Origin of the sequence: Micromonospora sp. WMMD961 (genome assembly GCF_029626145.1) — a bacterium.
In the GTDB taxonomy this organism is placed as follows: domain Bacteria; phylum Actinomycetota; class Actinomycetes; order Mycobacteriales; family Micromonosporaceae; genus Micromonospora.
Genome location: NZ_JARUBJ010000002.1, coordinates 1,350,903 through 1,408,573 on the forward strand (window position 1 = coordinate 1,350,903; position 57,671 = coordinate 1,408,573).

Below are 57,671 nucleotides of genomic sequence, written 5' to 3' on the forward strand. Positions count from 1 at the left end.
GATCAAGCCTTCCGACGTCGCGTGGACCACGCTGAGCGTGATGGACGGCTGCACGGGCGGTGACGCGCTGGCCCCGATGCTCTTCTGGCGCTGCGGGTTTGTCATCGTGTCAGGCGTCCACGGCACCGACCCTGAGGAAGACTGATGCGCGCGCCCCTCCGGCCCCTCTCCCGGCGTGGACTACTCACCGGCACTCTAAGCACGGTTGCCCTGCTCACCACGGGCGGCAGCCTCGCCGGCTGCGGCACCAAGGGCGCCCAGCAGACCGAGGCCGGCTGCGTCAGCGAGGACCTGTCCGGCACCGAGAAGAAGCTCGCCTTCTCCAACTGGCCGCAGTACCTGGACGTGGACGAGACCGACGAGTCCAAGCGGCCCAGCCTGGACGAGTTCGTCGCGAAGACCGGCATCGCTGTCACCTACACCGAGGACATCAACGACAACAACGAGTTCTTCGGCAAGGTACGGAACCAGCTCGCCGCCTGCCAGAGCATCGACCGGGACATCATCGTGCTGAGCGACTGGATGGCGGCCCGGATGAGCCGGCTCGGCTGGGTGCAGAAGCTCGACCCGGCGAAGATCCCGAACGTGCGGGCCAACCTGCTCCCGTCGCTGCTCGACCGCTCCTTCGACACCGAGAACCGGCTCTCCATCCCGTGGCAGTCCGGCCTCGCCGGGTTGGCGTACAACGGCAACGTCACGAAGGAGCTGCGGACGGTCGACGAGCTGCTCACCCGCCCCGACCTCAAGGGCCGGGTGACCGCGCTCAGCGAGATGCGCGACACCATGGGCCTGCTGCTCGCCTCGAACGGGCACGACCCGGCGAACTTCACGCCCGCCCAGTTCGACGACGCGCTGAACAAGCTGAGGAAGGCCGTCGACTCCGGGCAGATCCGCCGGTTCACCGGCAACGACTACGCCCCGGACCTGGCCAAGGGTGACATCGCCGCGTGCATCGGCTGGTCCGGCGACGTCATCCAGCTCGCCGGCGCGGACGAGAAGGTCAGGTTCGTCGCGCCCGACTCCGGCGCGATGCTCTACAGCGACGACATGTTGGTGCCCAACAAGGCCACCCACAAGGCCAACGCCGAGCAGCTCGTCAACTACTACTACGAGCCGGCGGTCGCCGCGAGGCTCGCCGCGTACGTCAACTACATCTGCCCGGTCCGGGGCGCCCAGGCGGAGATGGAGAAGATCGACCCGGAGTTGGCAGCGAACCCGCTGATCTTCCCCGACGAGGCGCTGCTGTCGAGGTCCACTGTGTTCATGACCCTGGACGAGAAGCAGGAGAAGGAGTACGAGGGCAAGTTCCAGCAGGTCATCGGGGCGTGACGCGGATGGCGCGCGAGACACCGGCCGGCGACCTGCGCCTGGCCGACCTGACCAAGCGGTTCGGCACCCGTACCGCTGTCGACGCCCTCGACCTGACGATTCCCCAGGGCTCCTTCTTCGCGCTGCTCGGTGCCTCCGGCTGCGGCAAGACCACCACCCTGCGGATGATCGCCGGGTTGGAGGAGCCGACCAGCGGCCACGTGCTGCTCGGCGACCGGGACATCGGCCGGCTGCGGCCGTACCAGCGACCGGTCAACACCGTCTTCCAGAGCTACGCGCTCTTCCCGCACCTCGACGTCTTCGAGAACGTGGCCTTCGGGCTGCGGCGGCGCGGCATCCGCCCGGTGGCCGACGAGGTCAACCGGATGCTGTCGCTGGTGCAGCTCGACGGTTACGGCAGCCGGCGACCCGCCGAACTCTCCGGCGGCCAGCAGCAACGCGTCGCGCTGATCCGGGCGCTGGTCAACCGACCGCAGGTGCTGCTCCTGGACGAGCCGCTGGGGGCTCTCGACCTGAAGCTGCGCCGGCAGATGCAGATCGAGCTGAAGCGCATCCAGACCGAGGTCGGCATCACCTTCGTGCACGTCACCCACGACCAGGAGGAGGCCATGACCATGGCGGACACGGTCGCGGTGATGAATGCCGGCCGGATCGAGCAGCTCGGCGCGCCCGCCGACATCTACGAGTTCCCCGCCACCGCGTTCGTCGCGAACTTCCTTGGCCAGTCCAACCTGCTCGCCGGCGAGGCCACCGGCGTCAGCGGCGGCGACGTCGCGGTGACGGCGCACGGCGCGCGCTACTCGGTGCCCGTCGGCCGCTCACGGGCCGAACGCGGGCCGGTCCACCTGGGGGTACGCCCGGAGAAACTGCAACTGGTCGGCTCCGCCGCCCAGGTGCCCGTGGGTCATCAGCACGTCGCCGGGGTGGTCACCGACGCCTCCTACGTGGGGGTCAGCACGCAGTACCTGCTGCGTACCGGCGGGGGCATCGAGCTGTCGGTGTTCGCCGCCAACAGTGGAACGTCGACCCCGGTGGCGGTCGGCGGGGCGGCCGTGGCCCATTGGGATCCACGGCACGCGTTCCTGCTGCCCGCGTCGTCGTGACCCGGCTGACGCGGCGGCGACTCCTGCCGTACCTCCTGTTGCTGCCCGGCGTGGCCTGGCTGCTGGTGTTCTTCGGTGTGCCGTTGGTGCAGCTCGCGGCGGCCAGCCTCTACGACCCCAGCGGTTCGCTCACCACCGGGTACGCGATGACCTGGGCGTTCGGCAACTACCCGGACGTGGTGCAGGCGTACTGGCCGCAGTTCCTCCGCTCGTTCGGTTACGCCGGGTTGGCCCTGGTGCTGGCGTTGCTGCTGGGCTACCCGCTGGCGTACACGATCGCCGTGAAGGCCGGCCGGTGGAGGAACCTGCTGCTGGTGTGCGTTGTCGCACCGATGTTCACCAGTTTCCTGGTGCGCACGCTGGCCTGGAAGACGGTCCTGTCGGACAACGGGGCGCTCGTCGGCCTGCTGCGTGACGCGCACCTGCTCGCGCCGGACGGGCGGCTGCTGGCGACCCCGTTCGCGGTGGTGCTCGGCCTGACGTACACCTTCCTTCCGTTCCTGGTGCTGCCGCTGTACGCGAGCCTGGAGCGGCTGGATCCCCGGCTGTTGGAGGTGGCCAGCGACCTGTACGCGAGCCCGGTGCGGGCGTTCCGTCGGGTGACCCTGCCGCTGTCCATGCCCGGTCTGGTCGCCGGCACGCTGTTGTTCTTCATTCCGGCCAGCGGCGACTACATCAACGCGGAGCTGCTCGGCACCCCGAACGAGTACATGATCGGCAACGTCGTCGACTCGGCCTTCCTGGTCCGGCTGGACTATCCGCAGGGCGCCGCGCTGTCGGTCCTGCTGATGGCGGCGATCCTCGCGGTGGTCGTCGGATATCTCCGCAGAGCCGGCCGGGAGGAGGTGTGGTGAGGATCGCGCGCTGGCTGGCTGACCGCTGGGTGCTGATCGTGGCGCTGCTGGTGCTCGGGTACCTGGCGTTGCCGAACCTGGTGGTGGCGGCGCTGTCGTTCAACCGCCCGTCGAACCGGCTGTCGTACGACTTCAACGAGTTCACACTGGACAACTGGCGTCGGCCGTGTGCCACCTCGGACATGTGCGACGCGGTGGTCCGCAGTGTGCAGATCGGGTTCCTCGCCACAGTCGTCGCCACAGTGCTCGGCACCCTGATGGCGTTCGCGCTGGTCCGGCACCGCTTCCGCGGCCGGACCGGGGTCAACGTGCTGGTCTTCCTGTCGCTGGCCACCCCGGAGTTGGTGATGGGCACGTCGCTGCTGGCGCTGTTCGTGTCCGCCGGGGTGCCACAGGGCTTCTGGACGGTGGTGATCTCGCACGTCGTGTTCTGTGTGTCGTTCGTGGTGGTCACGGTGAAGGCACGGCTGGCCGGGATGGACCGGCGGCTGGAGGAGGCCGCGATGGACCTCTACGCCAGCGAGTGGCAGACCTTCCGGCGGGTCACCCTGCCCCTGGTGCTGCCCGGCATCGTGGCCGCCGCGCTGTTGGCGTTCTCGCTGAGCTTCGACGACTTCATCGTCACGAACTTCAACGCCGGCACCACTGTCACCTTCCCGATGTACGTGTGGGGCGCTGCCCAGCGTGGGATCCCACCGCAGGTCAACGTCATCGGCACCGCGATGTTCGCGGTCGCGCTGCTGCTCGTGGGGCTCGGCTCGCTGCGCGGTCGGTCGGCTGGTCGGGCCGCCTCGCGGGCCGGGTCGGCGCGGACGGTGCGCTGACCGCGCCTGCTGACGGCATCTCGACAGCTCACCGGTCGTCCGGTGGCGATCGACGGCGCGACGGCGTGCGGGGTGCTGATTTGCGGCTCTTGTCGGCAAATGCAGCCGCACGATCGGCCGAGCCGATCGGACGGGAGGGTTGCTGCGGCTGGCGTCTCGTCGTCCGGGGAAGCGCCCACGGATCATCGGTGTGAAGCGAACGGCGCAGGTGACGAGCGCGACGGATGATATTGCACACGGTGTTTGCGACGACACTCATCGCCGTGACGATGCAATCACCACAGAACCCGGGCCCGCCGTACCCGTCGCCGTTCGGTCAGGCGCCCCGCCCGAACTGGTTCCGTCGGGCCAGTCCGGCCCGCCGCACCGCCGTGATCCTCGGCTCGGTGACCCTGTCGATCCTGCTGCTCTGCTGCACCGGCACCGCCATCATCGGCGCGTTGGCCGGCGAGCCCGAGCCGACCACTACCGGCACGGCCGCCGAGCAGGCGCAGCAGCCCATCGTGGCGGCGCCGGCCGACCCGACCGAGGAGTCCTCCGCCCCGGTCACCGAGCCGGACGCCACGCCAACTGCCGCTCCCGACGCCGTCGTTCCCCCGGCGCCGGCCTCGCCGACCCCGTCGGATGCCGCGACAGCGCCGGTCGTCAAGGTGACGACCGAGACGGAGCAAGCCACCGTCCGGTACACCGAGAAGACCGTCAAGGACGCGTCCCTGGCCGAGGGCAAGCGGGTCGTGCGGACCAAGGGCGTCAACGGGGTGCGAACCCTGACGTACGAGGTGACCACCACGAACGGGGTGCGGACGTCCCGGAAGCTGGTCACGTCCACAGTGACGAAGCAGCCGGTGACCCAGGTCGTCGCCGTCGGCACCAAGAAGCCGCAGTCGTCGAAGTGCGACCCGAACTACAGCGGCTGTGTCCCGATCGCCAGCGACGTCGACTGTGCGGGCGGCAGCGGCAACGGTCCCGCATACGTCAGCGGCCCCATCCGCGTGATCGGGTCCGACATCTACGACCTGGACCGCGACGGCGACGGCACAGCCTGCGACTGACCCCGCCCCGTTACGCGTCGATCATGGAGTTGTGGTTGGTGATAGATCCTCATTAGAGGCTTTTGTGGGGCACCACAACTCCATGATCGACGGGTAGAGGGAGCGGGGCTAGCACCGGCTGTCGCGGGGGGTCTACGCGCCATCGGCTGATCTGGCAGCACACCTGCCGGCGATCCTTCGACGGCTGCCAGCCACCGCCGTCGTCGGCTTCCAGACTGGCGCACAACTCCATGGCTTCGGCGATGCGCGCACCCCCGACGTGCACGTGGTTGTGCCGGCCGGGGAGAACGTCCCGCACATGCGGGGCGTGATCGCCCACGAGGCGGTGCTGCCCGTGCGCGATCCTGTGCTGCTGGCCGGAGTGCCCTGCGCGCCCGCTGCCAGATGTGCCGTCGACCTCGCGCGATCGATGCGTCGGATGGACGTGATGCCGCTGCTGGACCTCTGTCTCCGCGTAGGTGCCTGCCAGCCCGAGGAGCTGCGGGCCGAGGTCGCGCGGCACAAGCGTCTCCGTGGGGTCTGTCAGGCTCGCGATCTCGTGCCACGTGCCGACCCCCGTGCGGAATGCCGACAGGAAAGCCAGCTTCGACTGGTGTTGGTCGACGGCGGCCTTCCACCACCGGAGCCGCAGATCTGGGTCCGAGACGGCAACGGGATACCGCTGTACCGCATCGACCTTGGCTATCGGCACCATCGGGTCGGTGTCGAGTACGACGGTCTGTCCCACCTGGACCGCGACCGTCTCCGGCACGATCGTTCCCGATCGAACTGGCTCGCCGCGAACGGCTGGCAAATGCGCCACTTCACAGACCTGGACCTCTACCGCCGCCCGGCCCACATAATCAAAACCCTGCGTCCTCTCCTCCACCCCTAACCCCCACCCCCACCCCCCGCCCCCACCCCCGCCCGGTCGATCATGGAGTTGTGGTGCCTCGCCAATCGGGCAAAGCCATGCAGAACGTCAACCACAACTCCATGATCGACGCGTAAGGGCGGGGGCGCGGTGGAGGGCTCGTGACGCGGCTCACTCTCCGTTGGGGCGGTCGGGACACCGGGTGCGGGCGGCACGGGACTGGGACGAACCCGGCGGCCCCCTGGTCGCGCAGACTTGTCCCTGGGGCAATGCCGTGGACGATGGCTGTCGGCGGGTGCTTACGGAACCCTTAACCCGGGCCTGCCACGGTATGCCGGGTAAGCGGAACTCGGGGGAGCGACAACGTGCGGGTGCTGGTGGCGGACGACGAGCGGTTGTTGGCGGACACGGTGGCCGAGGGGTTACGCCGCCTGTCGATGGCCGTGGACGTCTGCTACGACGGCGACGGCGCGCTGGAGCGGGTCGGGGTGAACCGGTACGACGTGGCGGTGCTGGACCGGGACATGCCGGGTCACACCGGCGACGAGGTGTGCCGCAGCATCACCGACGCCCAGGTCGGCACGCGGGTGCTGCTGCTCACCGCCGCGGCGGGCATCCGGGACCGGGTGGAGGGTCTCGGCCTCGGCGCGGACGACTACCTCACCAAGCCGTTCGCCTTCGCCGAACTGGTCGCCCGGGTGCAGGCGCTCGGCCGCCGGTCCACGCCGGCGCTGCCACCGGTGCTCGCCCAAGAGGGCCTGGTGCTGGACGTGGGTCGGCACCTGGCCACCCGGAACGGCCGTCCGCTCGCGCTCAGCCCGAAGGAGTTCGCGGTGCTGCACGTTCTGCTGCGCGCGGACGGCCAGGTCGTCAGCGCCGAGGACCTGCTGGAGCAGGCCTGGGACGAGTTCGCGGACCCGTTCACCAACGCCGTACGGGTCACCGTGATGACCCTGCGCAAGAAGCTCGGCGATCCGGCGGTCATCCACACCGTCCCGAAGGCCGGCTACCGCATCGGCGGGACGGCGTGACCTGGACGCCCCGCCGTCGGGTGCTGCTCGTAGGTCTGCTGGCCCTGCTGGCCGGGCCGTTGCTGCCGACGATGGGCAAGTGGCTGGCGGGGACGACCTGGATCTGGGGGAGGCAGTTCTGCGAACTGCCGATACCCGGGCTGTACACGGTGTGCGCGGACGCGCGCCCGGGGGCGTTCGCGCTGCCCCTGGCGGCCATCCTGCTGGTGACGCTGGCCGCGCTGCTGGGGGTCTGGCTCGGTGCGGTGTGGTGCCTGCGCCCCGTCCGTGACCTGACCGGGCCCATCGAGCACCTCGGCCCGCAGAACCTCGGTCACCGGATCCGACCCCGGGGCCGCGACGAGTTGGCCCAGCTGTCCCGGGCGATCGACGACATGATGGAACGCATCTCCGCCGGGTACGACGGGCAGCGGCGGTTCGCCGCGAACGCCTCGCACGAGCTGCGTACGCCCCTCGCCGTGCAGCGCACGCTCATCGAGGTCGGCATGGCCCGAGCGCTCAGCGGCGAGCAGTTGGAGCTGCTGACCAGTCAACTGCTGGAGACCAACGAGCGCAACGAGCGGCTGATCGAGGGTCTGCTCGCGCTCAGTGAGAGCGATCAGGGTCTGCGTTCGCGGATACCGCAGCGGCTCGACACGATCGTCGAGGCGGTGCTCGCCAGCTACCAGGACCGTGCCCGGGAGGCCGGAGTCACCATCGACACCCACCTCGAACCCCGGGTCGTCGTCGGCGAGCGGGTGCTGCTGGAACGCCTGGTCACGAACCTCGTGGAGAACGGAATCAAGTACAACCGGCCGGGCGGCTCGCTGAAAGTCGTGGTGAACCAAATGCCCGCGCTGTCCGTGGTCAACAGCGGTCAGCCCGTGCCGGCCGAGGCGGTGGCCGGTCTCTTCGAGCCGTTCCGCCGGCTCGCCCGGGACCGGACCTCGCAGGGCGGCGGGGCCGGTCTGGGTCTGGCCATCGCCCGCTCGATCACGCAGGCGCACGACGGCATCATCGCGGCCCGGCCCGCCGAGCACGGCGGCCTGCGGGTCGACGTCCAGCTACCCACCCTGACCTGACGCATCCACACCTGCACCGGGGTCCACGTACCACTGGATCCCGCCGTCGGTGTGCCCGAAAAAGGAGAGACGATGACACGCACCGTTGGCCAGGTCCGGGCCGATGTCGAGCAGGCCAGCCGCTGGCTTGCCGGTCGCGTGGTCCGCACCCCCGTGCTGCGGTCCCCGGTGATCGACGAGCTGGCCGGGGCGCGAGTCCTGCTCAAGGCAGAGAACCTGCAGAACGGCGGCTCGTACAAGATGCGGGGGGCGCTGCGTGCGGTCGGCCGGCTCGCCGCGGCCGGCCACACCGGTGTGATCGCGCAGAGCACCGGCAACCACGCCATCGCGGTGGCGTTGGCGGCCCGGGAGCACGGGCTCGCGGCGACAGTGGTCCTGCCGGTCGACGCGGCACCGACGAAGATCGACCGGGCCCGCGCGGCGGGGGCGCGCGTGGTGCTCGCCGGGACCGACGTCGAGGAGCGGGCGGCGACGGCCAGCGGGCTCAGCGACGAGAGCGGTCACCCGGTCGTCGACGCGTACGACCACCCGGACGTCATCGCCGGGCAGGGCACGGCCAGCCTGGAGCTGATCGAGGAGGCCGAGCGCGCGGGCACACCACTGGACGCGCTGGTCGTACCCGTCGGTGGTGGTGGTGGGGTGGCCGGCGCGTGCCTGGCCGCCGCCGGTACCGGCATCGAGGTGTACGGCGTGGAGCCGGTGGGTTGTGACTCGCTCGCCCGCAGCCTGGCGGCCGGTGAGCGCGTCCCGGTCGCGCCGGCGCGCACGATCGCGGACGGGCTGCGGCCGTCCTGCGTGGGTGAGCTGCCGTTCGCCATCGTGCGCGACGCGCTGCGCGGGGTCGTCCGGGTCGACGACGACGAGATCGGAGCGGCGTTCCGGCTGATCCTGATGGAGTTCAAGGTGCTCGCCGAGCCGTCCGGGGCGGCCGGCCTGGCCGGGGCGCTCCGGCTCTCCGGCGACGCGGGCCTGGGCTTCGGTCGGCAGCGGACGGTCGGCGTGGTGCTGACCGGCGGGAACGTGGAGGCGTCGCTGGTGGCCCGGCTGGTCGTCCAGCGGCCCAGCACCGTGGCGGCGGAAGGGGTGGCGGCATGAACGCGCCGATTCGGATCGGCATCCTGTTCGGTGGACCGTCGGCGGAGCACGAGGTGTCCTGCGCGTCCGCGCTCGGGGTGGCCCGGGCGCTCGCCGGTGGCGGTTACCGCACTGTCGCCATCGGCGTGACCCGCAGCGGCGGGTTCCGGCTGATGCCGGATGCGCTGCTGGCCGAGTTGCGCGACCGGCCCGCCGGCGAGCGGGCCATCGACGACCACCTGGTGGTGACCGGCCCGGCCGTCGAGTTACGGGCCGGCCCGCGTCCGGGCGTCGTGCAGGTGGCCGCCGGTAACGCCCCCGGCGCTGTGCACGCCGAGCTGGACGTGGTCTTCCCGGTGCTGCACGGTCCGTACGGCGAGGACGGTGTGGTGCAGGGGCTGCTGGAGTCACTGAACGTGCCGTACGTCGGCTGCGGCATCCTCGCCTCCGCGGTGGGCATGAACAAGGTGGCGATGAAGCGGGCGTTGCGGGCCGAGGGCATTCCGGTCACCCCGTACGTCGCCTTCGACTCGCACACCTACCGAGCGGCCGACGACCCGCAGGACCTGGTTGCGGGGCTGCGTCGGCCACTCTTCGTCAAACCGGCCAGCATGGGTTCCTCGATCGGCATCTCCCGCGTCGGCGTCGGCGACGACCTGGCGACCGCCGTGGAGGAGGCGCTTCGCCACGACCAACTCGTGATGGTCGAGCAGGGGGTCACCGGTCGCGAGCTGGAGTGCGCGGTGCTCGGCGGGGCGCGCCCCGAGGCGTCGGCGGTCGGCGAGGTGCAGGTCGCCGGTGGCTGGTTCGACTACCAGCAGAAGTACTTCGGTGACGCCGACCCGATGATCGTTCCCGCCGTCCTGCCGGACGAGGTGACCGAGCTGGTCCGTGAGTTGTCACTGCGCGCGTTCGCCGCGATCGGCGGTTGGGGCCTGGCCCGTGTCGACTTCTTCTACGACGAGAAGACCGGTGCGGTGTACGTCAACGAACTGAACACCATGCCCGGTTTCACCGCGCACTCGATGTACCCGAAGGTGTGGGCCGCTGTCGGTGTCGGTTACCGGGAGGTGGTGGACCGCCTCGTGGATCTGGCCCGCGTCCGGCACGCCGGACGGTCTGCGATGACGGCGGGCAGCGTCCGATGATCCTGCTCTCCGATCCCCGGGTGGCCGCCGTACCCAGCTCCGACGACGGCGACCCGCTGGTGGACCTGCGGGCGTTGCCCGAGTTGCGCCTCGACGGCCGCGCGGTCGACCCCGCCGGGGCGTACGCCCGGTTGCGGGCCGGGGTCGTGGACCGTCTGCTGGCCGCGCAGCGTGCCCTGCCCTCCGGGCTGCGGCTGCTGGTGGTCGAGGGTTACCGGCCGTACCAGGCGCAGTTGGCGATCTTCACCGGTTACCGTGACGAGCTGCGTCGCCGGCACGCGGACTGGTCTCCCGAGCGACTGCACCGCGAGACCACCAAGTTCGTCTCACCTGTCGAGGTGGCCCCGCACAGCACGGGCGGGGCCGTCGATCTGACACTCTGCACCGACGACGGCGTGGAGCTGGACCTGGGCACGGCCATCGACGCGACGCCGGAGGACAGCGCCGACGCCTGCTTCACCGACGCGCCCACCATCAGCGCGACCGCCCGACACCACCGGCAGATCATGGTGGACGCCCTCGGCGGCGCCGGGATGGTCAACTACCCGACCGAGTGGTGGCACTGGTCGTACGGGGATCGTTACTGGGCGCTGATCACCGGGGCACCGTGCACCCGGTACGGGCCGGTGGACCTGTCCGTCGCTCGATCGATTCCCGTGCCAGCTGAACGGTAGGGCGCTGCCGTCCGTACCAGGCGGTGACGAAACACCGAGGACGGGAGTGACGGCGATGAGGGTGCAGCGCAGGCACGTGCTGGCGGCGAGCGTGGCGGTGCTCGCCGCGGCGGGTGTGGCGGTGGGAACCAACCTGGGGTTCGCCGGCACCGCCCCGACACGGTCGTCGGTCTGCTCCGGCTCGGTCACCTTCTCCGCGGAGGGCGGTGCGCCGGCGGCGACCAGCGACCGTTTCCCGGTGGGTACCCGGCTGCGGGTGACCAACCTGGACAACAACCGGGCGGCCACGGTGACGGTGACCGGGCCGTCGGGCAGTTGCGTGCTGCTCAACGCCGCCGCCATGGAGCTGGTCCGGGAACCCGGCAAGAACGTGATCCGGCGCAACGTGGTGGAACGCGTCGACGGTGCGGCACCGCCCGCCGCCGCGCCGGCTCCCGGCACGGTACGCCCCGGTGCCGCGTCGCCGGCCGCGTCCGGCCCGGCACCCCGGTCGGCGTGCTCGGGTGCGATCACCTTCTTCGAGGAGGCCGCCGGGCCGGGGGCCACCAGCGGGCAGTTCCCGGTGGGTACCCGGCTGCGGGTGACCAACCTGGACAACAACCGGGCGACCACGGTGACGGTGACCGGGCCGTCGGGCAGTTGCGTGCTGCTCAACTCGGCCGCGATGGAGCAGATCCGCGAGCCGGGCAAGAACCTGGTCCGCCGCAACACGGTCGAGGTGCTTCGCTGATTTCCGGGGTCGGGGCTCGTGCACCGGGCCCCGCCCTAGTCGGCCTGCCAGGTGCCGTCGTCGCGAACCCGGGCCGGGGCGCGGCCGAGCAGCAGAGTGGTCAACGCGGCGTCGATGGTGTCACCGAGGAACCACTCGCCAGTCTGGTCGAGCGCGAAGACCCGCCCCCGCTCGTCGACCGCCAGGATGCTGTCCTGCTGCTCGGTGCCGATCGGGAAGAGGCGTACGCCGAGCACCGCGCCGAAGTCGGCGAGTGTGTCGGCGGTGTGCGCGATCAGGTGCGGGCGGATGTCGAAACGGGAGATCCACACCTGTTCGCCTCGGCCGCGCCGGGCACCAACCAGGCTCGGAAACGCGGTCAGCGCCTCCACTGCGGCCGGAAAGACCGTGTGCTGATGGGTCACCCCTGATACCGCTGTCACGTCCCGCACCGCTGCGGCGGCCATGATCTGGTCCCCGATGTGCGGTCGCCAGCCGGCCGCGACCAGCGCGTTGGCCACCACCGCCGGGAAGCGCCCAGGGGCGGGGTCGGTTGCCGCGGGCGCACGCCAGGTCTCGGTGTACGCCCGAGCCGACTGCGGCAGGACGTTGGCGCGCACCAGGAAGCTGATGCACGAGTCGCAGGGCAGTTCGGCGGGGCCACCCGCCGGATCGCCCGGCTCCCGGATCCGGAATATCTCGAACCGGGCGCCCTCCAGCAGCGCTGCCGCCTCGGCCCGACCCATCGGCGCGATGCCTTCGGCGGCCCGACGGTGGTCGTACTCGTGCAGCACGTCGGAGACGACGATCAGCTCGGCGTGCGCCTCCCCGCCCCGGACCAGCTCGCCCGGCGGCAGCCGGTCCAGGTAATCGCGGACCAGCGGGTGATGATTCAGCGGGACGTCGCCCTTCGCGCCCTCCGCCGTCCAGATCCGGCCGTCGATGGTCAGGTGCGCCGAGGTGTTCGGCGTGGCCACCCGGTGGATCTCGCGGGTCAGCAGACTCGACGGATCGACGGTGCGGGGAGCCGTCGGCCCGGCCGGTTGGCTGCGGCGGTACAACTCCGCCACCACGTCACTCGGCACCCGTGGCCAGGTGGTCACCGTGCCGGTCTGCTTGTCGACGACTGTCGTCGGCAGGTCGCCGGGGACAGTGCGTACCTCGGCGGCGACGACGGACGTGATGACGTAGCCGAGGTCGAACTCGTCCACCAGCGCCGTGCACTCGTGGCCCAGCCGCAGTGAGTCGCGGCGGGCCCAGGTGGCGGCGAGCTGTTCGGCCTGCTGGCGGTCGATCACGCACTGAAACTACCGGACTACACGGATCGATGGCAGCCGGTATGGTGCTGCTCTACCGACGGTGACGGGAGGGGCGGCGGTGAGCGAACACGTGGACCGGCACGCCAACCGCGAGCTACGAGCCCGATTCGATGACGTCTACGGGCAATACCAGCAGCTCAGATCCGGTTTGGACGACCTGCAGGCACGGCTCGCCGAGCTACGGGTGACCCGACGGTCGGCCGACGGTCAGGTCATCGCGACAGTGGGCGCCCGCGGCGAGTTGATCCAGGTGGAGCTGGCGTCGACCGTCTACCGCGAGCGCGACGCCGCGGCGCTCGGCCGAAAAATCACCGAAACGGTCCAGGCCGCCGCGACCGCCGCTGCCGACGCCACCCGCGACCTCGTCGCCGAGAGCATGCCGGCCGGTTCCGGCTCGGTGGAGTTCCTGCGTACCGGCGACTACGCGGCCCTGCTCGGTCGAGCCGACGCGGTGCTCGGCAGGCGCGAGGGGCAGGCATGACCGACGGCCAGCTCTGGCTCGATCCGTCCCGGGCGCGTCGGGGTGGTGCCGACCTGGCGCTCGCCGGCGAGGCGGTGACGGCCCGCCGAGCGGCCGAGGGTGGCGCGATCGAGGCCGCCAGCGGTGCCAGACCGTGGGGCCGCGACGACATCGGTGCCGCGTTCGAACGCAACTACCGTGAGATCGAGCAGACCATGCTGCGGGCCTGGGCGGGTGTCGGGCACCGGCTCACCGAGTTGGGCGGCGACGTGGTTCGCGCGGTCGATGCGAGCGTGCAGACCGACGGGGCCAACGCCGCCCGGTTCGGTCGGGCCACCGACAGGCACTGAGGCCGGGGATCGGAATGACAGTGCTACCCAGCCCGATTCCGCATCCACTGGACCTCGCACCGTGGGACGTTCCAGGGTGGATCTACGAAGCACTCGACTGGGTGGTCGGCGTGCAGTGGCCGGAGGGCGACGAGCGGGCCGTCTGGGACGTCGCCGACAAGTGGTACGACGTCGCGGCCGTGATCGCCGGCCCGCACCTCGACGCCGCCGCGGCCGCCGTCGAGGTGCGCAACGGGTACGGCGGGGTCGGGGCCGTCGACGCCGCATTCGAGGCCGCCTGGCGGGGGATCGCCGAGAACCCCGACGCCCCGCTGCCCGTGCTGCTTGCGGTCACCGCCGACCTCGGCCGGCTGGTCGAGGAATGCGGGTGCGACATCGAGGGTGCCAAGCTCGAAGTCTGGATCGAGCTGGGCATCCTCGTCATCGAGCTGCTCTCGGTGGCGGTCGCGGCGGTGCTGACCGCCGGGGCCGCCACTCCGGCCGCCGGTGCGGCGATCACCGCGACGCGGCTGCTGGTCCAACAGATCTTCAAACGGCTGATGGGCCAACTGGCCAGCAAGTCGCTCAAGCACGGGCTCCGGGAGGCCGGCGAGCGAGCCGCCAAGGAGGTCGCCCGGGGCGGGGTGCGCGGGTTCGCCAAGCGGGCCGCCCGCGAAGGGCTGGAGGAGGCCGCCGAGGAGAGCGGTGTCACGCTGGCCACCCAGGCGTACCAGAACTCCACCGGGCGGGCACACGGCCTGGACCTGACCGACCTCGGTGCGTCGGCGGTCGGCGGGCTCGCCGGTGGGGCGGTCGCACCGCTTGCCGGCCTCGGTCGACACGCGACGGGGCGAGCGGCCCGAGTCGGCGAGCACCTGGGGCGGGAGATGACCGGCGAGGTGCTCGCCGACAGCGCTGCCAGCCTGGCCACCGGCCAGGGCCTGACCTCGATGGAGGACGTGGCACGGGCCGCCGCGTCCGGGGCCACCGGCTCGGTGACCGGCCAGACCGACCACGCCCTACGCGCCCGGCTCGACGCACAGGCCGACGCCCTCGCCGGGGCGTCACTCGCCGGTCCCGCGCTGCCGTCCGTGGCGGCGCTCGCCGGCGACACGTCGGTTTCCGGGGCGACCTTCGCCGCGAGCGCGCCTGCCGTGGCGGGCTCGCCCGGAGCAGGTGCGTCCCCGGTCGTGCCGACGCAGGCCACAGCACCGGACCAGGTGGCCCCGTTCCGCGCCGATCTGCCGCCCGCCGTCGACGCGCACATGCCGGTGCCACAGTCGGTCGACGTCAGCCCGGACATGGACGGCATCGACCACCCGCTGCGCCCGCCCGACCCGATGCCGACGGCCACCACACCTCTCCAGACCGACACGATCGCGGCGCAGCCGGTGGCGGCTGTTCAGCCGCTGCCGCCGGTGGCTGCCGACCCGTCTTCGTCGCTTGTGGACGCGGCTCGGACGCTGCCTCCGATGCCGGGTGCTGATCCGACTGCGTCCTCCCTGCACGCCGGGCGGATGCCACCGGTGGTTGGCGATCCAACGCTGACGCCGATTGCCGCCGACCCGGCGCTGTCCTCGGTGACCGCTGATCCGGCGTTGTCGTCGGTGGCCGCTGATCCGAGGCTCTCGTCGGTTGCCGCACCCGTGGTCGGGACCGCCGAGCCGGCCAGCGGGCCGGTCACCGGCACCGCGCCGGGCCAGCCCGGGAACCTGGCACATCCCGCCGGCCCGACGGCCTGGCCTCCGTCGACTGGTCTGCCCGCACCGGCAACCGCGGGCCCGACGCCACCGGCGGCCAGCGTCGCCCCGCCGGTCGGTGCGCCCCCGACCGTGGTGGGCCGATCCACAGTCCCGTCCCGCGCACCGGCCCGTGGCGTGCGCTCACCGGCACCCGAGCATCCGGCCCGGGGCAGGGCGTCGATCCCCGTCGACCTGGTCTTCGGCGACCCGGTAGAGCCGGCACACGAGACCGACGACTCCTACGCGGCGCAGTGGGCCGCCGAGGCCGAAGCCGCCGAGCGTCGGCGCTACCAAGGCCACTACGAATCGCAGCGGACCGGCTTCGAGACCAACCGCCGCCGGGCAGAAACCGCCCGACTGCGCGCCCGGGCCGCGGAGCACGACCGCAGAGCCATCGAGTACGCCACGTACGCCCGACAGTTGCACCAAGCAGGTCACCGACAGTGGTCCGACGGCTGGCAGCGCGCCGCGAACGACGAGGCACGCGCGTACGCCCACTGGCGGGACCTGGCAGACGCGGTGCTGGTTGGCGCCACCGCGCCGCAGGTGGTGGACATCAGCGCCGCCACCTTCGAGCACGCCAACCGGGACGTGGGCGCGCTCGCGCTCGGCGCGGTGGAGACTTCCGGCCCGTCCCGGCTCACCGGCGACGACGGGCCCCCACCGATCGACGACTCCCGACCGTACGGCCAGCCGGGAGGGCTGCGACCGCCGCTCGCCCTGCACCAGGTCGACGTCGAACGGCAGATGCCCCGCGAGCCGGACGGCACCGTCACCCGTACCGCCGACCCCCGAAGGGGCGGCTGGTTCCGGCTCCTCAACGACGGAGGTCCCGCCGCCGACGCCACCCGGGGCATCAACTGCCTGGACTGCACGATGTCGCTGTTCGAGACCTGGGTCCACGGGCGGCCAAGGGTGTCCGCGCCCCGCACCTTCGACGGCTACCTGGACGGTGACATCCGTCGACCCATCCGTGGCGAGGCCGGCGGCCCAGGTCGGGTGGAGGACGTCACCGGCGGACGCTTCCAGCAACTCCTCGCCCCGTCCGGCCAACGCACGTACGCCGAACAGGCGCGGCCGGCCGCCGACCGGGGTTACCGCAACCTACAAGACCAGCTGCTGCTGGGAGGCCACGGCAGCTACGCGTTCCTGGTCACCGAGTGGGCGCACGGCGGTTCGCACGCCTGGGTGGCGCTCAACCAGAACGGAACAGTGCTCTACGTCGATCCGCAGACCGGTATGGTCCGGGACCGGCCGCTGTACCCCGACGTGGTCGGCATCGACGCGCTGGTGCTGGGCGGGGACGGCCGACCTATGCCGCTCGGCGGGCTGCCCCGAGGTCGGTTCAGCGAGCGGCCCGACCTCCCGGACCACCCGCCGACGCGTGGCGATGGCGGCCACGGCGACCCGTACGTCAACCGGATGTACCTGCTGCTGGACGGCCCGGGATCAGCGCAGCACCCGGTCGCGCCGGATGACGGCGTGGACGAAGCAAGCGGATCGCATCCTCCAGACGTCGAGTTGGCGCAGCTGACGGCAGCGGAGTTGGCAGGCTTAACAGCCCTTCGTGATCGAGCGGCCGCGGTCGCCGATCAGGTGGAGGCGGCTCTGGTTCAGGTTGGGCGGAATGTTTCGGAGGCGATGGGCCTTCCAGAGCCGATCCAGTTGCGTGACAGGGCCTCTCGTGTCAAGAAGCTGAACTCTTTGGCACGAAAGTTCCTCGACGAGGCGCGAGGTGCGGCCATCGGCGTTGAGCAGTTCGCGAGCACTGTGAACGACGCTCTGCGGTTCTTGTTCGAGATGCCACCTTCCGACGGCTATCGGGTTGCTGTTGATCTGGTGATCGCAGGTCTGGTGGAGGCCGGATTTTCCGTGCCGCAAGCAGAGCTCAAAAACTTTTGGCGGGCTGGCAACAGGTTTTACGGATTCAATTGCACCCTACGCTCTCCCGGCGGCCTTCTTGTCGAGTTGCAACTGCACACCCGAGATTCGCGAGAAGCGTGGATGCGGACTCACGTTGACTATGAGATTCTGCGGCGGGTCGGGAGCAGGCCTGAGGATCATGTACACGCGTTCCTGCGGATGCTTGCTGCAAACCGTGAGCGGCGGATGTCGGAGAGTGTGCCGCCGGGTCTGGCGGACCGCTACCCAACCAAGGACGCGAGCTTCGCCAAGTGGCTGAGTCGGAACGGAGATGCGTGGCGCAAGTATCAGTCCTGGCTTGACAGTCAAGGGGCCAACTTTTCGCAGATAGCTCAAGAGTTGGGGTTGGATTTCAGCGACTTCCCAGTAGCGGAAGACGTTGCCGCCAAGTTGGAGAAAGAAATTGTTGACGTATTACGTAATCTATCAAAATGACCAAAAGGAAGGTGGGCCGGCTGGTCTCTTCGTGGCTGATGTAGGTACCGGAAATGCCATATTATGGGATCACCGAAGCGGAGGTTGGGCCTTTGACCCCGCGCTCGTCGCACGTTTCGTTAATGACCATCGAAACGATGATCGGTTCGAAACAGTCAGCAGGGCGACGGCTGAGAGTGTGGCCGAGGCCATAACTGGCGGTCGCCCTCTGCTCGACGAGGACGGCATTCGCGCTATGTTTCCGTCCGATGCGGGAGGTACTGGACCATAGCCGTGCGGCGTCAGCGAATCAGGGGCGCCAAGGGAGCGGCATGAATGGGCAAGATCCGAAGTCGGGGGCGGGCTGACCTTCCCGTAGGTACGTTGACATCCATGCTGTAGGGGGCCGGCGGTCTCCGGTGGCGCGGAACGAGGGCGGTGGTGGGGCGGGGGTTGGCGCGTCCGAATAAGATCGACGCATGGCGAGATCCGGCTCGGAGAGCACCTGGTCCACTGTCTGGGCATGGCCGGTTGGCATTGCGGTCGGTTTGGCTGTCGGCATCCCTGTGTTCGGTGCGAAGGGTGGGGTGGCTTTCGGCGTCGCCCTGGGCGTTGCCTTCGCGGTCGGCCTTGGCCTGATCAGGGGCCGAAAGTCCTCCGTCGAGGCCGCTCCTGGAGGGCTTCGTGCCCAGGGCGACCAGCGTGAACGCTCGGCCCAGGGTTCGACGGACGGCAATGCCACCAGCGTCGACGCGGGCGGCCTTCACCGACCGTGATCGACTCCGGTTTCATGAGAACTAGGCATCCAGCGCTGTGGGATAACCCTGCTTCCGTGAAGTCGAGTGGATCACGCCTGGGGCCGACCGCAGGGCAGCGCATCAGCGCAGGGCGGGACATCGGCATGCAGCCGGCGGGGCCGGGCAGTGTGGCGGAGGCGGTGGCCGTACAGGAGGAGTTGCGGCCGCTGGTCGACCTGGTCGGGCCGGGGCCGAGCGCGCCCGTGGCGGTGGCCGGCCTGGACGTCGCGTACTCCCGGGGTGGTGACCTTCTGGCGGCGGCGGTGACGGTGCTGGATGCCCGGACGTTGGAGGTTGTTGATTCCGCGGTCAGCGTGGGACGGCCCGCGTTCGACTACGTGCCGGGGTTGTTCGCCTTCCGTGAGTTGCCCGCGCTGCTCGGCGCGCTGGACCGCCTGAGCGTCGTGCCGGACCTGTTGGTCTGCGACGGGCACGGACTCGCCCATCCGCGACGGTTCGGGCTTGCCTGTCACCTCGGGGTGGTCACCGGGTTGCCGGCCATCGGGGTGGGGAAGACGCCGCTGGTCGGGGCGTGGGATCCGCCGGCCGACCATCGGGGTGCCTGGTCGCCGCTCCGCGACGACGGTGACGTCGTCGGCCGGGTGCTGCGGACCCACGACGGTGTGAAGCCGGTCTTCGTCAGCGTCGGCCATCGGATGAGCCTGGACAACGCGACCGCGCAGGTGCTCGCGCTGACCCCGCGCTACCGGCTGCCGGAGACCACTCGCACCGCCGACCGACTCAGCCGCGACGCCCTCGCCCGAGCCGAGCACCCTGACTGACCGCGCCCGACGGCTCGCGCGGAGCAGGCCGACTGACTTCGGACGACGGCCGCACCCTGCGGCCCCGCGCGGAGCACGCCGACTGACTGCGCCCGACGGCTCGCGCTGCGCGACCGAACGGTGCCCGAGCACGCGCCCCACCTGCGGCGATCCGGTGCGATGCCGATCCTCTACGCAGGTCGACGGGCTGGGTCGTCAACCGTAACGCCGCACACATCCGGGCCGCTCTATGACCGACGGGGTGGCTGGGCCGGTAGTAGCCTGACCCGCGGACCCCACCCGGGGAGAACGGCGAGGTGATCATGACGGTGCGTCGACGCACGGCACGGCTCGCGGCGGCCTGCGGTCTCGCTGGCGGCCTGGTGATGCTCGGTGCGTCGCCGGCGTTGGCCGACGGCGACTCGGTCCGGGTAGGTGCGGCCAGCAGTTTCGCCGCTGGTGGTTCCCCGCAGGGGGTGAACGTCGCGGTGCGCAAGCGCACCGACGGGTGCGTCCTGCTACGTACCGCGTTGGGTCTGCGCCTTGAAGGTCTTCAGCCGGGTCAGGTGACGGTCGAGGTCAGCGCGGATGGGCGCTGGCTTCCGGTGGGTGTGTCGGGCGGCAGTGGCACGGTGCAGACCGCGCAGACGTCGCCCGCGAAGCCGAAGCTGTGCAAGGGCAAGGGGATCACGGTGCGGTACCGGGTGGCGATCGCCGCGGGTGCCCCCGGTGGTCGGCTCGTCGTCGCCGGCGTGGGTCTCAGCGCCGAGGGGCAGACGTTGGGCCAGCACAGCGATGTGGCCAAGGTGACCGGCGGGCGGGTGACCCTGTCGCCGACGCCGTCGAAGAAGGCGTCGCCCACTCCGAGCCCGACCGAGGTCGCGACCGTCGACGAGGCCGTGAACCCGGCGGCTCTGGGCGGAGTGTCCAGCGCGCCGGACACCAAGGCGGCTGCTGCGGAGTCGTCCGGCGGAGGATCGCCGGTGATGTTCTTCGGCATCGTGATGGTGGCGGTCGGTCTGCTGCTCATCGTGCTGTTGTTGCGTCGGTCGCGGCAGGACCGCGACCCGTCCGACGAGTCACCGGGTGCGCTGCCGGGCGACCCCGGCGGCACCACCTACCGCGCCGGTGGTGGGTCACCGGCCGCGCCAGGTCGCCCTGGCCAGGTGTACGGCCAGCAGCCGCCGGCCGCCGACTGGGGTGCCGTGCCGTCGCCACGCCCTCCGACCGGCGGGGTCTACGGTGCGCGGCCGGGCGGTGCCGGTTCCGCCCCGGAGGCGACGCAGCCGATGCCGGGGACACCGCAGACCAGGGCGCTGCCCGGGGCGCCGCCCACCGACGAGGGTGGCCACACCGTCTTCATTCCTCGGCTCCCCGGCTGAGCGAGGCTCGACCCGGCGGCTCCGTTAGGCTCAGGCTCGGTGTCTAACTTGCGGCCAAGGAGTGGAACACGTGTCTGATCTGTCCCAGATCGTGAAGGCGTACGACGTTCGAGGGACGGTACCGGACCAGTGGGACGAACGGGCCGCCGAGGCACTCGGGGCCGCGTTCACCCAGCTGCTCAACTCCACTGACGAGCCGGGCGACGCGGTCGTCGTCGGGTACGACATGCGGGCCACCTCGCCCGGGTTGGCCGCCGCGTTCGCCGCCGGCGTACGGGCCGAGGGGCGCTCGGTGATCGAGATCGGGCTCGCCTCCACCGACCTGCTCTACTTCGCCTCCGGCTCGCTCGACCTGCCCGGTGCGATGTTCACGGCCAGCCACAACCCCGCGCAGTACAACGGCATCAAGATGTGCCGTTCCGGTGCCCGTCCGATCGGCCAGGAGAGCGGCCTGGCGGAGATCCGGGACCGGGCCCAGGCCCTTCTGGACTCGGGCGAAGCCCGTCCGGCCGGTGCGCCGACCCGGCCGGCCGAGCGGCGTGACCTGCTCCCCGACTACGCCGGCTACCTGCGCAAGCTGGTGGACCTCTCGGGCATCCGGCCGTTGAAGGTGGTCGTCGACGCCGGCAACGGGATGGGTGGCTTCACCGTCCCGACGGTGCTGGGTGACGCCGCCCTGTCGCCGCTGCCGCTGGAGATCGTGCCGCTCTACTTCGAGCTGGACGGCAGCTTCCCCAACCACGAGGCCAACCCACTGGATCCGGCGAACCTGGTCGACCTCCAGCGTGCGGTCGTCGAGCACGGTGCCGACATCGGGCTGGCCTTCGACGGCGACGCCGACCGGTGCTTCGTGGTGGACGAGCGGGGCGAGCCGGTCTCACCGTCGGCGATCACCGCCCTCGTCGCCGCGCGCGAGCTGGCCAAGCACCCGGGCTCCACGGTGATCCACGGTCTGATCACCTCCAGCGCGGTCGCGGAGATCATCCGTGAGCACGGTGGGCAGCCGGTCGTCGCCCGGGTCGGGCACTCCTTCATCAAGGCGGAGATGGCCCGCACGAACGCCGTCTTCGGCGGCGAGCACTCCGCGCACTACTACTTCCGCGACTTCTGGTTCGCCGACACCGGCATGCTCGCGGCGATGCACACCCTGGCAGCGTTGGGCGAACAGTCGCTGCCGCTGTCCGTGATGGCCGGCGAGTACGAGCGCTACGTCGCCTCCGGCGAGATCAACTCGACAGTGGCCGACCAGGCGGCGGCGGTGGCCGAGGTGCGCGCCGCGTACCCCGACGCGGTGGCCGACGAGATGGACGGGCTCACCCTGCGCTTTCCCGACGGCGCCTGGTTCAACCTGCGCGCGTCCAACACCGAGCCGTTGCTGCGGCTCAACGTCGAGGCGCCTTCGCGTGATCGGATGGTCTCGCTCCGGGACGACGTGCTCGACCGCGTTCGCCGATAAGATCGCCTGCGCCGGTCGGCACCGCCGCCGGTGAAGCCGCACACGTGGAAGGAGCCGTGCCATGGCCCTGGATCCGCAGTTGCTCGAGATTCTCGCCTGTCCGGACACGCACCACGCCCCGCTCAGCTACGATGCCGAGGCGCAGACGTTGACCTGCACGGAGTGCGGCCGGATCTTCGAGGTCCGCGACGACGTGCCGGTGCTGCTGCTCGACGAGGCACGCGGCGGCCCTGGGCAGCCCTCATGATCGACGGTACGGCCGGGGTCAGCGGACGCCGCGACGCCGACGAGGCCCTGCTCGACAACCCGGACGCGCTGGCCGAGCACGACCCGGGCGGCATGCTCCGGCACACGGCGTCGGCCGGCGCGCAGGTCCGCGAGAGCGCCGCGCTGGCTGCCGAGGCGAACCTGTCGGTCCTCGCCGACGACGGGCGACCCCGAGCCGTCGTCATCGCCGGCATCGGCACGGCGGGGCGTACCGGGGACGTGCTGGCCACTGTCGCCGGGCCTCGCTGCCCGGTTCCGGTCATCGCGCACCGCAGCGCCGGCGTACCCGGCTGGGTGGGTGCGGCCGACGTGGTGATCGCGGTGAGTGCGTCCGGTCGTAGCCCGGAGGCGCTCGGCGCGGCGGAGGCCGCGCACCGGCGCGGTGCCCGACTGGTCGCCGTGGGCGCTCCCGACTCGCAGTTGCAGTCGATCGCCGAGCAGGCCCGGGCGCCGTTCATCCCGGTGCCCCGGCGTGCCCCGGCGCGAGCCAGCCTCTGGGCGCTCACCGTTCCGGTCCTGCTCGCCGCGCGTTCTCTCGGGCTCGTGAAGGTCAACGAGGCGGACCTCGCGGAGACCGCGGCCCGGCTCGACGCGGACGCCGACCGCTGCCGGTCCGCCGCGGAGTCGTTCGTCAACCCGGCCAAGTCGCTGGCCCTGGGCCTGGCCGGCTCGATCCCGATCGTCTGGGGCTCGTCCCCGCTGGCGACTGTGGCCGCCCGCCGGTTCGGCGACACCCTGTCCGCCAACGCCCGCTACCCGGTGGTCACCGGAGCGCTCGGCGAGGCCGGTCGGGGCCGGGTCGGGTTGCTCGACGGCGTCTTCGGTGGCCTGGCCGAGGGGGAGCGCGACATCTTCGCCGACCCGGCCGAGGACGACGGCGAGGGCACCCGGCTGCGGTTGGTGCTGCTGCGTGACGGCGGGCTCAACGCCGAGGACGACACCGACGAACCCTTCGCCGTCGAGGAGCGCCGTGCGGACGCGGTGCAGACCCTCGCCGAGCGCCGCGGTGTGCGGTGCGACGTGGTGACCGCCGAGGGTGGCTCCGCGCTGGAGCGCCTCGCCTCGCTGATCGCGGTCCCGGATTTCGCCTCGATCTACCTTGCCCTGGCCCACGGGCTGGACCCGATGGCCGTGCCGGCCATCACCGAGATGAAGGAGCTGTCGAACCAGTGAACGGACGTAGGGGGCGGCGCGGCGTGCGCCGACCGGTCGGCTTCGCGCGGCGAAGCGGAGCGGTGGCATGAGCGCCAACGGTGGGACGAAAGCGATTGTCGCCGCCCTCCTGGCCAACGTCGGCATCGCCGTCACCAAGTTCGTCGCGTTCCTGCTCTCCGGCTCGTCGTCGATGTTGGCCGAGGCGGTCCACTCGGTCGCCGACTCCGGCAACCAGGGCCTGCTGCTGCTCGGCGGTAAGCGGGCGAAGCGGGCGGCCACCCCGGAGCACCCGTTCGGGTACGGCCGGGAGCGCTACATCTACGCGTTCATCGTGTCCATCGTGCTGTTCAGCATCGGTGGCCTGTTCGCCCTGTACGAGGCGTACCACAAGTGGCATCACAAGGGGGGCATCGAGTCCTGGCAGTGGTTGCCGGTGGCCGTGCTGGTGGCGGCGATCATCATGGAGTCGTTCTCCTTCCGGACCGCCATCAAGGAGTCCAACCACGTCCGGGGCAGCCAGTCCTGGGTGCGCTTCATCCGCCGGGCCAAGGCACCGGAGCTGCCGGTCGTGTTGCTGGAGGACTTCGGCGCGCTGGTCGGTCTGGTGTTCGCGCTCTTCGGCGTCACGATGACGCTGATCACCGGGAACGGTGAGTGGGACGCCGCCGGCACCGCGATGATCGGAATCCTGCTGGTGGTCATCGCGGTCGTGCTGGCCATCGAGACGAAGAGTTTGTTGCTCGGTGAGGGGGCCGAGGCGTCCGAGCTGGCGGCCATCGAGCGAGCCGTCACCGAAGGCCCCGAGGTGGAGCGGATCATTCACATGAAGACGCTCTACCTGGGGCCGGAAGAGCTGATGGTGGCTGCCAAGATCGCTGTGCCGGAGCAGGAGAGCGCCCACGACCTGGCGCGCGGTATCAACGCCGTGGAGGCGCGGATCCGCGCGGCGGTGCCGATCGCCCGGGTGATCTACCTGGAACCGGACGTCTACAGCGTCGCCGCGGCCAGCGCCGGCACCGGCGCTGCCGCCGACACCGCCGTGCCGCAGGCAGAGGGTGCCTCCGGCGAGGCGGCCGGGGGCTGACGGGTGGAGCCACTGTACGGACCGATCCGCGACTACGCCTGGGGGTCGCGCTCTGCCATCGCGCTCCTGCAGGGGCGGCCGGTGCCCAGCGAGGGACCGGAGGCGGAGCTGTGGTTGGGCGCCCACCCGGGCGCCCCGGCCAGCGTGGCCCGTGCCGGACTGCGGGTGAGCCTCTGTGACCTGGTGCGCGACGAGCCGGGCCAGTGGCTCGGCCAGCGGGTGTCCGAGCGGTTCGGCAACCGGTTGCCGTTCCTGCTCAAGGTCCTCGCCGCCGAGGCTCCGCTGAGCCTTCAGGCGCATCCGGACGCCGAACAGGCGCGGGTCGGCTACGCGGCGCAGGAGGGGCGCCCCGAGGGGGAGCGCAACTACTCCGACCCGCACCACAAGCCGGAGTTGCTGGTCGCGCTCACCCCGTTCGAGGCGCTCTGCGGTTTCCGGGATCCGGCGGAGTCGGCCGAGGCGCTCGCCGCGTTCGGCGTACCGGAGTTGGAGCCGGTGGTCGCCGCGTTGCGGACCGGGCCGGCGGGGCTACGGACGGCGGTGCGGACGCTGCTCGGCTGGCCGGCCGCCGAGCGTGACGCGTTGGTGGGCTCTGTGCTGGCGTCGTCGGCCGACGGCCCGGACGCGGAACTGGTCCACCGCTTGGCCGAGGCGTACCCGGCCGACCCTGGCGCGCTGGTGGCGCTGTTGTTGCACCACGTGCGGCTGATGCCGGGGGAAGGGATCTGGATGCCGGCCGGCAACCTGCACGCCTACCTGAGCGGCTGTGGTGTGGAGATCATGGCGGCCAGCGACAACGTGTTGCGCGGTGGCCTGACCCCGAAGCGGGTGGACGTCGACGAGTTGCTGCGGGTGCTGCGTTTCGAGGTGCTCGACGATCCGGTGCGTGCCGCGCAGCCGGTGGGCCCGGGTGTTGAGTGGTGGCCGGTGCCGGTGGACGACTTCGCGCTGCACCACGTGCGCGTCGACGCGGTGGTGCCCTCCGTCACGCTGCCACTGCCCGGTCCACGGGTGGTGCTCTGCGGCGGCGGTTCGATCACCGTGGACGATGGCGCCGGCACGGTGACGCTCGTGTCCGGCCAGGCGGCGATCGGTACGGCCGCCGGTGAGCCGCTACGGATCAGCGGCGTCGGGGATGCGTACGTGGCGACGTCGGGGTTGAGCTGAAGCCTGCCAGCGCCGCGACACAAGTCCGACTTTTCCGGAATAGCTTGACGCGGTTCTGCCTGAGTGTGACTCTATGAGTACGCAGCGTTATCGCGACGACGGTCCGAGAACGTGCGGGGAACCAAACCGGGGGGATGTGCGGGGCGGGCGGGACGTGGACGGGAAACCGTCCACCACCGACCGCCCCGTGCGCTGTCCGCGGCCGGTCCCCCGGATACCCGTCACCAACGCGCGTAAGGTGGAGGGTCGGCGCAGACATCGTTCGACAGGAGCTTTCATGACCAGCACCCTCCCGGCCGCCGCCAGCGGTACGCCGTCCGAGGCCCGGCCGAGCACGCTCGCCGACGGCGACTTCAAGGTGGCGGATCTTTCGCTCGCCGAGTTCGGGCGTAAGGAAATCCAACTCGCCGAGCACGAGATGCCCGGCCTGATGGCGATTCGCCGGGAGTTCGCCGAGGCGCAGCCCCTCGCCGGCGCGCGGATCACCGGCTCGCTGCACATGACCATCCAGACCGCGGTTTTGATCGAGACGCTGGTCGCGCTCGGTGCGCAGGTGCGCTGGGCGTCCTGCAACATCTTCTCCACCCAGGACCACGCTGCCGCGGCGATCGTCGTCGGCCCGAACGGCACCCCCGAGGCCCCCGCCGGCGTGCCGGTGTACGCGTGGAAGGGCGAGACCCTCCCGGAGTACTGGTGGTGCACCGAGCAGGTGCTCGCCTGGCCGGACGGGCAGGGCCCGAACATGATCCTCGACGACGGCGGCGACGCCACCCTGCTGGTGCACAAGGGCGCCGAGTTCGAGAAGGCCGGGGCGGTCCCGCCGGTCGAGTCGGCCGACTCCGAGGAGTACGCGGTCATCCTCGAACTGCTGCACCGCTCGCTGGCCGAGGACGGCCAGCGCTGGACCCGGATCTCCGCCGGCATCAAGGGCGTGACCGAGGAGACCACCACCGGCGTGCACCGGCTCTACGAGATGCACCGCGCGGGCACCCTGCTCTTCCCGGCCATCAACGTCAACGACTCGGTGACCAAGAGCAAGTTCGACAACAAGTACGGCTGCCGGCACTCACTCATCGACGGCATCAACCGGGCCACCGACGTGCTGATCGGCGGCAAGATGGCCGTCGTGATGGGCTACGGCGACGTGGGCAAGGGCTGCGCCGAGTCGCTGCGCGGTCAGGGCGCCCGGGTCGTGGTGACCGAGATCGACCCGATCTGCGCGTTGCAGGCCGCGATGGACGGCTACCAGGTCGCCACCCTGGACGACGTGGTCGAGCAGGCGGACATCTTCATCACCGCCACCGGCTGCTTCGACGTCATCACCAACGAGCACATGGCCCGGATGAAGCACCAGGCCATCGTCGGCAACATCGGCCACTTCGACAACGAGATCGACATGGCCGGTCTGGCCAAGCGTTCCGACGTGGAGCGGATCAACATCAAGCCGCAGGTCGACCTGTGGCGCTTCGCCGACGGTCACGCCATCATCGTGCTCTCCGAGGGCCGCCTGTTGAACCTGGGCAACGCCACCGGTCACCCGAGCTTCGTGATGTCGAACTCGTTCTCCAACCAGACGATCGCCCAGATCGAGCTGTTCACCAAGACCGAGGACTACCCGATCGGCGTCTACGTGCTGCCCAAGCACCTGGACGAGAAGGTGGCCCGGCTGCACCTGGGCGCGCTCGGCGCCAAGCTGAGCACGCTGACCAAGGAGCAGGCCGCGTACCTGGGGGTTTCTCAGGAGGGTCCGTTCAAGCCGGATCACTACCGCTACTGATCGACGATTCCGGGCCGGGCGAACGCCCGGCCCGGAGCGTCGACTCGCGGTGACGAGACGATGCGGCCCGGCGCCTCCGCACCTTGCGCCCGGGGTTGCTGAGGACGGGAAGTAGACCGTCTGCCGGCCGACGAGCGCCACTGCCGCAGCCAGTAACCCCAGCAGGGGGACCGCCCGGCCCATTCGCCTGGCGCGGAGATACCGACCCAGGTCGCTACTGCGCACAGCTCTTGTCACCGACGACCTCGTAGCGGTCTCGCGCCCATGACGCCTGCTGACGTGGTTCGCGAGCGAGCACCTCGCGGACCCTGTCCCACACCTGGGGCGGCGTACGCTCGAGGATCCTGTCATCGCCGGTGACCCGGACGGCGAGCCAGGTGCGTAGCATCACGCTGTTTTCGGCCCAGTGCTGATCGATGTCAATCTCTGTAATCAGCTGAGAGCTGGTGCGAGAACATGTCCACCGCCGCCCGCCGGACCTGCGGATACCGCGCCCTCGGAAGGCCGTCATTCAGCGCCGTCACAGTGGCGCGGCGGGCCAATTCCGGGAAGAATGCTCCCGTCGCCCCGGCGGTCATTGCCACCACCTCGGCGCGTTCGGTCTCGGAGAGTTCGAGACTGCTCCCGTGCACGGCCAGCAGCCGGTGGCGGCTGTCCGCGTCGGGCAGGGGCACCTGGATCGCCAGGTCGATGCGTCCGGGCCGGCGTGCCAGGGCGTCCTCCAGTGCGCCGGGATGGTTGGTCGTGAGCACGAAGGTCAGGTCGGCGTCCTCCGCGGTGCCGTCCATCTCGTCGAGGATGTCGAAGAGGACCGGGTTGCGCTCGCCGGACCGCCGATCCTGGGCGACTAGGTCGACGTCTTCGAGCACCACCACCGAGGGTGCCGCCCTACGGGCGAGGTCACACGCCGCCCGGACCAGGTCGAGTTGCCGACCGCTGAGGACGACGGCGGTGTGACCGGGCAGGCGCGAGAGCAGGTGGCGGACGACGAGCGTCTTGCCGGTGCCGGGTGGACCGTGCAGCAGCACTCCGCGCCGGAGGCGATGCCCGGCGGCGAGCAGCGCCAACCGGTGCTCCTCGATTCCGTGCACCTGTCGGTCGAGCGAGGCGAGGGCGCCGTCCGGCAGGACGACGGACGCGGCGGGCACCACCTGGCGCCGGTGGAACCGGACGGACCCGGTCGGCTCCCCGTCCCGAGCCGTGTCGAACGAGATCAGGTGTCCCTGGTAGATGTTGTCGCGATCGAGGTACGCCCGCAACTCGGCGAGCAGGTCCTGGCCGACGTCGGGCTCGGGGGCCAGGACCTCGACCAGGACGCGGGGTTTTCCGGTGCGTCGGTTGCCCTCGCGCAACAGCACCGCTACCGGGTGATCGCCCGCCGTCGTCAGGAAGATCCCGAAGGAGACGCAGCTGCGCTGCCCGTCCACGTCGACCGGCAGGCTCTGGTAATCGGCGGCGCCCAGTCCGTACTGGTGCCGTGCGGCGCCGTCCACGATGTCACCCAGGCCGGCGTACTCGCGGCCAGGGCTTCGCACCCCGATCAGCGCGACCGGCTCGCTCCTGGCGGAGGTGAGCGCATCCAGGGCGATCGCCACGTTGGCGTGCTCGTGCGGCGGGAAGGTCGCCGTCACCACGGGCATGTCGAGCGGAGTCCGACCCAGATGACGTTCCAGTCGATCGAACAGGGGCCCGGGTGGCGGGGCCGGCGCGAGTCGGGACATCGCCCGCATGAACTGCTGGAACTGCCGGCCGAAGTCGGCTGTGTCGAATTCGTCGGTCATCTGGCCCCCGTCGCAGTGGCTCAGGCCACCATATCGACCTCGGTGCGGGTGGCCACCCGAGCTGCCCTGCGCGGCGAAGAGTGAGGTTGCCATGAACGACTTGACGCCCGGCCCGACCAGGAGCAAGGTTTGCCTGCCCTTACTTAATTGAGCCAAACCTTAGCTACCGGAGTAACGGATGTTCGCCACCTACCTGATCGGCCTGCGGGAAGGGCTGGAAGCCACCCTGGTGGTCAGCATCCTGGTCGCCTTCCTGGTGAAGTCGCAGCGCCGGGACCGGTTGCCCCAGGTCTGGGCGGGCGTCGGCCTGGCCGTGGCGCTCTCGGTGCTCTTCGGCTGGCTGATCGAGTACACGTCGACCTCGCTGCTGTCCCGATCCGAGGACCGTGAGCTGTTCGAGGCGGTCACCTCGGTCGCCGCCGTGGTCTTCGTCACCTGGATGATCTTCTGGATGCGCCGGGCCGCCCGGACCATCGCCGGGGAGCTGCGGGGCAAGCTCACCGAGGCGCTGGCCGTCGGGTCCCTCGCCGTCGCCGGCATGGCCTTCCTCGCGGTGATCCGCGAGGGCCTGGAGACCGCGTTGATCTTCTATTCGGCCGCCCAGGGCGCGGCCGGGGACAGCGGGCCACTGCTCGCCCTGGTCGGCGGCATCGTCACCGCCGTGGTGCTCGGTGTACTGCTCTACGCCAGCGCCCTGCGAATCAACCTCAGCAAGTTCTTCACCTGGACCGGCGCGCTGCTGATCCTGGTCGCCGCCGGCATCCTCAAGTACGGGGTGCACGACTTCCAGGAGGCCGGTGTCCTGCCCGGCCTGAACGACCTGGCCTTCGACATCACCAGCGTGCTCGACCCGACCACCTGGTACGCCGCGCTGCTCGCCGGCATGTTCAACGTGACTCCCGCGCCCACCGTGCTGGAGACGATCGCCTGGGTCGCGTACGCCGTACCGGTTCTTCTGCTCTTCCTGCGGCCGGCCCGGCGCAAGCCGGCACCCGCCGCGCCCACCACCACCGTCACCGAGCGCGGGGCCGACACCGGCACCGAGGCTGAGGCCGAGCCGGCGTCCACGCCGCAGCGGGCCTGACCCCACGAGGAGAGACAGCTCAGATGCGTACCACCCAGTTCTTCGCGCTGGCCGCCGCCGGCGTGCTGGCGACGGCCGGTCTGGCCGCCTGCTCCGACGCCGACAAGGGTGACCAGGCCGGGGTCGGCGGCCCGATCGTGGTCAAGGCCAGCGACACCGCCTGTGAGGTCGGCACCACCGACCTGGGCGCCGGCACCGCCACTTTCAAGATCACCAACTCCGGTGCGAAGGTGACCGAGTTCTACGTGTACGCCGACGGCGACCGGGTGATGGGCGAGGTGGAGAACATCGCCCCCGGGCTGAGCCGTGAGCTGCACGTCGAGCTGCCTGCCGGCACGTACCAGACGGCCTGCAAGCCGGGGATGAGCGGCAAGGGCATCCGGGGGGCGCTCAAGGTCAGCGGGTCCGCCCAGCCGCTCACCGCCGACGCCGCGTTGGGTGACGCCACCGACAACTACCAGCGCTACGTCAAGAGCCAGACCACAGCGCTTCTCGCCAAGACCGAGGAGTTCGTCGGCGCGGTCAAGGCCGGTGACGTCGCGAGGTCCAAGGCGCTCTACCCGGTCGCCCGCACCTACTGGGAGCGGATCGAGCCGGTGGCCGAGATTTTCGGCGACCTCGACCCCAAGATCGACGGCCGCGAGGAGGTCATCGAGGAGGGGATGGAGTTCACCGGCTTCCACCGGATCGAGAAGGACCTCTGGCAGTCCGGCGACATCAGCAAGGACGGCCCGATCGCCGACCGGCTGCTGGTCGACGTGAAGGAGATCGTGGCCAAGGCCAACGCCGAGAAGCTCTCCCCGCTCCAGCTCGCCAACGGTGCCAAGGAACTGCTCGACGAGGTGGCCAGCGGCAAGATCACCGGCGAGGAGGACCGCTACTCGCACACCGACCTGTGGGACTTCGCCGCCAACCTGGAGGGTTCGAAGGCCGCCGTGTCGGCCCTCCGGCCGGCGCTGCAACAGCGTGCCCCGGAACTGGTCACGCAGCTCGACACCGAGTTCGCCAACGTGGAGGCGCTGCTCGGCAAGCACCGCGACGGCGACGGGTGGAAGCTGCACACGGCGTTGGGCAAGACCGAGCTCAAGGAGCTGTCCGACGGGATCAACGCGCTCGCCGAGCCGATCAGCAAGGTCGCCGCGGCCGTCGCGAAGTGACCGGACCTCAGGAGTGCAGATGAGCGGGAGTGGGCTGACCCGGCGGCGAGCGATCACGTTGGCCGGCGCCGGGGTCGCCGGGGTCGCCGGGGCGGCGGTCGGCGTGGGAGCGATGGTGAACGGCTCGCACGGCCCGGCCGTGGCGAGCGACCACCCGGCCGGGGCGGTGCCGTTCCACGGTGAGCACCAGGCCGGCATCGTCACCCCGGCCCAGGACCGGCTGCACTTCGTCGCCTTCGACGTGATCACCAAGGACCGGGCCCGGCTGGTCGAGCTGCTCGAAGAGTGGACGGCCGCCGCTGCCCGGATGACCGCGGGCCGGGACGCCGGGGTGCTCGGCGCGGTCGGGGGGATGCCGGAGGCCCCACCGGACGACACCGGTGAGGCGCTCGGTCTGCCCCCCTCGCAGCTCACCCTGACCATCGGCTTCGGGCCGACGCTGTTCCGCGACGCCGACGGTCGAGACCGCTTCGGCATCGCCGACCGGCGGCCCGCAGCCCTGGCCGAGCTACCGAAGTTCCCGGGCGACGCGTTGCAGCCACAGCTCTCCGGCGGTGACCTCTGCGTGCAGGCGTGCGCCAACGATCCGCAGGTGGCCGTGCACGCGATCCGCAACCTGGCCCGGCTCGGCATGGGCGTGGTGAGCGTCCGCTGGTCGCAGCTCGGCTTCGGCCGTACCTCGTCGACCTCCCGGGACCAGGCCACCGCCCGCAACCTGTTCGGCTTCAAGGACGGAACTGCCAACCTCAAGGCCGAGGACACCGACCTGCTCCGCGACCAGTTGTGGGTGCAGCCGGGCGACGGGCCGGACTGGATGACCGGGGGCTCGTACCTGGTCACTCGCAAGATCCGGATGCTGGTGGAGACCTGGGACCGCACCTCGCTGGCCGAGCAGGAGGAGATCGTCGGGCGGAGCAAGGGCAGCGGGGCCCCACTCGGCCGGACCGACGAGTTCGACGAGCCGGACTTCGCGGCGCGCGGCACGGACGGCAAACCGGTGATCGCCGAGCACGCCCACGTCACGCTGGCCCATCCGAGCCGCAACGGCGGCGCGCAGTTGCTCCGCCGGGGTTACAACTTCGTCGACGGCTCGGACGGCCTCGGACGGCTCGACGCGGGGCTGTTCTTCATCGCGTACCAGCGCGATCCGCGCCGCCAGTTCGTGCCGATCCAGACCCAGTTGGCCCGGCACGACGTGATGAACGAATATCTGCGGCACGTCTCCAGCGGTGTGTTCGCCTGCCCACCCGGGGTACGCGACGGCGGGGACCACTGGGGGCGTGCGCTCTTCGGTTGACCGTCGTCCGGATGGCGACAACGGAAACGGTCGGAGCTGCGGTGGCGCCGGGCCGCGCCGAAGGGGGATCATGGTGTCAGCCAGGCAGACGCCGGTCCCACCGAACTGACTGAGGATGCAATATTAATCCCATGAGAGCCCGCGTACTGGTGGTCGACGACGACCCCGCGCTCGCTGAGATGCTCGGCATCGTGCTGCGCAGCGAGGGTTTCCAGCCCTCGTTCGTAGCCGACGGCGAGCGGGCGTTGGCGGCATTTCGCGATAGTCGTCCCGATATCGTGCTGCTCGACCTCATGCTGCCCGGAATGAGCGGCATCGACGTCGCGCGGTCCATTCGGGCGGAGTCCGGCGTGCCGATTGTCATGCTCACCGCCAAGAGCGACACGGTGGACGTCGTGCTCGGACTGGAGTCCGGTGCCGACGACTACGTGGTCAAGCCGTTCAAGCCCAAGGAACTGGTCGCCCGGATGCGGGCCCGACTACGCCGGGGCGAGGACGTGGCGCCGGAGATGTTGACGATCGGGCCGCCCGACAACCAGATCTCCATCGACGTGCCCGCGCACACCGTCAGTCGTAACGACGAGGAGGTGAAGCTGACTCCGCTGGAGTTCGACCTGCTGGTCGCGCTCGCTCGAAAGCCCCGTCAGGTCTTCACCCGTGAGGTGTTGCTGGAGCAGGTCTGGGGTTACCGGCACGCGGCCGACACCCGCCTGGTCAACGTGCACGTCCAACGGTTGCGCGCCAAGATCGAGCCGGACCCGGAGCGCCCGGAAATCATCCTCACCGTGCGGGGCGTGGGCTACAAGGCGGGGACCGGATAGCCTGGTCGCACTGTGTCGACCTCGCCGCCCACACCCTCCCCGAGCACCGCTGCCCGCCGGCCCAGCGCCGGCGGGGAGGTCTGGCGTGCGGTGAGCGGCCGGGTCGCCCGGGTGGTGGCCCGGGTGCATCAGACCTGGCGCCGCTCACTACAGGTCCGGGTCGTGACCATCACCTTGGTGGCGTCCAGTCTGCTGGTCGGCGGCTTCGCGTTCCTGATCGCCGACAAGATCACCACGATCCTGCTCGACAACGCCCGCAGCGACGTCCGGCAACGGGTGACCAGCGGCGCCAGCTACGCCACCAAGCAGGTCTCGCTCTACGGCCAGCCGCAGGAGGCGCAGCTCCAGGAGACGATCGACGACACGGTCAACTACCTCGCCGGAGGCGACCCCCAGCAGACCAGCGGGGTGGTGGTGGCGATCACGGCCGACGGCTATCCCGACCAGATCCAGACGCGCACCGCCCCCGCCGCGAACGTCCGGCCGCTGATCAGCCCCGAGCTGCGGGCCGCGATCGCCGACGGCAAGGTGGCCAGCCAGATCCGCACCGGTCGGCTCACCGATGAGCCGACCAAATACCTGGTGTACGGCTCACCGGTGCCCACCCGCTTCGGCCAGATCGAGATCTACTACCTGGTGCCGTTGACCCGGCAGGACGTCACCGCCGCCGACGCCCGGGCCACCGTGGTGGCTACCGGGGTCGCCCTGGTGATCCTTCTCGGGCTGCTCGCGGCGCTGGTCACCCGCCTGGTGGTCAACCCGGTCCGGGTCGCCGCGCGGACCGCCCAGCGGCTCTCCGCCGGCCTGCTCGACCAACGGATGGTGGTCAACGGCGAGGACGACCTCGCCCTGCTCGCCGCCTCGTTCAACCAGATGGCCACCAACCTGCAACGGCAGATCCTGCGCCTGGAGGAGATGTCCCGTTTGCAGCGCCGCTTCACCTCCGACGTCTCGCACGAGCTGCGTACGCCGCTGACCACCGTCCGGATGGCCGCTGACCTGATCTTCGCCGAGCGCGACGAGTTCGACCCTGCGGTGGCCCGCAGCGCCGAGCTGCTCCAGGCCGAGTTGGACCGGTTCGAGGAGCTGCTCACCGACCTGTTGGAGATCAGTCGTTTCGACGCCGGCTTCGCCATGTTGGATTCCGAGCCGACCGACCTGGTGCCGGTGGTGCACCGGGTGGTCGACCGGCTGTCTGGGCTTGCCGAGCGGGTGGGCGTCCCGATCGAGCTCGACCTGCCGAACGCGCCGGTGATCGCCGAGGTCGACCCGCGTCGGGTCGAGCGGGTCCTGCGTAACCTGGTCGGCAACGCCGTCGAGCACGGCGAGGCCCGCCCGGTGCTGATCACCCTCGGCGTCGACGAGACCGCCGTGGCGATCACCGTCCGCGACCGTGGGGTGGGACTGAAGGTGGGCGAGGAGAAGTTGGTGTTCAACCGGTTCTGGCGGGCGGACCCGTCCCGGGCCCGGCAGACCGGTGGCACCGGTCTGGGCCTGTCGATCAGCCTGGAGGACGCCCGGCTGCACGGCGGCTGGCTGGAGGCATGGGGCGCTCCCGGGCAGGGCGCGCAGTTCCGGCTCACGCTGCCGGCCCGCGCCGGTGACCGGCTGACCACCTCGCCACTGCGACTGGTGCCGGCCGATGCCGCGCTGCCCTTCGGCGGACCTCGCGACGGTGGCCCGCTGGCCATCGGCCCCGGCACCGGTGGTGCGTTGGCGATCGGCCCCGGCAGCGGCGGCACCGTGGCGACCGGCCCCGGCGGGGCGTCGGCGACCGGCCCGGGCGGCGGTGCGGCGTCGGTGACCGGCCCGGCCTCGACCGGAGGCGAGCAGCGGGCGGAGGTGCGCTCATGAGACGACCCTCCCTGCTGGGGGCACTGGGTGTGGTGGTGCTGCTGGGTGCCGGCTGTGGCATCCCGGCCGGCTCCGACGTGCGGGTGGACGGCAAGGGTGGCGCCGTGACCGGGGCCGGCGTGGTCGACCTGCGCAGCGGTGAGCCGCCGACCCGGCCGTCCAGCGGCAGCGACAACGAGATGTTCGTGCGCAACTTCCTGTCCGCCGCCGCAGGTGAGCCGGACCGCGCCTACGAGCGGGTCAAGGCGTACGTCGCCCCGGAGTCCAAGTCTCGCCTGCAGGACAAGAAGGGCAGCGAGGTCGCGCTGAACGTGGTCCGGCTGCGCGAGGCGGTCTACACCCTGAACAGCGACAACACCACCACCGTCAAGATCAGCGTGCAGCAGATCGGTGTGCTGCGGGCCAACGGCGTCCTGGCACCGCCCGTCGCGACCGAGACGGAGTACGAGTTCCGGCTCCGCAGCGCGGCGTTCGACGGCGGTGCCAACGACGAGCGTGCCGGCCTCTACGTCGTCGACCCGCCGAACGTGCTGCTGCTCAGCGACGCCGCCCTCAAGCGGTACTACCAGGACGAGTTGATCTACTTCTGGAGTTCCGACCGCAGCCGCCTGGTGCCCGACCAGCGCTACCGGCCGCTGGCCGTGCCCATCGAGCGTCGGGTCAACGAGGTGGTGAAGTGGCTGGTCGGTGGCCCTTCCGACTGGTTGCGCCCGGGTGTCGTCGGGCTGCCCGACCGCACCGAGCTGATCAACAACGCCACCGGCGCGGACAGCCGGTGGGAGGTCAACCTCGACATGTCCGGTGACGACCGGAACGGGATCGACCAGCTGATCACCCAACTCGCCTGGTCACTCGGTGACCTGACGGGCGAGCTGGAGTTGAAGATCCGCAACAACTCGCAGCCCGTGCAGGACCTGGCCGAGCGGCGAAACGCCCGACAGCTCTACCCGAACGCCGACAGCCCGCAGCGGTTCGGCGTGTACGAGGGTGCGATCCACCCGCTCGACTTCGACGGCGAGCTCAGCGGGACGGTGCCGCTGGCACCCGAGGCCAACCGCAACATCGTCTCCGCCGGCCTCGCGGTGGCCAAGGACCGGCGGATCCTCGCCGCGATGATCACCACGGGCAGCAGCAACGGTCGGTACCGTCTGTCGGTGGGCACCGGTGCCGCGCCGATCACCGTCGTCAGCCGCAGCGACACCGAGCACACCTCGATGAGCCGCCCGGTCTGGCTGCGTACCGCCGACTCCCGGGCCGGTCGCGGCCTGGTGGTCGCGGACGGGAAGCTCTACCGGTTCGACGAGGCGGCCCGGATGTACCAGGTGCCGCTCAACCTGCCCTCCGGCGACGTCAGCGCGGTTGCCGCCGCACTGGACGGCCAGCGGGTCGCGCTGATCTCCGGGGGCCAGCTCTACGTCGCCGCGGTGAACCTCGACGGCGGCGGGGTCTCGATCGGGCCGCCCCGGCAGGTGGCCACCTCGCTGACCGGCCTCACGGCGGTCGACTGGGGCCGGGAGGACCGGCTGGTGGTGGCGGGGTCGGCGGGCCAGCAGGCGATCTACGAGATCAGCGTCGACGGTGCCCTGGAGACACCCCTACGGACCGACGTGGGTGCCAAGGTCAACCACCTGACGGCGTACCCGACCAACCGCACCGTGCGGGCACCCAGCGGGGCCTACATGTACGAGGCGAACGGGGTGGCCTACCGGAGCAGTCCGTTCGAGCGGATCGAGCCCGAGCGGGTGCGGGACATCCCCTCGGTGCCGGCTGGCGTCCGCCCGAGCAACCCGTCGGCACCGTTCTTCCTCTACTGACCCGGTGAGCGGGCTCTGGGCGGACCTCGCCGACCTGGTACTGCCCACCACCTGCGCAGGTTGTCGGGAGCGGCGGCCCGGCCTGCGACACGGGGTCTGTCCGGCCTGCGTCACGGCGCTGGAGGCGCTGCGGCCACGGTCGGTTCGGCCCACACCCGCCCCGCCGGGCCTGCCGCCCTGTGTCGCGCTCGGCCCGTACGCCGGCCCGCTGCGCGAGGCTCTGCTGGCGTACAAGGAACACGGCCGGCACGGGCTGGCCCGTCCGCTCGGCGCGCTGCTCGCGGAGGTCGTCGCGGCGGCGGTCGGTGACGCCCGCCCGCTGGCGCTGGTCCCCGTCCCGGACACCGCGGCGGCGGCCCGGTCCCGGTACGGGGATCACCTGGACCGGTTGGCCCGGCACTGCGCGGCCCGCCTCACACGGAGTGGCTGGGTGGTGCGGGTGCACCGTCCGCTGCGTGCGTTGCCCCGGCCGGACTCGGTCACCCTGGACAGCATCGGGCGGGCGAGGGCGGCCGAGGCAGCGTTCCGGCCGCGTTCCACCGCGCTCGGCCGGGAGCGTGCCACGAGCGGGACGCCGGTCGTGGTGCTGCTCGACGACATCGTCACCACCGGCGTCACCCTGGCCGCCGCAGCCCGGGTGCTGACCGCGACCGGGTGGGCACCGAGTGTCGCCGCGGTGCTCGCGGCGACCGAGAAAAGACCCCACTCGTAACCGATCGTGTTTCCGTTTCACCCATTGGTGTACGAGCTGCGAGAAATCCTGGGCTGTCTCGGCAACATGGGGTGACTGCCGGGCAAACTGGAGTTAGCGTTTCGCTGTCGGGGGTAGGAGGTCTTTCCACCCGCCCCTGGCGGTGAGAGGAGGCGTAGCCGTACCAACCGGTCGACGCCAGCGGGTCTCCCCACGGCGCGCGACCGGGTCAGCCGGATCGAAGACCGTCCGAACAAGGGAGGTCACGTGGACATCGTGGTCAAGGGCCGAAACGTCGAAGTGCCGGACCATTACCGGGTGCACGTAGCCGAGAAACTCGCAAAGATCGAACGCTACGACCACAAGCTTATCCGTGTCGATGTCGAGCTGTTTCACGAGCGCAATCCGCGCCAGGCCGACCACTGCCAGCGGGTGGAGATCACCTGCGTTTCCCGGGGCCCGGTGATTCGGGCCGAAGCCTGCACGAACGACTTCTACAGCGCCCTCGACGCGGCCATCGCCAAGCTCGACACCCGGCTGCGCCGCGCGGCCGACCGTCGCCGCGTACACCGGGGTCGGCACGCGCCGATCTCCGTCGCCGAGGCCACCGCGGGCCTCCCCGTGGACCTGGTGGCCCCCGCGCTGAGCGCACCGGCCGACGGCGCCCGCGGCGGCACCGCCGTCGCGGAGCGGGTCGAGGAGGAGTACGACGACCAGCAGCCGTGGCACATCGCCCGGGAGAAGGTGCACCCGGCGGAGCCGATGACGATCGACGACGCGTTGTTCGAGATGGAACTGGTCGGCCACGACTTCTACCTGTTCCAGGACAAGGAGTCCGGCCGCCCCAGCGTCGTCTACCGGCGTCACGCCTACGACTACGGCATCATCTCCCTCGCCACCTGACCGGCCCCTGACCGTGTCGATCAGGGAGTTGTGGTGGGGGCGTCCCGCCGCAACTCCCTGATCCGGTCTCAGCGCAGATCGCCGGGGAGCAGCGCGAACGTCAGATCGTCCAGACGGGTGCCCTCGAGGCCCGGCAGGCGGCCACGCTGTAGGCCCTCCCGGTGGAACCCGGCCCGCTCCAGCACCCGGTGCGACGCACTGTTGTCCGGCACCGTGCCGGCGGCCAGCCGGGCGATGCCGGCCGCGCCGAACGCCCAGGCCGCGAGCAGCCGGACCGCCCGCGTCGCGTACCCCCGGCCGCGCCAGTCGGGTAACAGGGCATAGCCGATCGACGCCTCGCCGCCGGCCACATCGGTGTACGACAACCCGCAGCTGCCCGCCGGCTGCCCGCTGGCCACGTCCGTGATCAGCAGCCGGGCGATCTCGCCGGTCAGCCATCCGCTCTCCGCCATACGGCAGCGACGCTCGATCGCCTCCCGCGTCGGCGGTACGGGCGGCGCCTGGTTCGCCACCACCTCGGGTCGGCTGTGCAGCCGGTGCATCAGCTCAGCGTCGCCCGGCGCGAGCCGCCGCAGCGCCACCACCTGATCGGTGAGCACCCCGTCGGGCAGGTCGGGCAGCAGTCGGGCGGCCGGGCCGGGCGGATCGTCGACGAGGCGTACCCAGGCCAGCAGGTCGTGCCGCCCCCCGTCGCGGGCGCTACCGGCGGACCGGCGCGACCCCTCGTAGCGGAAGCCGGCGGCCAGCGCGACCCGCTGGCTCGGCGTGTTCTCCGGGTGGGTGAGCAGCTCCAGTCGAGCCGTCCCCGAGCCGAACGCGTGCTCGGCGAGCGCGCGGGTCGCCGCTGTGGCCACCCCACGTCCGCGCGCCGCCGGGCACACCCAGTAGCCGATCTCGGCCTGCCCCCGTGCGGGCACCGGGTTGGACAGCCCCACCGTGCCGAGCAGTCGGTCCGTGGCCGGGTCCGCGATGGCGTACGCCGCGCCGCCGCCGGTCCAGGCCGCCGGAGCGCCCGCCTCGATCCACCAACGGGCGTCGACCTCGGTGTACGGCGCTGGCACGCCGGTCATGAACCGTTGGCTGACCGGGTCGGCCAAGCCGTCGACGATGTCTGCGGTGTCCTCGGCGCGGAACGGCCGCAGCCGCACCCCGTACGCCTCGACGACCTGCCGGAGGCTCACGTCAGGTCCTTGGCGAGCAGCGCGCCCACCCACACGTCGACGCGCTCGCCCCGGTGCTGCACCCCGCCCCGGGCGGTCCCCTCGACGGTGAAGCCCGCCTTCTCCGCCGCCCGGCGGGACGAGGTGTTGCCCACGTTCGCCCGCCACTCGATCCGGGCCAGGCCCAACGTGCTGAAGCCCCAGGCGCTGAGGGCGACCAGCGCGGCCGGCAGGTAACCCCGGCCACGGGCCTCCGGGGCGGTCATGTACCCCACGTCCGCCACCAGCGGGTCGCCGGGTGAGAGCCGAAGGTCGATCGTGCCCACGTACCGGTCGTCGGGGTCGGCGATCACGAAACAGGAAGCGTCCCCCCGCGCCCAGACGTCCCTGCCGTAGGCCAGGTAACCCTGGGCGTCGGTGCGGTCGTACGGGTCCGGCACCGTGGTCCAGCGGATGCTCTCCGGGTCCTGGCAGGTGCGCACCACGTCGTCCAGGTCCTGCTCCTCCATCTGCCGCAGCCGCAGCTCGCCGGGTGCCGCCGTGGCGAACAGGACAGGCTGCGGGCGGCCGAAGACGGCGGCCCGCCGGGCGGCCAGGGTGCCCGGACCGGCCGGCCCGGTCGAGCCGGGGGCGGGCACCTCGCCGGGCAGCAACGAGCCGATCCAGCCGTCCGCAGCGCCGGGCAGCGCCGGGTGGGTCAGCCGCAGCCGCCCGTCGACCCGGAAACCGGACCGGAGCGCCACCAGCCGGGAGGCGTGGTTGCCCACCTCGGCCTGCCAGATCAGCCGACGTAGCCCCAGGCCGTCGAAGGACCAGCGGGCCACCGCTCGGGTGGCCCGGACCATCACCCCACGGCCCCGCGCCCACGGGGCGGTCCAGTAGCCGATCTCACCGGTGCCGGCCGGGTCGATGGAGATCAACCCGCACGACCCGAGCAGATCACCGGTCGCCGGGTCGCAGACCGCGAACGGCGCTCCGGTGCCCTCCGCCCAGGCCCGCCCGCTCACCTCGGTGACGAAACCGTGAGCGTGTTCCGGTCCATAGGGGCGCGGCACGGTGGTCCAGCGCTGGATGTCCGGATCCTGGCAGGCCCGGTGCACGGCCTCGGCATCCGCCTCCCGCCAGGGTCGCAGCAGCACGCCGTCCTCGATGATCTCCACGGGCTCCACTCGTGCATCGTGCCGCAACGTTCGCCGACGGCGTAACCGGATAACGTCCCCGGCGTACCTGCTACGCGAGTTATGTCGGGTTCGCCGCGGTAGACCCCTGCTACCAGTGACCATCACGCCGATGGAGCGCCTACGATGGTTCGAGACCGTCTAGGGGAGCGTTGATCCGTGTCGATTCTGGAAAAGGTCCTTCGCGCAGGCGAGGGCCGCATGGTGCGCCGGCTGAAGGCCATCGCCGCCGCCGTCAACTCGATCGAGGACGACTACGTCAACCTCAGCGACGAGGAACTGGCCGGCATGACCGAACAGTTCCGGGAGAGGCTCGCCGACGGGGAGACCCTCGACGACCTCCTGCCGGAGGCGTTCGCGGTGGCCCGCGAGGCGTCCGCCCGGGTGCTGGGCCAGCGTCCGTACGACGTCCAGGTGATGGGCGGCGCGGCACTGCACTTCGGCAACATCGCCGAGATGAAGACCGGTGAGGGCAAGACGCTGACCTCGGTGATGGCCGTCTACCTCAACGCGCTGTCCGGCAAGGGCGTGCACGTGATCACGGTCAACGACTACCTCGCCCAGCGCGACGCCGCGTGGATGGGCCGGGTGCACGAGTTCCTCGGGCTGACCGTCGGTGTGGTGCTGCCCAACCGGCCGGCCACCGAGCACCGTGCCGCGTACGAGTGCGACATCACCTACGGCACCAACAACGAGTTCGGCTTCGACTACCTGCGCGACAACATGGCCTGGTCGAAGGACGAGCTGGTGCAGCGCGGGCACAACTTCGCGGTCGTCGACGAGGTCGACTCGATCCTGATCGACGAGGCCCGCACCCCGCTGATCATCTCCGGCCCGGCCGAGCACTCGGCCCGCTGGTACGGCGAGTTCGCCGGCGTGGTGGCCCGGCTCCAGCCCGGCACCGACGGTGAGGGTGACTACGAGGTCGACCACTCCAAGCGCACCATCGCGGTGACCGAGCGCGGTGTCGCCAAGGTCGAGGACCGGCTTGGCATCGACAACCTGTACGAGTCGGTCAACACGCCGCTGGTCGGCTACCTCAACAACGCGATCAAGGCCAAGGAGCTCTACAAGCGCGACAAGGACTACATCGTCAACGACGGTGAGGTCCTGATCGTCGACGAGTTCACCGGTCGCATCCTGCACGGCCGCCGCTACAACGAGGGCATGCACCAGGCGATCGAGGCCAAGGAGGGGGTGGAGATCAAGCAGGAGAACCAGACCCTGGCCACCATCACCCTCCAGAACTACTTCCGCCTCTACGAGAAGCTGTCCGGCATGACCGGTACGGCGCAGACCGAGGCCGGCGAGTTCAACAAGGTCTACAAGGTCGGCGTCGTGACCATCCCGACCCACCGCCCGATGGTCCGCGAGGACCGGCCGGACGTCATCTACAAGACGGAGAAGGCCAAGTTCAACGCCGTCATCGAGGACATCGCCGAGCGGCACCAGCTGGGTCAGCCGGTGCTGGTCGGCACCGTCTCGGTGGAAAACTCCGAGATCCTCTCCCAGTTGCTGCGCCGGCGCGGCATCCCGCACAACGTGCTGAACGCCAAGTTCCACGCCCGGGAGGCCGAGATCGTCGCCCAGGCCGGGCGTAAGGGCGCCGTTACCGTCGCCACCAACATGGCCGGCCGCGGCACCGACATCCTCCTCGGCGGCAACGCCGAGTTCCTCGCCGCGAACGAGCTGCGCCAGCGCGGCCTGGACCCGTTGGAAAACGAGGAAGAGTACGCCAAGGCGATGGAGGAGGTCCTTCCCACGTGGAAGCAGGCCTGTGACGCCGAAGCGGACGAGGTCGCCGCCGCCGGTGGCCTCTACGTGCTGGGCACCGAGCGGCACGAGTCCCGCCGGATCGACAACCAGCTACGCGGTCGTGCCGGTCGGCAGGGTGACCCGGGCGAGTCCCGCTTCTACCTGTCTCTGCAGGACGAGCTGATGCGACGCTTCCGGGCCGGTGCGGTCGAGGCGGTGATGGAGCGCTTCAACATCCCTGAGGACGTGCCCATCGAGTCGAAGATGGTCACCCGGCAGATCAAGAGCGCCCAGGCCCAGATCGAGGGTCAGAACGCCGAGATCCGAAAGAACGTCCTCAAGTACGACGAGGTGCTCAACAAGCAGCGCCAGGTCGTCTACGCCGAGCGTCTCCGGGTGCTCAACGGCGAAGACCTCTCCGACCAGGTTCGCAACATGATCGACGACACTGTCGAGGCGTACGTGCGGGGAGCCACCTCCGAGGGCTACGGCGAGGACTGGGATCTCGAGCAGCTCTGGTCCAGCCTGAAGCAGCTCTACCCGGTCGGTGTGACGATCGAGGAGTTGGAGGAGGAGGCCGGCGGCTCGCGTGCCGGCATGGACGCCGACTTCCTGGTCGCACGCCTCAAGGAGGACGCGAACGCCGCGTACGACCGGCGCGAGGAGCAGGTCGGCACCGAGGGCGTGCGTCAGCTGGAGCGGATGGTGCTGCTCCAGGTCATCGACCGGAAGTGGCGCGAGCACCTCTACGAGATGGACTACCTCCAGGAGGGCATCAACCTCCGGGCGTACGCCCAGCGCGACCCGGTGGTGGAATACCAGCGCGAGGGCTTCGACATGTTCGCCACCATGATGGAGGGCATCAAGGAGGAGACGGTCGGCTTCCTCTACAACGTCGACGTCCAGGTGACCGAACCGGAGCCGGAAGAGGGGTCCGAAGAGGTCACGCTGCTCGACAAGCCGGTGGAGATCCGAGCCAAGGGCCTCAACCAGGCACCGCGGCGGCAGGGCCTGCAATACTCCGCCCCCACCATCGACGGCGAAGCCAGCCCGGGCGCCGTCGCCGTGGAGCAGGCCGAGCAGCAGGCTCCGGCGCTCGGCGTGGGCCGACCGGCCCCGAATGCTCCGGCGGCGCCGGGGCAGACCGCACCGTCCGCTCCGCAGCGGCCCGCGTCCGGGCTGCGCGGTCCGGCGCTGCCGACGGCGGGCTCCCGTCGTCCGGCACCGAACCAGGCGGAGGCGAGCAACGGTCCGTCCCGCAACGCGCCGTGCCCGTGTGGCTCGGGTCGCAAGTACAAGCGCTGCCACGGTGCCCCCAACGGCGGTAACTGACCGACAGCAACCTGACGAACGGGTCCCGGCCATTCAGGCCGGGACCCGTTCGTCGTCTCCGGCCCTTTTCGCGCCCAACCCGTCCACCGGCTCACCGCCACCGGCCTGTCCGCGCGGTCACGTCGCGGGCGCGGCAGGCTTGCTCGCCCGTGCCCGTGCCCGTGGCCGTGGCCGTGGCCCGGTCCAGCCGGGCCGGGCCTGACCCGGCTCCGGGGGGCCGTGTGTCAGAGGACGTGTAGTGCGGTGCAGAGCCAGCGACCGCGACGATGTTCCAGACGGAGCGCCATCGCCCAACTCTGGCCGGCCGTGCCGGTGAGGACGGCGGCCGCCTCCACTGCGGCTTCCCGGGGCTCACAGACGCGCAGCCGGAGCAGTCGGACCGCTGGCCGGGTCGTGCGGCGGCGAGGTGCGCCGGTTCGGGTGGACGCGCGGGCCAGCTCGGCCAGTAGGTCACCAGCTCGTGGTGGGTCGAGCAGTGCGCGCAACTGTGCCGGCGAACGGTAGCCGTTGATCACTTCCAGGCAGGTGCCCACGAATCGATGCGCGGCTCGGGTGGATTCCGGGGCGGTTGCCGGGGGTAGCGACGCGGCCGGGTGAGTGGCGGACCGTGTGCGCACTGGGCGGAGAGCCGCCCGGCGCTCGGGAGGTCGCACCGGGTCCGGTCGGGTCGAGGCGAACAGGTCGAGGGCGAGCTGGCCGTGAGTAGGCACCGGCCAGTACGAGTCGTCGGCCTCGTCGGCGTACGGGGGGTCGACCGGTGGGACGGGGCGCATCCGCACGGGAGGTCGGGAAGGGCTGGGCCGCGCTTCGCTCATCATGCCCCCTGGTTCTTGCGTTTGCCTTCGTTTGCATACGACAACCCATTCTCGATAACGGAGCGGTGTCGGTCAATGCCCTCGCGGCGGACTCACCAGTCGGCAGGCGATGATTCACTCGACTTCGCCGAAGTCGGGGCGTTCCTACGACCCTGACACCCCAACTTCGGCGAACTGGAGTGGGTCAACGCCGCCGCCCTGTGTCTACTCCGGGTCGCGGTCGATCAGGGGGTTGCTCTGCACCCACTCTGCTGTCTCGTGGTATTTGCGGGCGATGTACTCCTCCAGACGCGCGCGTTCGACGCGCCACTGGCCGCGTCCACCGATCTTGATTGCGGGCAGTTCGCCGCTGCGCACCATGTGGTAGACCTGCGAGTCCGACACGTTCAGCTCGGCGGCGACGTCGGAGAGCAGCAGGAACCTCGGCTCCACAGGAACTCCCGGGGTTGATGTCGTTTGGTTTAGTTTGCCATCGACAGCCCTCGCCGCCCAGCACCGACCGCTCCGGCGGCAGACCGGACCGCGCAGGACACACCGGCCGGAAACTTCCACCGGCCGGAGGCGGGGTGTATGACGGTCACGGCGTGCGGCATGATCTGCGCCCGTGCCGGCGGCCGCCGGCGGTGGACGAAGCGGGGGAGACGACCGGTGACCGACGAGCTTGTCCGGGTGTACGTGCCGGCGACCGTACCGATGCTGGCCCGGCTGCGTGCCGAGGGGCTGGCCGCCGCCGAGGCGCATGCCGTGACCCCGGCGTTGCGCGAGTGGTACGCCGAGGGCGACGAGGAGGAGTTGGAGTACGTCGCTTTCACCCGGGCCGCCCAGGACGCGCTGCACCTGCTCCGGGCCGACCCCAGCGCTCCCCGCCGCCGCGTCGTCGTCTCGGTCGACCTGCCGCAGGGCGCGGTCGGGCGGGGTGACGGCGAGCTGGGTTCCAGCACGGTGACGTTGGCTGACGCCGTGCCGGTCGGTGCCATCGCGGCCATCCACGTGGATGGGGCGGACGCGGTCGAGGACGTCGCCGCGGCGGCCGACGTGGTGGCCGAGGCGGCCGCGGGCGACCTTGACGCTCAGTTCGCGGTCGACGGCGCCGAGGACCATGAGCTGGAGTGGTACGACGTGACGGAGCTCGACCTGCTCCTGCGCGCAGCCAGCTGAGCCGGACGTCGCAACGGCGTCGCGAGGTGCCAACCGACCTGCGGCAAGCCGGACGTCAACCCAGGTCAGCGCGCCGGGTCTGCCTTGGCCGGGTCGGTCTCGAGCCGGTCGAACGCCTCGGCGAGGTCCGGCTCTTCGGTCTCCGCGTCGACCCGGTCCGCGTCGACCCGGTCCGCGTCGACCCGGTCCGCGTCGACCCGGTCCGCGTCGACCCGGTCCGCGACGGGCTGCGGGCTGTCGGCCGGTTCGTCGTCGTTGTGCGCGGGGCCGAGCGTGCGGCCGAACGCGATGAGCGCGGTCAGTGCCCCGACGAAGAGCACCCAGATGCCGTTGTCCACCCGTGAGGTGCCCAGCGAGGTCTGCGCCACCGCGTCCGCCTCGCTGAGCGCGCTGGCCAGATCGAGCAGCGATCGGCCACCGATCCGGATGATCACCTCGGCGAGCAGCAGGAACAGCCCTGGCCCGGCGCCGGCGAGCAGGTACGCCGGCCAGCGCAGTGCCGAAGCGGCAGGATCGCGGCGGAGGATTCGGCGTCGCGACCAGGTCAGGTAACCGTAGGCGAGGAGTCCGGCGAAGAGCCCGGCGACGAGCGACTCGGTGCGGGACACCCACTTGGCCGCGTCGACCAACGACTGTTGACTGTCGCCGGCCCCGAAGAGGTCGAACAGCGGGTCCCGGGCCTGGCTGAACGCGACCACGAAGACGAGCGTGCCCAGCGCGGCGGTCACCACCGCGCCGACCGCCGGGGCGGTCCGCGCGCCGGCCACCGCGCCGCCGATGATCGCCGCAGCCGCCGTGGTGCCGGCGATCACGTTGGTGGTCGAGGTGTCGAAGTAGGTGAGGTTGATCGCCAGGGCAGAACCGAGACCGACCAGCAGACCGCCGCCGATCGCCCCGGTGAAGCGCAGGGTCGCCCAGTCCCCGTACCGCCGGGACAGCAGGTTGCCCGCCGCCAGCGCGACGGCCGCCCCGGCCACCAGCGCGGCCGAGATCACGCCGGGCAGGGCGAACGCGGAGAGACTGATCGCGGTCACCCCGGCCGCCGCCGAGGTGATGGCCTCCCGCGTGGACCAGAGCATGGCGGTCAGCCACCCGAGTGCCAGCAGTGCCAGGACCGCCGCGCCGGGCGCGGGCAGCGGGCGGCTGCTGGGGCTGGCCGCGTCGGCCGCCGGGTCGTCCGACTCCGCGGCCGGGACGCGGCCGGGCTGCTTGGTCATCGTCTCCCCTTCGAGGCGGCAGGTCACCGACCATTCAGGGTACGCGGGCCCGCTGGGTCGCCTGCCGCCCCGGGACCACCGGAACGGGGTACGCGCCGAGCATGCTCCCCGAGCGTGTCGGCGGCGTGGCTGCCGGCGTGGGTGCGGGGCGGCTGCCCGGCGCGTGGGCGGGTGGTCGGATCGAGCCCGGTCGGTAAGGGGAGAAGGGGTGCGCCGGTCCTTGGCCGTAGGCGGTGGCGGAGGTGGGGCGCGCAGCTCTCCATGGGAGAATCACCGGAGGTCCCGCCGCTGCTCGGCCCCCCGGGTGGTGTCCGGTGTCCGGCCGTCCGGTCGGTGCCCGCGGGTCCGGTTTCGCCACTGCTGTCGAGATCGCCAGGAGCCTTGATGGATGCCGTGTTCTCCGTTCCCGAGCCGCGCAACGAGCCGGTTCGCAACTACGAGCCGGGCAGCCCCGACCGGGACCGGCTCCAGCGGCGGCTGACCGAGCTCGCCGCCGAGCGCATCGACCTGCCGATGACCATCGGTGGTGAGCAGCGGATGGCTGCCGGTGACCCGATCGACGTGGTGCAGCCGCACAAGCACGCGCACGTGCTCGGCGTGACGGGTCACGCCAGCCACGACGACGCCCGCGCCGCGATCAAGGCGGCCAAGGACGCCGCCCCGATGTGGCGGGCGCTGCCCTTCGAGGAGCGCGCCGCGATCTTCCTGCGCGCCGCCGAGATGCTCGCCGGCCCCTGGCGCGACACCCTCAACGCGGCCACCATGCTCGGCCAGTCGAAGACCGCGATCCAGGCGGAGATCGACTCGGCGTGCGAGTTCATCGACTTCCTCCGGTTCAACGTGCACTTCGCCCGCCGCCTGCTCGAGGAGCAGCCGGCGTCCTCGCCGGGTGTCTGGAACCGTTTCGACCACCGCCCGTTGGAGGGCTTCGTCTACGCGGTCACCCCGTTCAACTTCACCGCCATCGCCGGTAACCTGCCGTCCGCGCCCGCGCTGCTGGGCAACACGGTGATCTGGAAGCCGGGGCCGACCCAGCAGTTCGCCGCGCACTTCACGATGCGGCTGTTCGAGGCTGCCGGCCTGCCGCCCGGCGTGATCAACATGGTTACCGGCCGGGGTGAGGAGGTCTCCGACGTCGTGCTCGCCGACCCGGATCTGGCCGGCATCCACTTCACCGGTTCCACCAAGGTCTTCCAGCAGTTGTGGCGGACCGTCGGCGACAACATCGCCCGTTACCGGGGCTACCCGCGCCTGGTGGGCGAGACCGGCGGCAAGGACTTCGTGGTCGCGCACACCAGCGCCGACGTGGACGCCCTGCACACCGCGCTGATCCGCGGCGCGTACGAGTACCAGGGCCAGAAGTGCTCGGCGGCCTCACGGGCGTACGTGCCACGTTCGATCTGGGAGGGTGGGCTGCGTGACCGGCTGGCCGCCACCACCGACTCGTTGACCTACGGCGACGTGGCCGACTTCGGCAACTTCGGTGGCGCGGTGATCGACGACAAGGCGTTCGCCCGGCACACCGCGGCGCTGGAGTTGATCGCCGGTGACGACTCCTGCCGGGTGCTGGCCGGTGGCACCGCCGACGACTCGGTCGGCTACTTCGTCCGGCCGACCCTGTTCGAGTGCTCCGACGCCGCCCACGAGACCTTCACCACCGAGTACTTCGGGCCGATCCTGGGCGTGCACGTGTTCGACGACGCCCGCTTCGACGACGTGGTCGCGCAGGCCGAGTCGATCGCCCCGTACGCGCTGACCGGCTCGGTGTTCGCCACCGACCGCCGGGTGGTCGACGCGGTCGCCGAGCGCATGCGGTACGCGGCCGGCAACTTCTACATCAACGACAAGCCGACCGGCGCGGTGGTCGGGCAGCAGCCCTTCGGCGGCGCCCGGGCCAGTGGCACCAACGACAAGGCGGGCTCCTGGCTGAACCTGGTCCGTTGGTTGTCGCCGCGGACGATCAAGGAGACCTTCGTGCCGCCGACCGACCACACGTACCCCCACATGGGCTGAAAGGAAGGGCCCCTTGTTAATGCCTGGTGTATAACAAGGGGCCCTTCCTTACCCCAGGCGATACATTGATAGTCCTCAACGGACAGTCTGCCGCCGACAGTGCACTTAGGAAGTCCTGTTGGGTGGCAAACTGGCAAATCCTGGACGCCGGGTGCGCAAAGTGGCAGCGTAGTGGGCATGGCGGATTCCGGAGTCAACCCTACGGCGGCGGCCCTGCTCGGCCTCCTCCATGAGGGCCCGATGACAGGCGGTCAGTTGATGGCCGCCGCTGAGCGCCGTCTGGCGCCGTACTGGTCGATGACCCGCAGCCAGGTCTACCGCGAGTTGCCGGTGCTGGCCGAACGGGGTTTCGTGCGTCTCGGTAAGCCGGGGCCGCGGATGAGCCAGCCGTACGCACTCACGGCCAGCGGGAAACGGACGTTCTCCCGCTGGCTCGCGGAGAACCCGGGGCGGGACACGATCCGCAACCCGATCGCGCTGCGGATGGCATTCGGCAACCTGCATTCCGCGAGCCAGTTGAAGGGCCTGTACGCCTCGGCCAACGAGTACCACACCGAGGCACTCGCCCAGGTTCGGGAACAGGTCAAGAACGCCAAACGGGACGGGGAGACGTACGACGCCAGCGCGCTGGAGTTCGCCGTCGCCTACCACCGGGCCGCCCTGTCGTGGTTGAAGTCCGCCCCCGTCGGGTGACGCCGGGAGGGTTCGCCCACCGGGAACGAGCTGAGCAGCCTGCGGCACAGTACGCTTGTCTGTCGTGACCGCTGCCGATTACGCCGAACAGCTCAAGGAACTCGACGCGACCCTGCGAAACATCGAGGCCGTCCTCAACATCGACCGGCTCCACGAGGACAAGGCCCGCCTCGAGCAGGAGGCCTCCGCCCCCGATCTCTGGGACGACCAGGCCAAGGCTCAGCAGGTGACCTCGCAGCTGTCGTACGTCAACGGCGAGATCAGCAAGCTGGGCAGCCTCCGCTCCAGCCTCGACGACGCCCAGGTGCTGCTGGAGCTGGCCGAGGCCGAGTCCGATCCCGGTGTGCTGACCGAGGTCGAGTCGGAGATCACCGGGTTGACCAAGGCCATCCAGGAGATGGAGGTCCGCACCCTGCTCTCCGGCGAGTACGACTCCCGGGAGGCGCTGGTCGCCATCCGGGCCGGCGCCGGTGGCGTGGATGCTGCGGACTTCGCCGAGATGCTGCTGCGGATGTACCTGCGCTGGGCGGAGCGGCACGGCTACCCGACCGAGGTCTACGAGACCTCGTACGCCGAGGAGGCGGGTCTGAAGTCGGCCACCTTCGCGGTGAAGGTGCCGTACGCGTTCGGCACGCTCAGCGTCGAGTCGGGCACCCACCGCCTGGTCCGGATCAGCCCGTTCGACAACCAGGGCCGCCGTCAGACCAGTTTCGCGGGCGTCGAGGTCCTGCCGGTCACCGAGCAGACCGACCACATCGACATCCCGGAAAACGAGGTACGCGTCGACGTCTACCGCTCCTCCGGCCCGGGTGGGCAGAGCGTCAACACCACCGACTCGGCGGTCCGGCTGACCCACATCCCGACCGGCATCGTGGTGACCTGCCAGAACGAGAAGTCGCAGCTGCAGAACAAGGCGTCCGCGCTGCGGGTGCTGCAGGCCCGGCTGCTGGAGCGCAAGCGCCAGGAGGAGCAGGCCAAGCTTGAAGGGCTCAAGGAGAACGCCGCCGGCTCGTGGGGCGACCAGATGCGCTCCTACGTCCTGCACCCGTATCAGATGGTGAAGGATCTCCGAACCGAGCAGGAGACCGGCAATCCGAGCGCGGTCTTCGACGGCGAGTTGGACGGTTTCATCGAGGCGGGCATCCGGTGGCGCAAGCAGCGGCAACTCGCCGACGACGGTGCGTAACCGCGTGTAGGCGCAGCGCGTCATCGATCTCCAGGTGGGGGCCCGATTCGGCGACTCGCGATGGATCGGCGGGGCGTGGGGCTTGGCTCAGTTGTTACACCGCGTAGACTCACGACCCGTGATTCAGCTTGAGCAAGTGACGAAGACGTACCCGAAGGCGTCCCGGCCTTCGCTCGACAACGTGTCCGTCTCGATCGAGAAGGGCGAGTTCGTCTTCTTCATCGGTCCATCCGGCTCCGGCAAGTCCACGATCATCAAGATGCTGCTGCACGAGGTGGCTCCCAACAAGGGACGCGTCGTCGTCAACGGCAAGGACGTCACGTCGATGCGGTCCTGGAAGCGACCCCACTTCCGGCGCTCGATCGGCTGTGTCTTCCAGGACTTCCGGCTGCTGCCGAACCGCACCGCCTACGAGAACGTGGCGTTCGCCCTTGAGGTGATCGGTAAGACCAAGGCGGTTGCCCGCCGGGTCGTGCCGGAGGTGTTGGAGCTGGTCGGGCTCGGTGGCAAGGAGCACCGTTATCCGCACGAGCTCTCCGGTGGTGAGCAGCAGCGGGTCGCGGTCGCCCGGGCGTTCGTGAACCGTCCGCTGATCCTGCTGGCGGACGAGCCCACCGGAAACCTGGACCCGGACACCTCGATCGAGATCATGCGCCTGCTGGACCGGATCAACCGCACCGGCACGACCGTCGTGATGGTCACCCACGACTCCAACATCGTGAACCAGATGCGCCGCCGCGTTGTCGAGATCGAGAGCGGTCGCATCGTGCGTGACCAGGCCCGCGGCGTCTACGGGTGAGTCGACGCTCCACCCTTGCGCAGCCTGACGACGAACACCTCATGCCGGAGACCCGGAGGAAATCCCGATGCGCGTGAAATACGTCCTGTCCGAGGTACTGGTCGGACTGTGGCGCAACGTGACCATGTCCATCGCGATGATCATCACGATGGCGGTCTCGCTGACCATGCTCGGCGCCAGCGGTCTCATGTACCGCCAGGTCGACGACATGAAGGACCTCTACTTCAAGAACATCCAGGTCGCGATCTTCCTGAACCAGGAGGTGAGTGAGCAGGAGCGCACCGATCTGCAGAGCAAGCTCGACGGTGACCCCCTGGTGAAGGAGGTCATCTACGTCGACAAGGCCCAGGCGTACGAGCGCTTCAAGACGATGTACCAGGACGCTCCGGACCTGGTGAACGCGGTCAAGCCGGACCAGCTGCCGGAGTCCTTCCGGATCACGTTGAACAACCCGGAGCAGTACAAGAACATCTACGACCAGTACAAGGAAACCGGCGGCGTCGACGAGATCGTCGACCAGAGCAAACTGCTCGACAAGATCTTCAACATCCTCACCTCGATCCAGAACATCGCCCTGGCTGCCGCCATCGTGATGGCGATCGCCGCCCTGCTGCTGGTCGCGAACACCATTCAGGTGGCTGCGTACAGCAAGCGGCGTGAGGTCGCCGTCATGAAGCTGGTCGGCGCGTCCAACTGGTTCATCCAGGCGCCGTTCGTGCTCGAGGCGGTGGTGGCCGGTCTGATCGGCTCGCTGCTCGGTCTCGTGGCCCTGGTCGCGGCGAAGTATCTGCTCTTCGACGGCTCGTTGAGTGCGTTGCAGGGTCTGCTCTCGCCGATCACCTGGGGCGACATCCTGTTCATCTTCCCGCTGATGGCCGGTGTCGGCGGTCTGGTCAGCGCGGGCACCGCCTGGATCACCCTGCGCTTCTACCTGCGGGTCTAGGCATCGCACGGGTCGTCCCGTCGTCTCCTCAAGGGCCCTTCCGCAGCCGGAAATAAACGGCGCGGGAGGGTCCTTGTCAATGAGGCTCGTTCGGGCGGCCCTGACGATGGCACGGCCTGCTCGGCGGCGAGGGCCCGAATAAGCCTCATTCGGGTAGCATGATCGGTTGTCCGGCCGGGGTGAGCCCGGCCACGACGACGGAGAGGGGGTGGCGCCGATGCCACGGGAAAAGGGGCGCAAGGTGGTCGCCTCCAACAAGAAGGCACGCCACGACTACGCGATCCTCGACACCTACGAGGCGGGCATGGCGCTGACCGGCACCGAGGTCAAGTCACTGCGCGCCGGGCGCGCCTCGCTGGTCGACGCGTTCGCCCAGGAGCGCGACGGCGAGTTGTTCCTGCACGCCATGCACATCCCCGAATACACCCAGGGCACCTGGACCAACCACGAGCCCCGGCGGACCCGCAAGCTGCTGCTCAACCGGGGTGAGATCGACAAGCTCGTCGGCAAGACCCGCGAGGGCGGTCTGACGATCGTCCCGTTGCAGGTCTACTTCTCCGACGGCTGGGCCAAGGTGGAGATCGCCCTGGCCAAGGGCAAGAAGTCGTACGACAAGCGTCAGGACCTCGCCAAGCGGGACGCGGACCGGGAGATCGCCCGGGTGTCCGGTCGGCGCGGCAAGGGCATGGACGACTGATTCATCCTGTTTGCCCGGGTCGGCGTGCCGGCCCGGGGCTCGGGATGAAAGCTGTTGCGGCAGGCGTTAGTCTTGTCAGTGCCGCCACATCGGCGGCCTGTCGAGGGGGTGACTGGTTTCGACTTCGTACGCAGCGACAGGGGAAGCGAGCCGAGGAAGCCGACGTCGTCTCGAGAATCGGTCGTCGGAAACTTATAAGCGCCAAGAACACTCGCGCTGACTTCGCTCTCGCCGCCTGAGGCGAGTAGCTAAGTCTGTCGGCCTGGGAACGCCTTCGTCCCAGTAGCCGGCATCAGCTAGAAGGCTGGCCAATCGGACCCGGTCGCGGGGTCCGTGCGGCGAGATCAATCAGCGACTGGGCCCGTCACACCAACTTGCTCGCGTGAGCGGTGGGGCCGAGTAGAGGCACAGCGAGCTGCGCTCGGAGAAGCCCTGACAAACCGGCGAAGGACCCGGGTTCGATTCCCGGCACCTCCACCACCTCGAGCGAAGCGCCCCGGCCACCAGGCCGGGGCGCTTCGTCGTGTCGGAGGTCTTACGCTGCCTGCTGTGACCCACCAGGAGCTGCGCCTGTCGGTCGGCGCGTCACCCGCCCAGCGCACCGTGGCGGTGCTGTCCGGCGTGTTCGTCGCGACCGTCGGGCTGGCGTTCGTGGCGCTACCCCTGCTCGCCGGCGGGCTGCTGCGTCGGTTGACCGGCCCGGGCGATCCGTTCGCCTCCTACGAGGAGGCCCGCGATCTCCCGCCGGGCATGCTGCCGCCCGGGCTGAGGGACTCCGCCGGCGGCGCGGACCAGTCCAATCCCGTCCCGGTCGTCGGGCTGTGCGGCCTGCCGTTCGTCCTGCTCGGCGTCTACCTCGTGCTGCGGGTGCTCCGCACCGCGGCGTGGCTGGACGGCAGCCAGGTACGGGTGCGGGGCGCGTTCCGTACCCGCTCCGTCGACCTCGCCACCGCCCGGATCGATGCCGGCGGAGTGCCGCATCGCGAGGTGGGAGACGATGCCCCGATGGTCGGGCAGCGGCTGCGGGCCGCCATCACCGCCACCGACCGGGCGAGCGCGCGGCGGGTCACCATTCCGCTGCGCGGCATGGGCCTGGACAGCCTGCCCCCGTCCGAGCTGCGTGCGTTGGCGGACGCGATCACGACCGGCCGACCGACCGACGGGCGCGACGACGGTGCGCATGCCGTCGCCGTCCAACTGCACCGCCTGGCGGCGCACCCCCGCTAGACCGGCGGTACCGGCACCCCGGCTGTGGCCGCTGATACGGGTGGGCTTCTTGTGGTGCCCGGTGCAGATGAGTCGAATCGTGGCCCTGGACAGGGCGGGCCGGGCAGGCTCACCATCGCGTTATGGGATAGCAGCGTCGCGGGAGGTGCCATGGTCACCGGTCCGGTCCAGCAGCCGTCACTCGTCGCCCGGCCGCGTGCGGCGCACCCCGTCGATCCGCATCCCATCGGGTTACCCGGTGAGCCCCGCCCGGCCGGGCTCTCCGGCGACGTGCACGCCTTCGGCCGGGCCGTCGCCGTCGCCACCACCGAGCCGTGCTGGCGCGAGGAGGTCCTGCTGCGGCTGCGTCCGGTGCGGCGGGGCTTCGCCGAGCACGTCCGGGTCACCGAGGGCCCCGCAGGCCTCTACCGGGAGCTGCTCACCCAGTCGCCGCGGCTGGAGCACGGGGTGCGGTTGCTGACCCGGGAGCACGCGGCGATCGTGGCCACGCTCCTCGCGGTTCAGCGGATCGCCGAGCAGGCCGAGGCGCACCCGGACGAGCTGCGGCATCGAGCCGGGCACCTGCTGCGGAAGTTGGCCCGGCACCGGCGACGCGGCGCGGACCTCCTCTGGGAGGCGTACCAGACGGATCTGGGCGGCGAGACCTGAGCCCGCGTCGGGGAACCAGGGCGTCGGTGGCCGCGTCGAACCGGTCATGCGTCGACCGGTCCTGCTGCTCGTGCTCCCGTTGCTACTGGTGGCGGGCTGTGCCCCCACCCGTGCGGATCTGTTCGACGGTCCCAGCGACCCCCAGCGTGCCGAAGCCTTCGACCAGCGGGCCGCCCAGGTCGCCGAGGCGTGGCAGCCCGGCCCGGACTGGCGCACGGGGTACGTCCCCCTGCAGGGGCCGACAGTGCTCACCGGTGACCCGCGCTTCACTCCCGACACCGAGGCGGCGTTTCGGGCCGGCTGGTACCGGGCGCAGGTCCCGATTCCGCCCACCCGGGTCGGCGGTGAGATCCGGTTCCCGGACGGCCGGCTGACACTGCCGCTGGTCAGCGCCGCCGAGGCGTACCGTCAGCTCGACCAGGGCGACCCGCTGCCCTGCCCGGGGCGACCGAAGCGACCCGGCCTGCCCACCCCCGGCGGCCCCACCGTCGAACCCGGGCCGGACGGTTGGACCACCAGCACGCCGCAGACCGCCTGCCTCTCGCTCACCGTCACCGGGGTCAACCTCGGCACCGTGCCGGTCCGCACGAGCCGGGGTGAGGCGCAGGTCCCGGCCTGGCTGTTCGACGTCGAGGAGCTGGCCACCCCGGTCGCGCGGCTCGCCGTCGCACCCACGGCGGTGGGTGCGGTGCCCGAACCCACAGCGCCGGCCGGGCCGCTGCCGGACGGGTTGGTGGCCGCCCAGGACCTCGCGGCGGTCGACGGCACCCGGTTGACGGTTCGGCTCGGCGTCGGTGCCTGCGACACCGCGATCACGCCGCTGGTGAGGGAACGGCCGGACGTCGTGGTGGTCGGTGGCAGCGTCACCCGATCCGCCGGCGAGTGCATCGCGCTGCTCAAGGTGCAACCGGTCACCGTCACCCTCGCGGCGCCGCTGGGCGCCCGCCCGGTGCTCGACGTGTTCACCGGCGCTGCACTGTCGATCGCGTCGCGCTGACCGTGCGGCTCAGAGGATGCTCGGCACGTCGGTGCTGATCGGTACGGGCAACACGGTGGGTCGGTCGGCCCGCAACCCGGCGGCGAGCGCGACGCCGAGCTGGTCGGGGGTCTCCACCACCTCGGTCGCGCAGCCGTATCCGGCCGCGATCGCGATGATGTCCAAGCCGGGCAGGTCCAGGCCGGGCACCCCGGGAGTGTCCTTCAGCTCGGCGAACGCCTTGAGGATCGCGTACTGCTTGTTGACCGGGACGACGACCACCACCGGCAGGGCGAGACGCGCGGCGGTCCACAGCGCCTGTACCGAGTAGTGGAACGAGCCGTCACCGATCACCGCCACCACCGGTCGCCCACGCCCGGTGTCCCGCTCGGCGAGGGCCACCCCGATCGCGGCCGGCAGGCCGTAGCCGAGACCGCCACTGGCCATCGTGAAGTACGACGCCGGGCGGTTGACCCGGAGCTGGCGGCGCAGCGCGGACAGATTGGAGGGTGACTCCTGGACCAGCACGCCGTCCGTCGGCCAGTGCGCGGCCAGCGCGGCGAACAGGGCGTCGGCGCTCAGCGGGGTGGTGACCTCGGGCGGCGCCGGTGCCGCCCGCGGCGCGGGCGGTGGCCGGTCGGCCGGTGGCACCCGTTCGGCCAGCGCGGCCAGGGTCAACCCCGGGTCGCCGAGCAGGCTGTCCCCGACCGGGGCGCGGGCGGCCTCG

At 70.8% G+C, this 57,671-nt stretch carries 52 protein-coding genes and 1 other RNA gene (1 of these 53 only partly in view); 44 read left to right on the forward strand and 9 right to left on the reverse strand.

The annotated features are described in order from the left end of the window. The first annotated feature begins 144 nt into the window (after positions 1 to 144). The 5 genes from O7614_RS06525 (at position 145) to O7614_RS06545 (ending at position 5,162) form a co-directional block, all read left to right on the forward strand. Positions 145 to 1,329, forward strand: coding sequence for a spermidine/putrescine ABC transporter substrate-binding protein (locus tag O7614_RS06525; protein WP_278137572.1), 1,185 nt, complete (start codon positions 145 to 147; stop codon positions 1,327 to 1,329). Between the two features lie 5 nt (positions 1,330 to 1,334). Next, a complete protein-coding gene (locus tag O7614_RS06530; protein WP_278137573.1) occupies positions 1,335 to 2,432 on the forward strand; it encodes an ABC transporter ATP-binding protein in 1,098 nt (365 codons plus the stop codon). Then, a complete protein-coding gene (locus tag O7614_RS06535; protein WP_278137574.1) occupies positions 2,429 to 3,286 on the forward strand; it encodes an ABC transporter permease in 858 nt (285 codons plus the stop codon). Before O7614_RS06530 ends, O7614_RS06535 begins: the two co-directional genes overlap by 4 nt. Then, positions 3,283 to 4,110: an ABC transporter permease gene (locus O7614_RS06540; protein WP_278137575.1), complete on the forward strand. Its 828-nt coding sequence runs from the start codon at positions 3,283 to 3,285 to the stop codon at positions 4,108 to 4,110. Before O7614_RS06535 ends, O7614_RS06540 begins: the two co-directional genes overlap by 4 nt. 269 nt (positions 4,111 to 4,379) lie before the next feature. Then, on the forward strand, positions 4,380 to 5,162 hold the full coding sequence (locus O7614_RS06545; RefSeq protein ID WP_278142178.1) for a G5 domain-containing protein: 783 nt from the start codon (positions 4,380 to 4,382) through the stop codon (positions 5,160 to 5,162). A gap of 52 nt (positions 5,163 to 5,214) precedes the next feature. Here the strand turns inward: O7614_RS06545 and O7614_RS06550 are convergent, their stop codons facing one another. Further along, on the reverse strand, positions 5,215 to 5,913 hold the full coding sequence (locus O7614_RS06550) for a hypothetical protein (RefSeq protein ID WP_278142455.1): 699 nt from the start codon (positions 5,911 to 5,913) through the stop codon (positions 5,215 to 5,217). Between O7614_RS06550 and O7614_RS06555 the strand changes: the two genes are divergently transcribed. The 7 genes from O7614_RS06555 (at position 5,881) to O7614_RS06585 (ending at position 11,733) form a co-directional block, all read left to right on the forward strand. Then, entirely contained in the window at positions 5,881 to 6,036 is a 156-nt protein-coding gene (locus O7614_RS06555) for a hypothetical protein (protein WP_278142179.1), read from the forward strand. The genes O7614_RS06550 and O7614_RS06555 overlap by 33 nt on opposite strands. A 344-nt stretch (positions 6,037 to 6,380) precedes the next feature. After that, positions 6,381 to 7,046, forward strand: a complete 666-nt coding sequence (locus O7614_RS06560; protein ID WP_278137576.1) for a response regulator transcription factor — start codon at positions 6,381 to 6,383, stop codon at positions 7,044 to 7,046. Further along, positions 7,043 to 8,107, forward strand: coding sequence for a HAMP domain-containing sensor histidine kinase (locus tag O7614_RS06565; protein ID WP_278137577.1), 1,065 nt, complete (start codon positions 7,043 to 7,045; stop codon positions 8,105 to 8,107). Before O7614_RS06560 ends, O7614_RS06565 begins: the two co-directional genes overlap by 4 nt. A gap of 72 nt (positions 8,108 to 8,179) precedes the next feature. Further along, positions 8,180 to 9,202: a pyridoxal-phosphate dependent enzyme gene (locus tag O7614_RS06570; protein WP_278137578.1), complete on the forward strand. Its 1,023-nt coding sequence runs from the start codon at positions 8,180 to 8,182 to the stop codon at positions 9,200 to 9,202. After that, complete coding sequence (locus O7614_RS06575) at positions 9,199 to 10,329, forward strand: D-alanine--D-alanine ligase family protein (protein ID WP_278137579.1); 1,131 nt, start codon at positions 9,199 to 9,201, stop codon at positions 10,327 to 10,329. The genes O7614_RS06570 and O7614_RS06575 overlap by 4 nt, the downstream gene beginning before the upstream one ends. Next, positions 10,326 to 11,003: a M15 family metallopeptidase gene (locus tag O7614_RS06580; protein ID WP_278137580.1), complete on the forward strand. Its 678-nt coding sequence runs from the start codon at positions 10,326 to 10,328 to the stop codon at positions 11,001 to 11,003. The genes O7614_RS06575 and O7614_RS06580 overlap by 4 nt, the downstream gene beginning before the upstream one ends. A gap of 55 nt (positions 11,004 to 11,058) precedes the next feature. Beyond that, positions 11,059 to 11,733 (forward strand): hypothetical protein, encoded by a 675-nt coding sequence (locus tag O7614_RS06585; protein WP_278137581.1) that lies wholly within the window; start codon positions 11,059 to 11,061, stop codon positions 11,731 to 11,733. Between the two features lie 35 nt (positions 11,734 to 11,768). On the opposite strand, the gene O7614_RS06590 is transcribed toward O7614_RS06585, so the two are convergent. Continuing rightward, positions 11,769 to 13,010: an SUKH-3 domain-containing protein gene (locus O7614_RS06590; RefSeq protein WP_278137582.1), complete on the reverse strand. Its 1,242-nt coding sequence runs from the start codon at positions 13,008 to 13,010 to the stop codon at positions 11,769 to 11,771. A gap of 79 nt (positions 13,011 to 13,089) precedes the next feature. Here O7614_RS06590 and O7614_RS06595 point away from each other — a divergent pair, with 79 nt between their 5' ends. From O7614_RS06595 to ahcY, 12 genes are all read left to right on the forward strand, one after another. Then, a complete protein-coding gene (locus O7614_RS06595) occupies positions 13,090 to 13,512 on the forward strand; it encodes a YbaB/EbfC family nucleoid-associated protein (protein WP_278137583.1) in 423 nt (140 codons plus the stop codon). Next, positions 13,509 to 13,841 carry a hypothetical protein gene (locus tag O7614_RS06600; RefSeq protein WP_278137584.1) on the forward strand — a complete coding sequence of 111 codons (333 nt, stop codon included), beginning with the start codon at positions 13,509 to 13,511 and terminating at the stop codon, positions 13,839 to 13,841. The genes O7614_RS06595 and O7614_RS06600 overlap by 4 nt, the downstream gene beginning before the upstream one ends. 14 nt (positions 13,842 to 13,855) lie before the next feature. Beyond that, on the forward strand, positions 13,856 to 17,920 hold the full coding sequence (locus O7614_RS06605) for a toxin glutamine deamidase domain-containing protein (RefSeq protein WP_278137585.1): 4,065 nt from the start codon (positions 13,856 to 13,858) through the stop codon (positions 17,918 to 17,920). Positions 17,921 to 18,378: 458 nt separating this feature from the next. Next, a complete protein-coding gene (locus tag O7614_RS06610) occupies positions 18,379 to 18,675 on the forward strand; it encodes a hypothetical protein (RefSeq protein ID WP_278137586.1) in 297 nt (98 codons plus the stop codon). Positions 18,676 to 18,800: 125 nt separating this feature from the next. Beyond that, entirely contained in the window at positions 18,801 to 19,478 is a 678-nt protein-coding gene (gene nfi / locus O7614_RS06615) for a deoxyribonuclease V (RefSeq protein WP_278142180.1), read from the forward strand. Between the two features lie 302 nt (positions 19,479 to 19,780). Then, on the forward strand, positions 19,781 to 20,839 hold the full coding sequence (locus tag O7614_RS06620) for a hypothetical protein (RefSeq protein ID WP_278137587.1): 1,059 nt from the start codon (positions 19,781 to 19,783) through the stop codon (positions 20,837 to 20,839). Between the two features lie 70 nt (positions 20,840 to 20,909). Beyond that, entirely contained in the window at positions 20,910 to 22,295 is a 1,386-nt protein-coding gene (locus O7614_RS06625) for a phosphomannomutase/phosphoglucomutase (RefSeq protein ID WP_278137588.1), read from the forward strand. Positions 22,296 to 22,356: 61 nt separating this feature from the next. After that, positions 22,357 to 22,542 carry a Trm112 family protein gene (locus O7614_RS06630; protein ID WP_030331539.1) on the forward strand — a complete coding sequence of 62 codons (186 nt, stop codon included), beginning with the start codon at positions 22,357 to 22,359 and terminating at the stop codon, positions 22,540 to 22,542. Then, positions 22,539 to 23,735 carry an SIS domain-containing protein gene (locus tag O7614_RS06635; protein WP_278137589.1) on the forward strand — a complete coding sequence of 399 codons (1,197 nt, stop codon included), beginning with the start codon at positions 22,539 to 22,541 and terminating at the stop codon, positions 23,733 to 23,735. Before O7614_RS06630 ends, O7614_RS06635 begins: the two co-directional genes overlap by 4 nt. A 67-nt stretch (positions 23,736 to 23,802) precedes the next feature. Further along, positions 23,803 to 24,801: a cation diffusion facilitator family transporter gene (locus O7614_RS06640; RefSeq protein WP_278137590.1), complete on the forward strand. Its 999-nt coding sequence runs from the start codon at positions 23,803 to 23,805 to the stop codon at positions 24,799 to 24,801. Between the two features lie 3 nt (positions 24,802 to 24,804). Beyond that, the gene (manA, locus tag O7614_RS06645; protein WP_278137591.1) at positions 24,805 to 25,968 is read left to right on the forward strand and encodes a mannose-6-phosphate isomerase, class I; all 1,164 of its coding nucleotides are present in this window, start codon (positions 24,805 to 24,807) and stop codon (positions 25,966 to 25,968) included. A 277-nt stretch (positions 25,969 to 26,245) separates the two neighbouring features. Next, positions 26,246 to 27,745, forward strand: coding sequence for an adenosylhomocysteinase (ahcY, locus tag O7614_RS06650; RefSeq protein WP_278137592.1), 1,500 nt, complete (start codon positions 26,246 to 26,248; stop codon positions 27,743 to 27,745). Between the two features lie 419 nt (positions 27,746 to 28,164). Here the strand turns inward: ahcY and O7614_RS06655 are convergent, their stop codons facing one another. Then, positions 28,165 to 29,526 carry an AAA family ATPase gene (locus O7614_RS06655; RefSeq protein ID WP_278137593.1) on the reverse strand — a complete coding sequence of 454 codons (1,362 nt, stop codon included), beginning with the start codon at positions 29,524 to 29,526 and terminating at the stop codon, positions 28,165 to 28,167. 178 nt (positions 29,527 to 29,704) lie between these two features. Between O7614_RS06655 and efeU the strand changes: the two genes are divergently transcribed. The 8 genes from efeU (at position 29,705) to raiA (ending at position 39,147) form a co-directional block, all read left to right on the forward strand. After that, entirely contained in the window at positions 29,705 to 30,610 is a 906-nt protein-coding gene (efeU, locus tag O7614_RS06660; protein ID WP_278137594.1) for an iron uptake transporter permease EfeU, read from the forward strand. A 23-nt stretch (positions 30,611 to 30,633) separates the two neighbouring features. After that, on the forward strand, positions 30,634 to 31,767 hold the full coding sequence (gene efeO, locus O7614_RS06665; RefSeq protein WP_278137595.1) for an iron uptake system protein EfeO: 1,134 nt from the start codon (positions 30,634 to 30,636) through the stop codon (positions 31,765 to 31,767). 19 nt (positions 31,768 to 31,786) lie between these two features. Beyond that, the gene (gene efeB, locus O7614_RS06670; protein WP_278137596.1) at positions 31,787 to 33,064 is read left to right on the forward strand and encodes an iron uptake transporter deferrochelatase/peroxidase subunit; all 1,278 of its coding nucleotides are present in this window, start codon (positions 31,787 to 31,789) and stop codon (positions 33,062 to 33,064) included. 131 nt (positions 33,065 to 33,195) lie between these two features. Then, complete coding sequence (mtrA, locus tag O7614_RS06675) at positions 33,196 to 33,885, forward strand: MtrAB system response regulator MtrA (RefSeq protein ID WP_278137597.1); 690 nt, start codon at positions 33,196 to 33,198, stop codon at positions 33,883 to 33,885. Positions 33,886 to 33,897: 12 nt separating this feature from the next. Further along, positions 33,898 to 35,739, forward strand: coding sequence for an MtrAB system histidine kinase MtrB (mtrB, locus tag O7614_RS06680; RefSeq protein ID WP_278137598.1), 1,842 nt, complete (start codon positions 33,898 to 33,900; stop codon positions 35,737 to 35,739). Further along, positions 35,736 to 37,553, forward strand: coding sequence for an LpqB family beta-propeller domain-containing protein (locus tag O7614_RS06685; protein ID WP_278137599.1), 1,818 nt, complete (start codon positions 35,736 to 35,738; stop codon positions 37,551 to 37,553). Before mtrB ends, O7614_RS06685 begins: the two co-directional genes overlap by 4 nt. A gap of 4 nt (positions 37,554 to 37,557) precedes the next feature. Beyond that, a complete protein-coding gene (locus O7614_RS06690; RefSeq protein ID WP_278137600.1) occupies positions 37,558 to 38,265 on the forward strand; it encodes a ComF family protein in 708 nt (235 codons plus the stop codon). Between the two features lie 246 nt (positions 38,266 to 38,511). After that, entirely contained in the window at positions 38,512 to 39,147 is a 636-nt protein-coding gene (gene raiA / locus O7614_RS06695) for a ribosome-associated translation inhibitor RaiA (protein WP_278137601.1), read from the forward strand. Between the two features lie 68 nt (positions 39,148 to 39,215). Here raiA and O7614_RS06700 read toward each other — a convergent pair whose 3' ends face one another. Together O7614_RS06700 and O7614_RS06705 are read right to left on the reverse strand one after the other, a co-directional pair. Continuing rightward, positions 39,216 to 40,328, reverse strand: a complete 1,113-nt coding sequence (locus O7614_RS06700) for a GNAT family N-acetyltransferase (protein WP_278137602.1) — start codon at positions 40,326 to 40,328, stop codon at positions 39,216 to 39,218. Continuing rightward, positions 40,325 to 41,476, reverse strand: coding sequence for a GNAT family N-acetyltransferase (locus tag O7614_RS06705; protein ID WP_278137603.1), 1,152 nt, complete (start codon positions 41,474 to 41,476; stop codon positions 40,325 to 40,327). Before O7614_RS06705 ends, O7614_RS06700 begins: the two co-directional genes overlap by 4 nt. A gap of 168 nt (positions 41,477 to 41,644) precedes the next feature. On the opposite strand from O7614_RS06705, the gene secA reads away from it, so the two are divergent. Then, entirely contained in the window at positions 41,645 to 44,572 is a 2,928-nt protein-coding gene (gene secA / locus O7614_RS06710; protein ID WP_278137604.1) for a preprotein translocase subunit SecA, read from the forward strand. Positions 44,573 to 44,796: 224 nt separating this feature from the next. Here the strand turns inward: secA and O7614_RS06715 are convergent, their stop codons facing one another. Next, complete coding sequence (locus tag O7614_RS06715) at positions 44,797 to 45,390, reverse strand: Rv3235 family protein (RefSeq protein ID WP_278137605.1); 594 nt, start codon at positions 45,388 to 45,390, stop codon at positions 44,797 to 44,799. A 201-nt stretch (positions 45,391 to 45,591) separates the two neighbouring features. Next, on the reverse strand, positions 45,592 to 45,819 hold the full coding sequence (locus O7614_RS06720; protein ID WP_278137606.1) for a helix-turn-helix domain-containing protein: 228 nt from the start codon (positions 45,817 to 45,819) through the stop codon (positions 45,592 to 45,594). Positions 45,820 to 46,035: 216 nt separating this feature from the next. On the opposite strand from O7614_RS06720, the gene O7614_RS06725 reads away from it, so the two are divergent. Then, positions 46,036 to 46,545 carry a hypothetical protein gene (locus O7614_RS06725; protein ID WP_278137607.1) on the forward strand — a complete coding sequence of 170 codons (510 nt, stop codon included), beginning with the start codon at positions 46,036 to 46,038 and terminating at the stop codon, positions 46,543 to 46,545. A 65-nt stretch (positions 46,546 to 46,610) separates the two neighbouring features. On the opposite strand, the gene O7614_RS06730 is transcribed toward O7614_RS06725, so the two are convergent. After that, on the reverse strand, positions 46,611 to 47,762 hold the full coding sequence (locus O7614_RS06730) for a hypothetical protein (RefSeq protein WP_347404338.1): 1,152 nt from the start codon (positions 47,760 to 47,762) through the stop codon (positions 46,611 to 46,613). 384 nt (positions 47,763 to 48,146) lie between these two features. On the opposite strand from O7614_RS06730, the gene pruA reads away from it, so the two are divergent. The 10 genes from pruA to O7614_RS06780 all read left to right on the forward strand — a co-directional run bounded on the left by pruA (position 48,147) and on the right by O7614_RS06780 (position 56,965). Next, the gene (gene pruA / locus O7614_RS06735) at positions 48,147 to 49,775 is read left to right on the forward strand and encodes an L-glutamate gamma-semialdehyde dehydrogenase (RefSeq protein WP_278137608.1); all 1,629 of its coding nucleotides are present in this window, start codon (positions 48,147 to 48,149) and stop codon (positions 49,773 to 49,775) included. A 177-nt stretch (positions 49,776 to 49,952) separates the two neighbouring features. Continuing rightward, on the forward strand, positions 49,953 to 50,468 hold the full coding sequence (locus O7614_RS06740) for a PadR family transcriptional regulator (protein ID WP_091393967.1): 516 nt from the start codon (positions 49,953 to 49,955) through the stop codon (positions 50,466 to 50,468). A 64-nt stretch (positions 50,469 to 50,532) separates the two neighbouring features. Beyond that, positions 50,533 to 51,654 carry a peptide chain release factor 2 gene (gene prfB, locus O7614_RS06745; RefSeq protein ID WP_088986217.1) on the forward strand — a complete coding sequence of 374 codons (1,122 nt, stop codon included), beginning with the start codon at positions 50,533 to 50,535 and terminating at the stop codon, positions 51,652 to 51,654. Positions 51,655 to 51,772: 118 nt separating this feature from the next. Continuing rightward, the gene (gene ftsE / locus O7614_RS06750) at positions 51,773 to 52,453 is read left to right on the forward strand and encodes a cell division ATP-binding protein FtsE (protein ID WP_030331491.1); all 681 of its coding nucleotides are present in this window, start codon (positions 51,773 to 51,775) and stop codon (positions 52,451 to 52,453) included. 67 nt (positions 52,454 to 52,520) lie between these two features. Next, positions 52,521 to 53,396: a permease-like cell division protein FtsX gene (gene ftsX / locus O7614_RS06755; RefSeq protein ID WP_278137609.1), complete on the forward strand. Its 876-nt coding sequence runs from the start codon at positions 52,521 to 52,523 to the stop codon at positions 53,394 to 53,396. Between the two features lie 217 nt (positions 53,397 to 53,613). Next, the gene (gene smpB / locus O7614_RS06760) at positions 53,614 to 54,093 is read left to right on the forward strand and encodes an SsrA-binding protein SmpB (RefSeq protein WP_203177075.1); all 480 of its coding nucleotides are present in this window, start codon (positions 53,614 to 53,616) and stop codon (positions 54,091 to 54,093) included. Positions 54,094 to 54,197: 104 nt separating this feature from the next. Next, positions 54,198 to 54,573, forward strand: a transfer-messenger RNA (tmRNA) gene (gene ssrA, locus O7614_RS06765). Between the two features lie 69 nt (positions 54,574 to 54,642). Next, positions 54,643 to 55,320 (forward strand): hypothetical protein, encoded by a 678-nt coding sequence (locus O7614_RS06770; RefSeq protein WP_278137610.1) that lies wholly within the window; start codon positions 54,643 to 54,645, stop codon positions 55,318 to 55,320. A gap of 150 nt (positions 55,321 to 55,470) precedes the next feature. Beyond that, a complete protein-coding gene (locus tag O7614_RS06775; RefSeq protein WP_278137611.1) occupies positions 55,471 to 55,968 on the forward strand; it encodes a hypothetical protein in 498 nt (165 codons plus the stop codon). A 46-nt stretch (positions 55,969 to 56,014) separates the two neighbouring features. After that, complete coding sequence (locus O7614_RS06780; RefSeq protein WP_278137612.1) at positions 56,015 to 56,965, forward strand: hypothetical protein; 951 nt, start codon at positions 56,015 to 56,017, stop codon at positions 56,963 to 56,965. 9 nt (positions 56,966 to 56,974) lie between these two features. Here O7614_RS06780 and mdlC read toward each other — a convergent pair whose 3' ends face one another. Next, a protein-coding gene (mdlC, locus tag O7614_RS06785; protein WP_278137613.1) for a benzoylformate decarboxylase crosses the window boundary here: on the reverse strand, positions 56,975 to 57,671 show its 3' portion. The gene runs 899 nt beyond the window's last position; only the last 697 of its 1,596 coding nucleotides appear in the window; the start codon falls outside the window, past its right edge; the stop codon is at positions 56,975 to 56,977.

Bases quoted from the DNA above. Each gene is read 5' to 3' on its own strand.
- O7614_RS06525 (WP_278137572.1), top strand. From the start codon at position 145: ATGCGCGCGCCCCTCCGGCCCCTCTCCCGGCGTGGACTACTCACCGGC.
- O7614_RS06530 (WP_278137573.1), top strand. From the start codon at position 1,335: ATGGCGCGCGAGACACCGGCCGGCGACCTGCGCCTGGCCGACCTGACC.
- O7614_RS06545 (WP_278142178.1), top strand. From the start codon at position 4,380: ATGCAATCACCACAGAACCCGGGCCCGCCGTACCCGTCGCCGTTCGGT.
- O7614_RS06570 (WP_278137578.1), top strand. From the start codon at position 8,180: ATGACACGCACCGTTGGCCAGGTCCGGGCCGATGTCGAGCAGGCCAGC.
- O7614_RS06575 (WP_278137579.1), top strand. From the start codon at position 9,199: ATGAACGCGCCGATTCGGATCGGCATCCTGTTCGGTGGACCGTCGGCG.
- O7614_RS06580 (WP_278137580.1), top strand. From the start codon at position 10,326: ATGATCCTGCTCTCCGATCCCCGGGTGGCCGCCGTACCCAGCTCCGAC.
- O7614_RS06585 (WP_278137581.1), top strand. From the start codon at position 11,059: ATGAGGGTGCAGCGCAGGCACGTGCTGGCGGCGAGCGTGGCGGTGCTC.
- O7614_RS06600 (WP_278137584.1), top strand. From the start codon at position 13,509: ATGACCGACGGCCAGCTCTGGCTCGATCCGTCCCGGGCGCGTCGGGGT.
- O7614_RS06605 (WP_278137585.1), top strand. From the start codon at position 13,856: ATGACAGTGCTACCCAGCCCGATTCCGCATCCACTGGACCTCGCACCG.
- O7614_RS06610 (WP_278137586.1), top strand. From the start codon at position 18,379: ATGGCGAGATCCGGCTCGGAGAGCACCTGGTCCACTGTCTGGGCATGG.
- nfi (WP_278142180.1), top strand. From the start codon at position 18,801: ATGCAGCCGGCGGGGCCGGGCAGTGTGGCGGAGGCGGTGGCCGTACAG.
- O7614_RS06620 (WP_278137587.1), top strand. From the start codon at position 19,781: ATGACGGTGCGTCGACGCACGGCACGGCTCGCGGCGGCCTGCGGTCTC.
- O7614_RS06630 (WP_030331539.1), top strand. From the start codon at position 22,357: ATGGCCCTGGATCCGCAGTTGCTCGAGATTCTCGCCTGTCCGGACACG.
- O7614_RS06635 (WP_278137589.1), top strand. From the start codon at position 22,539: ATGATCGACGGTACGGCCGGGGTCAGCGGACGCCGCGACGCCGACGAG.
- O7614_RS06640 (WP_278137590.1), top strand. From the start codon at position 23,803: ATGAGCGCCAACGGTGGGACGAAAGCGATTGTCGCCGCCCTCCTGGCC.
- ahcY (WP_278137592.1), top strand. From the start codon at position 26,246: ATGACCAGCACCCTCCCGGCCGCCGCCAGCGGTACGCCGTCCGAGGCC.
- O7614_RS06655 (WP_278137593.1), bottom strand. From the start codon at position 29,526: ATGACCGACGAATTCGACACAGCCGACTTCGGCCGGCAGTTCCAGCAG.
- efeU (WP_278137594.1), top strand. From the start codon at position 29,705: ATGTTCGCCACCTACCTGATCGGCCTGCGGGAAGGGCTGGAAGCCACC.
- efeO (WP_278137595.1), top strand. From the start codon at position 30,634: ATGCGTACCACCCAGTTCTTCGCGCTGGCCGCCGCCGGCGTGCTGGCG.
- efeB (WP_278137596.1), top strand. From the start codon at position 31,787: ATGAGCGGGAGTGGGCTGACCCGGCGGCGAGCGATCACGTTGGCCGGC.
- mtrA (WP_278137597.1), top strand. From the start codon at position 33,196: ATGAGAGCCCGCGTACTGGTGGTCGACGACGACCCCGCGCTCGCTGAG.
- O7614_RS06685 (WP_278137599.1), top strand. From the start codon at position 35,736: ATGAGACGACCCTCCCTGCTGGGGGCACTGGGTGTGGTGGTGCTGCTG.
- O7614_RS06715 (WP_278137605.1), bottom strand. From the start codon at position 45,390: ATGATGAGCGAAGCGCGGCCCAGCCCTTCCCGACCTCCCGTGCGGATG.
- O7614_RS06730 (WP_347404338.1), bottom strand. From the start codon at position 47,762: ATGACCAAGCAGCCCGGCCGCGTCCCGGCCGCGGAGTCGGACGACCCG.
- pruA (WP_278137608.1), top strand. From the start codon at position 48,147: ATGGATGCCGTGTTCTCCGTTCCCGAGCCGCGCAACGAGCCGGTTCGC.
- O7614_RS06740 (WP_091393967.1), top strand. From the start codon at position 49,953: ATGGCGGATTCCGGAGTCAACCCTACGGCGGCGGCCCTGCTCGGCCTC.
- ftsX (WP_278137609.1), top strand. From the start codon at position 52,521: ATGCGCGTGAAATACGTCCTGTCCGAGGTACTGGTCGGACTGTGGCGC.
- smpB (WP_203177075.1), top strand. From the start codon at position 53,614: ATGCCACGGGAAAAGGGGCGCAAGGTGGTCGCCTCCAACAAGAAGGCA.
- O7614_RS06775 (WP_278137611.1), top strand. From the start codon at position 55,471: ATGGTCACCGGTCCGGTCCAGCAGCCGTCACTCGTCGCCCGGCCGCGT.
- O7614_RS06780 (WP_278137612.1), top strand. From the start codon at position 56,015: ATGCGTCGACCGGTCCTGCTGCTCGTGCTCCCGTTGCTACTGGTGGCG.